Source organism: Tsuneonella rigui (genome assembly GCF_003958625.1).
Classification (GTDB): Bacteria; Pseudomonadota; Alphaproteobacteria; order Sphingomonadales; family Sphingomonadaceae; genus Tsuneonella; species Tsuneonella rigui.
Map to the genome: position 1 here is coordinate 1 of NZ_RSEL01000007.1, position 53371 is coordinate 53371.

At 65.7% G+C, this 53371-nt stretch carries 67 protein-coding genes and 1 pseudogene (1 of these 68 cut by a window edge); 38 read left to right on the forward strand and 30 right to left on the reverse strand.

Annotated elements, in window-relative coordinates:
- Positions 1-210, reverse strand: a pseudogene (locus ELY12_RS03230) (hypothetical protein); the annotation flags it as partial.
- 40 nt (positions 211-250) lie between these two features.
- Positions 251-991, reverse strand: a complete 741-nt coding sequence (locus tag ELY12_RS03235; RefSeq protein WP_206435755.1) for a hypothetical protein — start codon at positions 989-991, stop codon at positions 251-253.
- Between the two features lie 106 nt (positions 992-1097).
- Here ELY12_RS03235 and ELY12_RS03240 point away from each other — a divergent pair, with 106 nt between their 5' ends.
- Positions 1098-1418: a hypothetical protein gene (locus tag ELY12_RS03240; RefSeq protein WP_126175280.1), complete on the forward strand. Its 321-nt coding sequence runs from the start codon at positions 1098-1100 to the stop codon at positions 1416-1418.
- Between the two features lie 134 nt (positions 1419-1552).
- Here ELY12_RS03240 and ELY12_RS03245 read toward each other — a convergent pair whose 3' ends face one another.
- The 8 genes from ELY12_RS03245 to ELY12_RS03275 form a co-directional block, all read right to left on the reverse strand.
- Positions 1553-1732: a hypothetical protein gene (locus tag ELY12_RS03245; RefSeq protein WP_126175281.1), complete on the reverse strand. Its 180-nt coding sequence runs from the start codon at positions 1730-1732 to the stop codon at positions 1553-1555.
- A complete protein-coding gene (locus ELY12_RS03250) occupies positions 1725-2033 on the reverse strand; it encodes a hypothetical protein (RefSeq protein WP_126175282.1) in 309 nt (102 codons plus the stop codon). Before ELY12_RS03250 ends, ELY12_RS03245 begins: the two co-directional genes overlap by 8 nt.
- Before the next feature lie 55 nt (positions 2034-2088).
- A complete protein-coding gene (locus ELY12_RS03255) occupies positions 2089-2334 on the reverse strand; it encodes a cold-shock protein (RefSeq protein ID WP_126175283.1) in 246 nt (81 codons plus the stop codon).
- 10 nt (positions 2335-2344) lie between these two features.
- Positions 2345-2614, reverse strand: a complete 270-nt coding sequence (locus ELY12_RS03260; protein ID WP_126175284.1) for a hypothetical protein — start codon at positions 2612-2614, stop codon at positions 2345-2347.
- Between the two features lie 36 nt (positions 2615-2650).
- Complete coding sequence (locus ELY12_RS14550; RefSeq protein ID WP_277600236.1) at positions 2651-2782, reverse strand: hypothetical protein; 132 nt, start codon at positions 2780-2782, stop codon at positions 2651-2653.
- A 17-nt stretch (positions 2783-2799) separates the two neighbouring features.
- Positions 2800-3036 carry an antitoxin Xre/MbcA/ParS toxin-binding domain-containing protein gene (locus ELY12_RS03265; protein ID WP_126175285.1) on the reverse strand — a complete coding sequence of 79 codons (237 nt, stop codon included), beginning with the start codon at positions 3034-3036 and terminating at the stop codon, positions 2800-2802.
- A gap of 184 nt (positions 3037-3220) precedes the next feature.
- The gene (locus tag ELY12_RS03270; RefSeq protein WP_126175286.1) at positions 3221-3436 is read right to left on the reverse strand and encodes a hypothetical protein; all 216 of its coding nucleotides are present in this window, start codon (positions 3434-3436) and stop codon (positions 3221-3223) included.
- A gap of 130 nt (positions 3437-3566) precedes the next feature.
- Positions 3567-3746 (reverse strand): hypothetical protein, encoded by a 180-nt coding sequence (locus tag ELY12_RS03275; protein WP_126175287.1) that lies wholly within the window; start codon positions 3744-3746, stop codon positions 3567-3569.
- A gap of 539 nt (positions 3747-4285) precedes the next feature.
- Between ELY12_RS03275 and rpsL the strand changes: the two genes are divergently transcribed.
- The 31 genes from rpsL (at position 4286) to ELY12_RS03435 (ending at position 24236) form a co-directional block, all read left to right on the forward strand.
- Positions 4286-4657 carry a 30S ribosomal protein S12 gene (rpsL, locus tag ELY12_RS03280; protein ID WP_126175288.1) on the forward strand — a complete coding sequence of 124 codons (372 nt, stop codon included), beginning with the start codon at positions 4286-4288 and terminating at the stop codon, positions 4655-4657.
- A gap of 71 nt (positions 4658-4728) precedes the next feature.
- Positions 4729-5199: a 30S ribosomal protein S7 gene (gene rpsG, locus ELY12_RS03285; protein ID WP_126175289.1), complete on the forward strand. Its 471-nt coding sequence runs from the start codon at positions 4729-4731 to the stop codon at positions 5197-5199.
- Positions 5200-5260: 61 nt separating this feature from the next.
- The gene (fusA, locus tag ELY12_RS03290; RefSeq protein ID WP_126175290.1) at positions 5261-7354 is read left to right on the forward strand and encodes an elongation factor G; all 2094 of its coding nucleotides are present in this window, start codon (positions 5261-5263) and stop codon (positions 7352-7354) included.
- Between the two features lie 92 nt (positions 7355-7446).
- Entirely contained in the window at positions 7447-8637 is a 1191-nt protein-coding gene (gene tuf / locus ELY12_RS03295; protein ID WP_126175291.1) for an elongation factor Tu, read from the forward strand.
- Between the two features lie 314 nt (positions 8638-8951).
- On the forward strand, positions 8952-9263 hold the full coding sequence (gene rpsJ / locus ELY12_RS03300) for a 30S ribosomal protein S10 (RefSeq protein ID WP_126175292.1): 312 nt from the start codon (positions 8952-8954) through the stop codon (positions 9261-9263).
- A gap of 181 nt (positions 9264-9444) precedes the next feature.
- Positions 9445-10335: a 50S ribosomal protein L3 gene (gene rplC / locus ELY12_RS03305; protein ID WP_126175293.1), complete on the forward strand. Its 891-nt coding sequence runs from the start codon at positions 9445-9447 to the stop codon at positions 10333-10335.
- Positions 10336-10339: 4 nt separating this feature from the next.
- Positions 10340-10966, forward strand: a complete 627-nt coding sequence (gene rplD / locus ELY12_RS03310; RefSeq protein WP_126175294.1) for a 50S ribosomal protein L4 — start codon at positions 10340-10342, stop codon at positions 10964-10966.
- Positions 10959-11273 (forward strand): 50S ribosomal protein L23, encoded by a 315-nt coding sequence (locus ELY12_RS03315; protein ID WP_126175295.1) that lies wholly within the window; start codon positions 10959-10961, stop codon positions 11271-11273. The genes rplD and ELY12_RS03315 overlap by 8 nt, the downstream gene beginning before the upstream one ends.
- 4 nt (positions 11274-11277) lie before the next feature.
- Positions 11278-12114: a 50S ribosomal protein L2 gene (rplB, locus tag ELY12_RS03320; RefSeq protein WP_126175296.1), complete on the forward strand. Its 837-nt coding sequence runs from the start codon at positions 11278-11280 to the stop codon at positions 12112-12114.
- A 5-nt stretch (positions 12115-12119) separates the two neighbouring features.
- Positions 12120-12395, forward strand: coding sequence for a 30S ribosomal protein S19 (gene rpsS / locus ELY12_RS03325; protein WP_126175297.1), 276 nt, complete (start codon positions 12120-12122; stop codon positions 12393-12395).
- Positions 12395-12772 carry a 50S ribosomal protein L22 gene (gene rplV, locus ELY12_RS03330; protein WP_126175298.1) on the forward strand — a complete coding sequence of 126 codons (378 nt, stop codon included), beginning with the start codon at positions 12395-12397 and terminating at the stop codon, positions 12770-12772. The genes rpsS and rplV overlap by 1 nt, the downstream gene beginning before the upstream one ends.
- Before the next feature lie 3 nt (positions 12773-12775).
- Complete coding sequence (gene rpsC, locus ELY12_RS03335; RefSeq protein ID WP_126175299.1) at positions 12776-13480, forward strand: 30S ribosomal protein S3; 705 nt, start codon at positions 12776-12778, stop codon at positions 13478-13480.
- A 15-nt stretch (positions 13481-13495) separates the two neighbouring features.
- A complete protein-coding gene (gene rplP / locus ELY12_RS03340) occupies positions 13496-13930 on the forward strand; it encodes a 50S ribosomal protein L16 (RefSeq protein ID WP_126175300.1) in 435 nt (144 codons plus the stop codon).
- Positions 13930-14163, forward strand: coding sequence for a 50S ribosomal protein L29 (gene rpmC, locus ELY12_RS03345; protein WP_126175301.1), 234 nt, complete (start codon positions 13930-13932; stop codon positions 14161-14163). Before rplP ends, rpmC begins: the two co-directional genes overlap by 1 nt.
- Positions 14164-14173: 10 nt before the next feature.
- Positions 14174-14464, forward strand: a complete 291-nt coding sequence (gene rpsQ, locus ELY12_RS03350) for a 30S ribosomal protein S17 (protein ID WP_126175302.1) — start codon at positions 14174-14176, stop codon at positions 14462-14464.
- 62 nt (positions 14465-14526) lie between these two features.
- The gene (gene rplN, locus ELY12_RS03355) at positions 14527-14895 is read left to right on the forward strand and encodes a 50S ribosomal protein L14 (protein ID WP_126175303.1); all 369 of its coding nucleotides are present in this window, start codon (positions 14527-14529) and stop codon (positions 14893-14895) included.
- Positions 14895-15218: a 50S ribosomal protein L24 gene (gene rplX, locus ELY12_RS03360; RefSeq protein WP_126175304.1), complete on the forward strand. Its 324-nt coding sequence runs from the start codon at positions 14895-14897 to the stop codon at positions 15216-15218. Before rplN ends, rplX begins: the two co-directional genes overlap by 1 nt.
- Positions 15211-15804, forward strand: coding sequence for a 50S ribosomal protein L5 (gene rplE, locus ELY12_RS03365; protein WP_126175305.1), 594 nt, complete (start codon positions 15211-15213; stop codon positions 15802-15804). Before rplX ends, rplE begins: the two co-directional genes overlap by 8 nt.
- Before the next feature lie 29 nt (positions 15805-15833).
- Positions 15834-16139, forward strand: a complete 306-nt coding sequence (rpsN, locus tag ELY12_RS03370) for a 30S ribosomal protein S14 (RefSeq protein ID WP_126175306.1) — start codon at positions 15834-15836, stop codon at positions 16137-16139.
- 11 nt (positions 16140-16150) lie between these two features.
- The gene (rpsH, locus tag ELY12_RS03375) at positions 16151-16546 is read left to right on the forward strand and encodes a 30S ribosomal protein S8 (protein WP_126175307.1); all 396 of its coding nucleotides are present in this window, start codon (positions 16151-16153) and stop codon (positions 16544-16546) included.
- On the forward strand, positions 16546-17079 hold the full coding sequence (gene rplF / locus ELY12_RS03380; protein ID WP_126175308.1) for a 50S ribosomal protein L6: 534 nt from the start codon (positions 16546-16548) through the stop codon (positions 17077-17079). The genes rpsH and rplF overlap by 1 nt, the downstream gene beginning before the upstream one ends.
- Before the next feature lies 1 nt (position 17080).
- Positions 17081-17425, forward strand: a complete 345-nt coding sequence (gene rplR / locus ELY12_RS03385; protein WP_126175309.1) for a 50S ribosomal protein L18 — start codon at positions 17081-17083, stop codon at positions 17423-17425.
- A gap of 2 nt (positions 17426-17427) precedes the next feature.
- A complete protein-coding gene (rpsE, locus tag ELY12_RS03395) occupies positions 17428-18210 on the forward strand; it encodes a 30S ribosomal protein S5 (RefSeq protein ID WP_241229705.1) in 783 nt (260 codons plus the stop codon).
- A 5-nt stretch (positions 18211-18215) separates the two neighbouring features.
- Positions 18216-18392, forward strand: a complete 177-nt coding sequence (gene rpmD, locus ELY12_RS03400) for a 50S ribosomal protein L30 (RefSeq protein ID WP_126175310.1) — start codon at positions 18216-18218, stop codon at positions 18390-18392.
- 67 nt (positions 18393-18459) lie between these two features.
- Complete coding sequence (gene rplO / locus ELY12_RS03405) at positions 18460-18996, forward strand: 50S ribosomal protein L15 (protein WP_126175311.1); 537 nt, start codon at positions 18460-18462, stop codon at positions 18994-18996.
- 104 nt (positions 18997-19100) lie between these two features.
- Positions 19101-20465, forward strand: a complete 1365-nt coding sequence (gene secY / locus ELY12_RS03410) for a preprotein translocase subunit SecY (protein WP_126175312.1) — start codon at positions 19101-19103, stop codon at positions 20463-20465.
- A gap of 32 nt (positions 20466-20497) precedes the next feature.
- Positions 20498-21145 (forward strand): adenylate kinase, encoded by a 648-nt coding sequence (locus ELY12_RS03415; protein WP_126175313.1) that lies wholly within the window; start codon positions 20498-20500, stop codon positions 21143-21145.
- A gap of 57 nt (positions 21146-21202) precedes the next feature.
- A complete protein-coding gene (locus ELY12_RS03420; protein WP_206435756.1) occupies positions 21203-21970 on the forward strand; it encodes an SRPBCC family protein in 768 nt (255 codons plus the stop codon).
- A gap of 289 nt (positions 21971-22259) precedes the next feature.
- Complete coding sequence (gene rpsM, locus ELY12_RS03425; protein ID WP_126175314.1) at positions 22260-22628, forward strand: 30S ribosomal protein S13; 369 nt, start codon at positions 22260-22262, stop codon at positions 22626-22628.
- Positions 22629-22689: 61 nt separating this feature from the next.
- Positions 22690-23079: a 30S ribosomal protein S11 gene (gene rpsK, locus ELY12_RS03430; protein ID WP_021689122.1), complete on the forward strand. Its 390-nt coding sequence runs from the start codon at positions 22690-22692 to the stop codon at positions 23077-23079.
- 104 nt (positions 23080-23183) lie between these two features.
- The gene (locus ELY12_RS03435; protein ID WP_126175315.1) at positions 23184-24236 is read left to right on the forward strand and encodes a DNA-directed RNA polymerase subunit alpha; all 1053 of its coding nucleotides are present in this window, start codon (positions 23184-23186) and stop codon (positions 24234-24236) included.
- A gap of 78 nt (positions 24237-24314) precedes the next feature.
- Here ELY12_RS03435 and ELY12_RS03440 read toward each other — a convergent pair whose 3' ends face one another.
- Positions 24315-24749 carry a hypothetical protein gene (locus tag ELY12_RS03440; RefSeq protein WP_206435757.1) on the reverse strand — a complete coding sequence of 145 codons (435 nt, stop codon included), beginning with the start codon at positions 24747-24749 and terminating at the stop codon, positions 24315-24317.
- A gap of 228 nt (positions 24750-24977) precedes the next feature.
- Between ELY12_RS03440 and rplQ the strand changes: the two genes are divergently transcribed.
- The 4 genes from rplQ (at position 24978) to ELY12_RS14390 (ending at position 29176) form a co-directional block, all read left to right on the forward strand.
- Positions 24978-25403: a 50S ribosomal protein L17 gene (rplQ, locus tag ELY12_RS03445; protein ID WP_126175317.1), complete on the forward strand. Its 426-nt coding sequence runs from the start codon at positions 24978-24980 to the stop codon at positions 25401-25403.
- An 86-nt stretch (positions 25404-25489) separates the two neighbouring features.
- Positions 25490-27664 carry a prolyl oligopeptidase family serine peptidase gene (locus ELY12_RS03450; RefSeq protein WP_126175318.1) on the forward strand — a complete coding sequence of 725 codons (2175 nt, stop codon included), beginning with the start codon at positions 25490-25492 and terminating at the stop codon, positions 27662-27664.
- 128 nt (positions 27665-27792) lie between these two features.
- The gene (locus tag ELY12_RS03455; RefSeq protein ID WP_126175319.1) at positions 27793-28353 is read left to right on the forward strand and encodes a hypothetical protein; all 561 of its coding nucleotides are present in this window, start codon (positions 27793-27795) and stop codon (positions 28351-28353) included.
- Between the two features lie 124 nt (positions 28354-28477).
- Positions 28478-29176 carry a hypothetical protein gene (locus ELY12_RS14390; RefSeq protein ID WP_206435758.1) on the forward strand — a complete coding sequence of 233 codons (699 nt, stop codon included), beginning with the start codon at positions 28478-28480 and terminating at the stop codon, positions 29174-29176.
- A 3-nt stretch (positions 29177-29179) separates the two neighbouring features.
- On the opposite strand, the gene ELY12_RS03465 is transcribed toward ELY12_RS14390, so the two are convergent.
- From ELY12_RS03465 to ELY12_RS03535, 15 genes are all read right to left on the reverse strand, one after another.
- Entirely contained in the window at positions 29180-29800 is a 621-nt protein-coding gene (locus ELY12_RS03465; RefSeq protein WP_126175320.1) for a trimeric intracellular cation channel family protein, read from the reverse strand.
- Complete coding sequence (locus ELY12_RS03470; protein ID WP_126175321.1) at positions 29797-30459, reverse strand: PepSY domain-containing protein; 663 nt, start codon at positions 30457-30459, stop codon at positions 29797-29799. The genes ELY12_RS03465 and ELY12_RS03470 overlap by 4 nt, the downstream gene beginning before the upstream one ends.
- Positions 30460-30461: 2 nt before the next feature.
- Positions 30462-31793: an amidase family protein gene (locus ELY12_RS03475; RefSeq protein WP_126175322.1), complete on the reverse strand. Its 1332-nt coding sequence runs from the start codon at positions 31791-31793 to the stop codon at positions 30462-30464.
- Positions 31794-32008: 215 nt separating this feature from the next.
- A complete protein-coding gene (lpdA, locus tag ELY12_RS03480; protein WP_126175323.1) occupies positions 32009-33409 on the reverse strand; it encodes a dihydrolipoyl dehydrogenase in 1401 nt (466 codons plus the stop codon).
- On the reverse strand, positions 33402-34115 hold the full coding sequence (locus tag ELY12_RS03485) for a class I SAM-dependent methyltransferase (protein ID WP_126175324.1): 714 nt from the start codon (positions 34113-34115) through the stop codon (positions 33402-33404). Before ELY12_RS03485 ends, lpdA begins: the two co-directional genes overlap by 8 nt.
- A 4-nt stretch (positions 34116-34119) precedes the next feature.
- Positions 34120-35427, reverse strand: a complete 1308-nt coding sequence (odhB, locus tag ELY12_RS03490) for a 2-oxoglutarate dehydrogenase complex dihydrolipoyllysine-residue succinyltransferase (RefSeq protein ID WP_126175325.1) — start codon at positions 35425-35427, stop codon at positions 34120-34122.
- Between the two features lie 9 nt (positions 35428-35436).
- Positions 35437-38271: a 2-oxoglutarate dehydrogenase E1 component gene (locus tag ELY12_RS03495; protein WP_126175326.1), complete on the reverse strand. Its 2835-nt coding sequence runs from the start codon at positions 38269-38271 to the stop codon at positions 35437-35439.
- A gap of 76 nt (positions 38272-38347) precedes the next feature.
- Complete coding sequence (gene sucD, locus ELY12_RS03500; RefSeq protein WP_126175327.1) at positions 38348-39238, reverse strand: succinate--CoA ligase subunit alpha; 891 nt, start codon at positions 39236-39238, stop codon at positions 38348-38350.
- The gene (gene mdh, locus ELY12_RS03505; protein ID WP_126175328.1) at positions 39235-40197 is read right to left on the reverse strand and encodes a malate dehydrogenase; all 963 of its coding nucleotides are present in this window, start codon (positions 40195-40197) and stop codon (positions 39235-39237) included. Before mdh ends, sucD begins: the two co-directional genes overlap by 4 nt.
- A gap of 210 nt (positions 40198-40407) precedes the next feature.
- Complete coding sequence (locus ELY12_RS03510; RefSeq protein WP_241229707.1) at positions 40408-42369, reverse strand: putative bifunctional diguanylate cyclase/phosphodiesterase; 1962 nt, start codon at positions 42367-42369, stop codon at positions 40408-40410.
- 46 nt (positions 42370-42415) lie between these two features.
- Complete coding sequence (locus ELY12_RS03515) at positions 42416-42694, reverse strand: hypothetical protein (protein WP_206435759.1); 279 nt, start codon at positions 42692-42694, stop codon at positions 42416-42418.
- A gap of 149 nt (positions 42695-42843) precedes the next feature.
- Entirely contained in the window at positions 42844-43098 is a 255-nt protein-coding gene (locus tag ELY12_RS03520) for a hypothetical protein (protein WP_126175329.1), read from the reverse strand.
- Positions 43099-43219: 121 nt separating this feature from the next.
- Positions 43220-44467 (reverse strand): N-succinylarginine dihydrolase, encoded by a 1248-nt coding sequence (locus tag ELY12_RS03525; RefSeq protein WP_126175330.1) that lies wholly within the window; start codon positions 44465-44467, stop codon positions 43220-43222.
- A gap of 7 nt (positions 44468-44474) precedes the next feature.
- Positions 44475-45491: an arginine N-succinyltransferase gene (locus ELY12_RS03530; protein ID WP_126175331.1), complete on the reverse strand. Its 1017-nt coding sequence runs from the start codon at positions 45489-45491 to the stop codon at positions 44475-44477.
- Positions 45488-46690, reverse strand: coding sequence for a hydrolase (locus ELY12_RS03535; protein WP_126175332.1), 1203 nt, complete (start codon positions 46688-46690; stop codon positions 45488-45490). Before ELY12_RS03535 ends, ELY12_RS03530 begins: the two co-directional genes overlap by 4 nt.
- Before the next feature lie 165 nt (positions 46691-46855).
- On the opposite strand from ELY12_RS03535, the gene ELY12_RS03540 reads away from it, so the two are divergent.
- Together ELY12_RS03540 and ELY12_RS03545 are read left to right on the forward strand one after the other, a co-directional pair.
- Entirely contained in the window at positions 46856-48937 is a 2082-nt protein-coding gene (locus tag ELY12_RS03540; protein WP_126175333.1) for a malate synthase G, read from the forward strand.
- 242 nt (positions 48938-49179) lie between these two features.
- Positions 49180-49560: a rhodanese-like domain-containing protein gene (locus ELY12_RS03545; protein ID WP_126175334.1), complete on the forward strand. Its 381-nt coding sequence runs from the start codon at positions 49180-49182 to the stop codon at positions 49558-49560.
- Here ELY12_RS03545 and rsmA read toward each other — a convergent pair.
- From rsmA to ELY12_RS03565, 4 genes are all read right to left on the reverse strand, one after another.
- A complete protein-coding gene (rsmA, locus tag ELY12_RS03550) occupies positions 49557-50408 on the reverse strand; it encodes a 16S rRNA (adenine(1518)-N(6)/adenine(1519)-N(6))-dimethyltransferase RsmA (RefSeq protein WP_126175335.1) in 852 nt (283 codons plus the stop codon). The genes ELY12_RS03545 and rsmA overlap by 4 nt on opposite strands.
- Entirely contained in the window at positions 50381-51403 is a 1023-nt protein-coding gene (pdxA, locus tag ELY12_RS03555; protein WP_126175336.1) for a 4-hydroxythreonine-4-phosphate dehydrogenase PdxA, read from the reverse strand. Before pdxA ends, rsmA begins: the two co-directional genes overlap by 28 nt.
- A 32-nt stretch (positions 51404-51435) precedes the next feature.
- Complete coding sequence (locus tag ELY12_RS03560; protein WP_126175337.1) at positions 51436-52782, reverse strand: peptidylprolyl isomerase; 1347 nt, start codon at positions 52780-52782, stop codon at positions 51436-51438.
- 139 nt (positions 52783-52921) lie between these two features.
- Positions 52922-53371: the 3' portion of an LPS-assembly protein LptD gene (locus ELY12_RS03565; protein ID WP_126175338.1), read on the reverse strand. 1875 nt of this gene lie beyond the right edge of the window; the window shows 450 of its 2325 coding nt (coding positions 1876-2325); its start codon lies off the right edge, out of view — the gene reads right to left on this strand; its stop codon occupies positions 52922-52924.

The window sequence follows — 53371 nt, forward strand, 5'->3', positions numbered from 1 at the left end:
CGCTGCCTGCTTCGGCGCGGGCTCGGTCGGAGGAGGCGGCGGCTTGGGTTGCTCGATCGCGACCGTCACAAGCGCGCTGTCGGGCTTGCCCGGGCGCCCGCGCTCCGCCAGGCCCCAGATCAGGATCGCCGCGAGGCCCGCATGGATCGCCAGCGTCGCGGCCCCCGCGGCCAGCCGCCGCCGGCCGGCATGGTCGTGCTCACCGTACATGGCATGGGAGGAACGCCGACCCGCGCGTTCGGCTCCGCTCTCACACTTCGGCGCGGGCGCGGTGGACCAGCTCCTCGAAGTAATCGCGCTGCTGGCCCGCCGCCTTGGCCTCGCCGCGCAGCCGCTCGATCTCAAGCTCCGCGTCGGCGAGCGCGTGCTCGAGGTCGCGTACCTCCGCCTGCGCCTTGACCATCGCCTCGCGCATCCGTTCCTCCCGCTCGCGCACCGCAGGGTCCGCCAGCACCGCGGCGCGCACCGTGTCCCACAGCGGATGCCCCGGCCCGACCGCCTTCAGGCCATAGCGCGCGGGCAGCCGCTGCTGGAGGAGGAAGCGCAGCAGGTTGTTGTCGGGCTTCTCCCACCAGCCGAGGATCTCGCCGCCCGATACGATCGGCGTCGCGGTGCCCTGGAGCGGGCGTTCGAGCGCGCAGTCCTCCAGCCGGGTCAGCCCGCGCTCCAGCGCCGCATCCCACGCGCCCGCGAAGCCCTCCGCGCCCGGGCGCGCGCGCAGCTTGTAGAGCGCCTCCATCGACTTGCCGATCGAGCGCGCCGCCTGGTTGACGATCCCCGTGGCGGCGAGCGTGGCGACGAACCGGCGCTGCAGCTCGGGCGTGATCGAGTTGCGCCGGGGCTGCGGGTGGAAAAACGGCGCGAAGCCGAGCAGCGGGTCCTCCGCATCGGGCACCGGCCCGGCGGAATAGGCCGCCACGCTGGTCGCCTGGCGCGCGATCGCGCGGTTGGGGCGGGGCGGAGGAGCGGGCGCATCGGGCATTTCATCCATGACCCGCGAGCACATTGCAGATCGCCCGCGTGTAGGAAAACGCTTTCGAGAACATTTCGCGAACAAACCGCTTCCCGAATCGCCCGCCGGCGTGCTTTCAGGGCGCATGGTTCGACGCACCCAATCGCAGCACAAGACTGACGACCAGGCCTATCCGGTCCGCGTGAAGTTCGTGATCCCGTTCCACGACCGCAGCCGCTGGTGGGGCCTGCAGGACCGCCTCCACGCCTGGCTCAAGGAACTGGGCCCGCGCCGCCACGCAATCCACTCGGGCGGGTGGAGCGTGGGCCGGCAGGCGATGGCGATCTACTTCCACAACCTGGAGGACGCGCAGGCGTGCGTCGCTGCGTTTCCGGAGCTGGAGCTGGCGGATGGGGTGGGGGCACCGAGGTGTTATGCGCCGGCGGTGGAGGCGAAGGCAACATAAGACACCCGGTTTCAGACTTCCGCTTTAGCGATGTCTCAAACCAAAGCTGCCTGTCTGCGAACGACCCATTGCGGACATTTACAGTCAGTGGCCGTCCGATGAGGCGCTAGCTAGGGACGTCAAAGCCCAAGTATTCAAGAATCGCCGTTCGAGGACGTTATGCCAAGTTTGTCAGGAGATGCTTCGTGCACAGGCTTTTGCGGCTGTGCCAACGCCTCTGAGATCAGACATAATTGGTCCGCAATCATTTCGAGCGCCATCACCTGACGCTCATCGTGAGTGCTGGCCCGCCGAAGTGCATTCAAATCAGTCATTTGAATATGTCCAATCTAGCTTGCCGCTGAGTTCGCGGTTCCCACCCTGCCCCTTGGCGTCATTCAAAGAGTCGTGTCGGATTGTGGTCGGCCCGCCAGCATATGTTCCGTAGATGATCGTTTCTCGCGATGCGGCGGGGTCTACCGCCGCATCCGCTGGAGAGATATTTCTCAGTGCGCGGACACGTTCGGCATATTCGGCGACGTTCTGAAAGTGGCTCTCACGAGCTTCGCCTTCTCCTGATGCCTTGGCCTTCATTACCTCAACCTGGTGGGCGCCGAGTAGTTCATTGAGGTCCATAGTTGCTCTCCTTTCAGACAAGTCGGGAAGCCTCGCGAGCCGCGAGCTCGGTGAGTCAGCGCGCTTGGCTTTCCGCCTGCTCGCGGTGTGTCTGCTGCAGCCGAAGGTTTACCGCCCGAAGCTCACCGCCCTGAGCGGGCAGGAGTGTGTTGTAGGCATAGCGCTGATGAATCTTCGGACGGGGATCATCGCTAGCCGCGTCTCGGCTATCGAATGGAATTGGCTGGTCGCCCTGTTCGGGCATGATGATCCCTGACCCGGTTCGAGCATCGTAGCTTTGAATCTTGCCGAAGTTGGTCATACGAAATTCGTCACGGGCCGATCACCGAGGTGCCGATTGCAGCATCGCGCTCTAGTGCTGCTGCAAGACCGGCGGGGTCGATCGTCACTGTTCGCGTCGAACCCGGCGAGTGAATGTGGAGCAGTGTTGCAACACGCACATACACGGTGCGCTCGTTGCCTTCGACGGCCTCTTCATCAGTCTCGATCTCATAAGTTCCTGCTGGTTGGTCGCCATCAAGCTCGGGCAAGGAGAATGGAGAACAAAATGTCACTTGTGTACGGGTCGTTCGAATAGCCATTCGGCACTCTAGATGTCGGGGTTGGGGCCGCTAGGCCTACCTGTTGCGGATGGTCTCAAGGCCCTTTACCGCGCCCGGTTTCTGGCTGGGCTGCGAAGCATTGGTCTTGGGCTTTTCCGCCTTGGGTTTGCGGATCTCTCTGTTCGATTTTCGTTGGCCCTTGGCCATGTCTTTCCTCCTTGATGTCAGCCGCCGTCGGGGCGGCCATTCAGCATGATGTTGTCTGAGGGGGCTGGTGCAAGCCGCGCCAGCTCCGCTCGCACAATCGCCTCACCAGCTTTGCTTTGCGTCGCTAGCGCGATCGGGCGTCCGCCCAGCGCGTCGTGTTCGGTGTTCAGGAAGACGATGGCGGCGTCCTTGCCAAGGATTCTGAATGCCAGGCTTGCAATGTCGCCTTGCCTCGCCGCCTCGTCGGCAGGCATTGGCACGGCCCTTTTCCGTCTACGCCAGTGCGCTGCCGGGGACGTTTGTCGGTCTTCGGAGTCAGATGTTTCCGGCGGCAGGTTCGCGGGGGCGCTCAACTGACCAAACACCAAATGATGGTCGCCATCGCACCAAGCGGCAGGAAAACGCCCATGTAATCGGGCCTCGATTTTTGGCGTGCGGTCATATCAGCTCGCGCTCCAGCTTGGTCATCCGGCGCGCCTGCGCGATCGCGTCGGTCAGGCTGGTGTAGCGGAAGCCGCCCACAGAGTAGGTCTCCGTCACATGACGGATGACCCCGAGCCGCTCGGCAAGCTCAACAGCAGGGATGCTGCCGCCTTCGTTTTCCCAGGACTCAGTCCTGAAAATATCGGCGCTGCCAGTAGAGGGATGAGACATCGATATGCTCCTGCTGCAAGCGGGAGCCCAAAGTCTCTCAGTCGCGGGCGCTCACGGAAAAGGAAGCCACTGCGATTGGGCTTATTTGGGGAGCGGGCCCGCCGGATACAAGGTGAGCGAGGGGCTCGCGCTAGGACGAGGTGCGATCCGCGATATCCTGAATCCGCTTCACCCTCGCGTCCCGCTCGCGTGCCCGCTGCCGGGCAATCTTCCGATCGTGCTGGTTGTAGCGCGCATAACCGATCAGCGAGCCGGCCGCGATGACCATGAAGGCGATGATGAGGTATGCGAAGACGAGGCGAGTTTCCATGCGCTCCTAAGTCGAACGCGGTCGCTTAGTTCCGCGTTCTGCTTTCAAATCGCTAGCCTGAAAGCCGGCTGCCTTGCAGGCGAGTAGCAGTCGACGCGCGAATCGTTCGCTTTCCACCCAATATCGGACACATCGCCTAAACCTGCGGGAGCGCGAGACCAGACTTAGCCAAGCCGTCAGACCGCCGCCACGCTTGACCCCCCACCCTAAACCCCCTAAGGGCGCGCCCATCCAAGGCCGGCCCGTGAGTGATCGGGGGCTCGCTTCGGGCAGATAGAGCTGAACATTGGCGGTTGAGTTCCGGGGCCTGGTGCGGTTGCACATGGGGCTCTTTTCTATTGGAGCGGTCCTCATCCGGACGCTCTCGGGGCGGCCGTCAAAGTAACCCGGTGTCCGTGACACGGGTGGAGTGTTTCAGGCTCGTTGCGCCTCAGCCGTGCCTTCGGACTTGCTCCGCAGGCGACGGCTCGATCGCACGGTCCTTTCTCCCTTCATCCTGCCAGTGATGCCATCACCCGGTGAAGTGAGAGAAAGTCTTAATGCCGACGATCAACCAGCTGGTCCGCAAGGGCCGCGAACCGCAGAAGGCCAAGTCGAAGGTCCCTGCGATGGAAGCGAACCCGCAGAAGCGCGGCGTTTGTACCCGCGTCTACACGACGACCCCGAAGAAGCCGAACTCGGCGCTGCGCAAGGTGGCCAAGGTGCGCCTCACCAACCAGCGCGAGGTCATCACCTACATCCCGGGTGAAGGCCACAACCTGCAGGAGCACTCGGTGGTGCTCATCCGCGGCGGCCGCGTGCGCGACCTTCCGGGCGTGCGCTACCACGTGCTGCGCGGCGTGCTCGACACCCAGGGCGTCAAGGACCGCAAGCAGAGCCGCTCGAAGTACGGCGCCAAGCGTCCGAAGTAAGCGCCCCGCTTTTTCGAGGTTTCCGGCCGCGCGCCTTCGTTCGCTGCGGCCTTGCATAAGGAATAACGAGAATGTCTCGTCGTCGTCGTCCCGAGAAGCGGGAAATCCTGCCTGACCCGAAGTTCGGTGATCAGATCCTGTCGAAGTTCATGAACAACCTCATGTACGACGGGAAGAAGTCGGTTGCCGAGAGCATCGTCTATGGTGCGCTCGATACCGTCGAAACCCGCGCCAAGGCCGATCCGCTGGGCGTGTTCCACTCCGCCCTGCAGAACGTCGCCCCGCAGATCGAGGTGCGTTCGCGCCGCGTCGGCGGTGCCACCTACCAGGTGCCGGTCGAGGTCCGTCCGGAGCGCGCCCAGGCGCTCGCCATCCGCTGGCTCATCACCGCCGCCCGCGGCCGTGCGGAGACCACCATGGCCGCCCGTCTCTCGGGCGAGCTGATGGATGCCGCCAACAACCGCGGCAACGCGGTCAAGAAGCGCGAAGACACGCACCGCATGGCGGACGCGAACCGCGCCTTCTCGCATTATCGCTGGTAATCACTACATGGGGGCCGCTCCTCGCTAGCGAGGCGGCTCCCAAACCCCCGAGGAACTACACATGGCCCGCGAATACCCGCTGGAGCGCTACCGCAATATCGGCATCATGGCGCACATTGATGCCGGCAAGACCACCACGACCGAGCGCATTCTCTATTACACCGGCAAGTCCTACAAGATCGGCGAAGTCCACGACGGCGCCGCGACCATGGACTGGATGGAGCAGGAGCAGGAGCGCGGGATCACCATCACCTCGGCCGCCACGACCACGTTCTGGCAGGCTGAGGATGGTCAGGGCCCCAAGCACCGCATCAACATCATCGACACCCCCGGGCACGTCGACTTCACCATCGAAGTCGAGCGCTCGCTGCGCGTCCTCGACGGTGCGGTCGCGGTGTTCGACGGCGTCGCCGGCGTGGAACCGCAGTCGGAAACCGTGTGGCGCCAGGCCGACAAGTACGGCGTGCCGAGAATGTGCTTCGTGAATAAGTTGGACCGCACTGGTGCCGACTTCTACTATTGCGTCCAGTCGATTATCGACCGCCTCGGCGCCAAGCCGCTGGTGCTGTATCTCCCGATCGGCGCGGAGAGCCAGCTCAAGGGCGTGGTAGACCTCGTCAACAACCGCGGCATCGTCTGGAAGGACGAGAGCCTCGGCGCTGAGTTCGAATACGTCGCGATCCCCGATGATCTCGCTGACAAGGCGGCCGACTATCGCAACCAGTTGATCGAGCTCGTCGTTGAACAGGACGACGACGTGATGGAGCAGTACCTCGAGGGCAACGAGCCCGACGTGGCGACGCTCAAGAAGCTGATCCGCAAGGGCACCATGGCGCGCGCGTTCGTTCCGGTGGTGTGCGGCTCCGCGTTCAAGAACAAGGGCGTCCAGCCCCTGCTCGACGCGGTGGTCGACTACATGCCGAGCCCGCTCGACGTGCCGGCGATCAAGGGCGTCCTGCCCGACAGCGACGAAGAAGCCGAGCGCCCCTCGAGCGACGACGCGCCGTTCGCCGCGCTGGCGTTCAAGATCATGAACGACCCGTTCGTCGGTTCGCTGACCTTCACCCGCATCTACTCGGGCAAGCTGGTCAAGGGCCAGGTCCTGAACTCGGTGAAGGACAAGAAGGAAAAGATCGGCCGCATGCTGCTGATGCACTCCAACAACCGGGAGGACATCGATGAGGCGTTCGCGGGCGACATCGTCGCGCTCGCCGGCATGAAGGACACTACCACCGGCGACACGCTGTGCGATCCGGCCAAACCGATCATTCTCGAGCGGATGGAATTCCCCGAGCCGGTGATCGAGCTGTCGGTGGAGCCGAAGACCAAGGCCGACCAGGAGAAGATGGGCGTTGCCCTCAATCGCCTGGCGCAAGAGGACCCGAGCTTCCGTGTGTCGACCGACCACGAAAGTGGCCAGACGATCATCAAGGGAATGGGCGAACTCCACCTCGACATCATCGTCGACCGCATGAAGCGCGAGTTCAAGGTCGAAGCCAACGTCGGCGCGCCGCAGGTGGCGTACCGCGAGTACCTCGCGAAGCCGGTCGACGTCGACTACACCCACAAGAAGCAGTCGGGCGGCTCGGGCCAGTTCGGCCGCGTCAAGGTCAAGGTCGAGCCGGGCGAGCGCGGTCAGGGTTTCGTCTTCAAGGACGAGATCAAGGGCGGCAACATCCCCAAGGAGTACATCCCGGCGATCGAAAAGGGTTTTCGCGAGCAGGGCGAAAGCGGCTACCTCGTGGGCTTCCCGATCATCGATTTCACCGTCACGCTGTATGACGGTGCGTACCACGACGTCGACTCGAGCGCGATCGCGTTCGAAATCGCTGGCCGCGGTGCGATGCGCGAAGTCGCGCAGAAGTCGGGCATCAAGCTGCTCGAGCCGATCATGAAGGTGGAGGTCGTGACCCCCGAGGATTACCTCGGCGACGTCATTGGCGACATCAACAGCCGGCGTGGGCAGATCCAGGGCACCGACACCCGCGGCAACGCGCAGGCGGTCGAAGCGATGGTGCCGCTCGCCAACATGTTCGGTTACGTCAACGAACTGCGCTCGTTTACCCAGGGCCGCGCCCAGTACTCGATGCAGTTCTCGCACTACGACGAAGTGCCCGCGAACGTGGCGGCCGAGGTCAAGGAGAAGCTTGCCTAAGGTAGGGCGAGCGTCTAGGGGCGGCACCCGATTCACCGGGTGCCGCAGCCTGACTTGGTGAAATTCATTTCCAGACAGAGGTTAGAGTCAAAATGGCTAAGGAAAAATTCCAGCGGAACAAGCCGCACTGCAACATCGGCACCATCGGTCACGTCGACCACGGCAAGACCACGCTGACGGCCGCGATCACCAAGGTGATGGCTGAGCTGCACGGCGGCGCCGCGGTGGATTTCGCGAACATCGACAAGGCTCCCGAAGAGCGTGAGCGCGGCATCACCATCTCGACCGCGCACGTCGAGTACGAGACCGACGCGCGTCACTATGCGCACGTCGATTGCCCGGGCCACGCCGACTACGTGAAGAACATGATCACCGGTGCCGCCCAGATGGACGGCGCGATCCTGGTCGTGAACGCCGCCGACGGCCCGATGCCGCAGACCCGCGAGCACATCCTGCTCGCCCGTCAGGTCGGCGTGCCGGCACTGGTCGTGTACATGAACAAGGTCGATCAGGTCGACGACGAGGAAATCCTCGAGCTGGTCGAGCTGGAAGTGCGCGAGCTGCTGAGCTCGTACGACTTCGACGGCGACAACATTCCGATCGTCAAGGGTTCGGCTCTCGCCGCCCTCGAAGGCCGCGATGAGAACATCGGCAAGGAATCGGTCGTTGCCCTGATGAAGGCGGTCGACGAAGCGATCCCGCAGCCGGAGCGTCCGGTCGACAAGCCGTTCCTGATGCCGATCGAAGACGTGTTCTCGATCTCGGGCCGCGGCACCGTGGTCACCGGCCGCGTTGAGTCGGGCGTCGTGAACGTCGGCGACGAATGCGAGATCGTCGGTATCAAGGACACCACCAAGACGACCGTCACCGGCGTCGAGATGTTCCGCAAGCTGCTCGATCGCGGCGAAGCGGGCGACAACATCGGTGCGCTGATCCGCGGCGTGGCGCGTGAAGCCGTCGAGCGCGGCCAGGTTCTGGCCAAGCCCGGTTCGGTCAACCCGCACACCGATTTCGAAGCCGAAGTCTACGTGCTGTCGAAGGACGAAGGCGGCCGTCATACGCCGTTCTTCGCCAACTACCGCCCGCAGTTCTACTTCCGCACCACCGACGTGACCGGTGAGGTCGTCCTCCCCGAGGGCACCGAGATGGTCATGCCGGGCGACAACGTCACGATCGGCGTCAAGCTGATCGCGCCGATCGCGATGGACGAGGGCCTGCGCTTCGCGATCCGCGAAGGTGGCCGCACCGTCGGCTCGGGCGTCGTCTCGAAGATCACGAAGTAAGCTTCTGATCGTCAGGTTTGGGGCCCGTCTCTCCTGCGGGAGAGGCGGGCCCTTGCCGTTTAATGAGAGCTCCTGCCGCGTTCCGGCACGGCCCAGGCAGCTCTCGGTGATTTCCCGGCAAATCGGGGGTTGCCACCGGCGGGCCTCATCCGTATAGGCGCGCCACCGGCCGGGGATTCGTCCCTGTCCAACGAAATTCAGGGAAGGCCGCCCGTTCCGGGAAACCGGGTTGAAGCGGGGCGTGCCTTTCTTTTTTGCGGGCTGACAACGGAAACGCCAACAGTTCGCTCAGGCTCTTTCGCATCGGTAGGGACATGGAAGCTCAGAATATCCGCATTCGCCTGAAGGCGTTTGACCACCGCGTGCTCGACCAGGCCACTGGCGAGATCGCGGAAACCGCCCGTCGCACGGGCGCGCTGATCCGGGGCCCCATTCCCATGCCGACGCGCTGCGAGAAGTTCACCGTGCTTCGCGGCCCGCACATCGACAAGAAGTCGCGTGAGCAGTTCGAGGTGCGCACCTACAAGCGGCTGCTCGATATCGTGCAGCCCAACGCCCAGACCGTGGACGCGCTGATGAAGCTCGACCTCGCCGCGGGCGTGAACGTCGAGATCAAGCTGGCTTGATTTGACGAGCGGGGCCGCGAGGCCCTGCGGACAAGGGATACCTCCGGTTTCGGCCGGGTTAGCGTCCCCCGTCTCGCTTCTCTCACGAGAAGCACTTTGGCCCGGACGGGGCGACGCATGAATTCCAGGGCCGAGCAAGCACGCGGGATGGTCCCGTGTGCCTCTGTAAGGAGAACGGATCATGCGCTCAGGCGTGATCGCTAAGAAAGTCGGGATGACCCGCCTGTTCCAGGAGGACGGCCGCCACGTGCCCGTCACCGTCCTGGCGCTGGAAGATTGCCAGGTGGTCTCGCACCGCACCGCCGACCGTGACGGCTACTTCGCCGTCCAGCTGGGAGCGGGCGAAGCCAAGCAGAAGAACGTCAACAAGCCGCAGCGCGAAGCTTTCGCGAAGGCGCAGGTTGGCCTCAAGATGCGCGTCGCCGAATTCCGCGTCGATGGTGAGGATGGTCTCATCCCCGTCGGTTCGACGATCTCGGCCGAACATTTCATTGCCGGCCAGAAGGTCGACATCACCGGTCACACCCAGGGCAAGGGCTTCCAGGGCGCGATGAAGCGCTGGGGCTTCGGCGGCATGCGCGCGACGCACGGCGTCTCGATCAGCCACCGTGCGCACGGTTCGACCGGTCAGCGCCAGGATCCGGGCAAGGTCTTCAAGAACAAGAAGATGGCCGGCCACATGGGTGACAAGCAGCGCACCCAGCAGAACCTGGAAGTCGTCCGTACCGACGCAACCCGCGGCTTGATCTTCGTCAAGGGTTCGGTCCCTGGCTCGAAGAACAGCTGGATGCTGATCCGCGACGCGGTCAAGCTTTCGGCGCCCGAAGGTCTGCCGTTCCCCGGCGCGATCGTCGAGAAGAAGAGCACCGCTCCCGAGCACGAAGAAGCACCGGCCGGCATGGTCGAGGCTGCTGCCGAGCACGAAGTGATCGAGCAGGTCACTCCGGAACAGCAGGAAGTGCTGGCGCAGGAGCAGCAGGCTGGCGCGGGTGACGAAACCACCCCGGCGGTCGGCGAAGAAACCCCCGAGAGCGGCGACAACGCCGGCTCGGACGAAGGCAAGGAGGGCTGATCCCGTGAAGGTGAAGGTCCAGAAACTCGACGGCACCGAGGTCAAGGGCGGCCTTGAGCTGAACGACGACGTCTTCGGTGTCGAGCCGCGGCAGGACATCCTGCACCGCGTCGTCACCTGGCAGCTGTGGAACCGGCGCGCGACCGCGCGTCCGACCCGCGAGCGCAGCGAGGTGTCGCGCACCGGCAAGAAGTTCGGTCGCCAGAAGGGTGGCGGCACGGCTCGTCACGGTGATCGTGCGGCTCCGGTGTTCATCGGCGGCGGCAAGGCGCACGGCGCCCGCAAGCGCGATTTCAACATCTCGCTTAACAAGAAGATCCGCGCTCTGGGGCTCCGCATGGCGCTCTCGAGCAAGGCGAAGGACGGTCTCGTGATCGTCGACAGCCTGGAGCTGAAGGACGCCAAGACCAAGGCGCTCAAGGGGCAGTTCGACAAGAACGGCTGGAGCGGCAAGGTCCTGGTGATCGACGGCGACGCGGTCGAAAGCTCGTTCGCGCGGGCCGCGGGCAACTTGCCGGGCGTCAACGTCCTGCCGGCCGTGGGCGCCAACGTCTACGACATCCTGAAGCACGACACGCTGGTCCTGACCAAGGCCGCGGTCGAGAAGCTGGAGGCGCGCTTCAATGGCTAAGTCTGCAAAGGCGGTCGACGCGCGTCACTACGACGTGATCGTCGCCCCGCACATCACCGAAAAGTCGACCCTGGCTTCGGAATTCAACGCGATCGTTTTCAAGGTCGCGGGCGACGCCACAAAGTCGCAGATCAAGGAGGCCGTCGAGGCCATCTACGATCGCAAGGTGGCGAAGGTGAATACCATTGTCGTCAAGGGCAAGACCAAGCGCTGGAAGGGCAAGCCCTACTCGCGCTCCGACATGAAGAAGGCGATCGTGACGCTGGCCGCCGGCCAGGACTCGATCGACATCACGAGCGGGATCTGAGGCGATGGCACTCAAGAACTACAAGCCGACCAGCCCGGCCCGTCGCGGCCTGATCTTGGTCGACAAGTCCGGCCTGTGGAAGGGCAAGCCGGTCAAGGCGCTTGTCGAAGGCAAGCGCAAGACCGGCGGCCGTAACAACAAGGGCCATGTGACCTCGCGCGGCATCGCCGGCGGCCACAAGCAGAAGTACCGCTACGTCGACTTCAAGCGGCGCAAGTGGGACATGCCGGCCACCGTCGAGCGGCTCGAGTACGACCCCAACCGCACGGCCTTCATCGCGCTGGTGAAGTACGAGGACGGCGAGCTCGCCTACATCCTCGCGCCGCAGCGTCTCGCCGTCGGCGACACGGTCGTCGCGGGCGAGAAGACCGATACCAAGCCGGGCAACGCGATGCTGCTGGGCACCATGCCGGTCGGCACCATCTGCCACAACGTGGAGATGAAGCCGGGCAAGGGCGGTCAGATCGCCCGTTCGGCCGGCACTTACGTGCAGGTCGTCGGCCGTGACCGCGGGATGGTGATCGTTCGCCTGAACAGCGGCGAGCAGCGCTACCTGCGTTCGGATTGCATGGGCACGGTTGGCGCGGTCTCGAACCCCGACAACCAGAACCAGAACTTCGCCAAGGCCGGCCGCAGCCGCTGGATGGGCAAGCGTCCGCTGACCCGCGGCGTTGCGAAGAACCCGGTCGATCACCCGCACGGCGGTGGCGAAGGCCGGACCTCGGGCGGCCGTCACCCGGTCACCCCGTGGGGCAAGCCGACCAAGGGTGCCCGCACCCGCCACAACAAGGCGACGGACAAGATGATCATCCGTTCGCGTCACGCCAAGAAGAAGAGGTAATCGAGATGGCTCGTTCCGTCTGGAAAGGTCCGTTCGTCGACCTCCACCTGCTGAAGAAGGCCGAGGACGCGCAGGAGAAGAACGCGCGCGGTGCGATCAAGACCTGGTCGCGTCGCAGCACGATCCTGCCGCAGTTCGTGGGCCTGACCTTCAGCGTCTACAACGGCCAGAAGTTCATTCCGGTCTCCGTCAACGAAGACATGGTCGGCCACAAGCTCGGTGAGTTCTCGCCCACGCGGAACTTCCCCGGCCACGCCGCCGACAAGAAGGGCAAGCGCTGATGGGCAAGCAGAAAGCCCCCCGCCGCGTCGGCGACAACGAGGCTCTGGCCGTCGGCACCACGATCCGTGGTTCGGCGCAGAAGCTGAACCTCGTCGCTGCGCTGATCCGCGGCCGCAAGGCCGAAGAGGCGATGAACATCCTGACCTTCTCCAAGAAAGCGATGGCCCGCGACGCATCGAAGGTGCTCGCGAGCGCGATCGCCAACGCCGAGAACAACCACAACCTCGATGTCGACGCGCTCGTCGTCGCCGAGGCGTCGGTCGGCAAGTCGGTCACAATGAAGCGCTTCCACACCCGTGGTCGCGGCAAGTCGACCCGCATCCTGAAGCCGTTCAGCCGGCTCCGGATCGTGGTGCGTGAAAGCGAGGAGGCCTGATCCATGGGTCATAAATCGAACCCCGTCGGCCTGCGCCTGCAGATCAACCGGACCTGGGACAGCCGCTGGTACGCCGAAGGGCGCGACTACGCGAAGCTGCTCAGCGAAGACATCGAGATCCGCAAGTACATCGTCGACAACATGCCGCAGGCCGCGATCAGCAAGGTCGTGATCGAGCGTCCGGCCAAGCTGTGCCGCGTGTCGATCTATGCCGCCCGCCCGGGCGTCATCATCGGCAAGAAGGGCGCGGACATCGAGAAGCTGCGCGCCAAGCTCGCGACCATGACCGCGAGCGACGTGAAGCTGAACATCGTCGAGATCCGCAAGCCCGAGATCGACGCCAAGCTCGTCGCCCAGGGCATCGCCGACCAGCTGGTCCGCCGCGTGGCGTTCCGCCGGGCGATGAAGCGCGCGATGCAGTCGGCCATGCGCCTGGGTGCCGAAGGCATCAAGGTGATGTGCGGCGGCCGTCTCGGCGGCGCCGAGATCGCCCGTGTCGAACAGTACCGCGAAGGCCGCGTTCCGCTGCATACTCTGCGCGCGAACGTCGACTATGCCGATGCCGAGGCGCTGACCGCGTACGGCATCATCGGCATCAAGGTGTGGATCTTCAAGGGCGAGATCCTCGGCCATGATCCGACCGCGCAGGACCGCCTGATGATGGAGGCCCAGACTTCGGGCGTCCGTCCGGCTTCCGACCGGCGCTAAGGTAGAGCAAGAGACATGCTGCAACCGAAAAAGACCAAGTTCCGCAAGGCCTTCAAGGGCCGGATCAAGGGTGACGCCAAGGGCGGCACGAGCCTCAACTTCGGCTCGTACGGCCTCAAGGCGCTTGAGCCCGAGCGGGTCACCGCGCGCCAGATCGAGGCGGCTCGCCGTGCGATCACGCGTCACATCAAGCGTCAGGGACGCCTGTGGATCCGCGTGTTCCCGGACGTGCCGGTGTCGAAGAAGCCGGCCGAAGTCCGCCAGGGCAAGGGCAAGGGCTCGATTGAATACTGGGCCGCCCGCGTGAAGCCGGGCCGCGTGTTGTTCGAGCTCGACGGCGTTCCGGGTCCGCTCGCGGCCGAAGCGTTCAGCCGCGCGGCGATGAAGCTGCCGATCAAGACCAAGGTTATCGCTCGTCTGGGCGACACCAGCCACCTGGGAGCCGAATAATGGCCAAGAAACCCGCCGCCGCGACCGGCAGCAAGGTCGAGGACATGCGCACCAAGACCGACGATCAGCTCGGCGAGCAGCTCGTCGACCTGAAGCGTGAAGCGTTCAACCTGCGCTTCCAGGCCGCCACGAACCAGCTGGAGCGCCCCGCGCGCATCAAGGAAGTTCGCCGCGACATCGCGCGCATCAAGACGCTGCAGGGCGAGCGTACTCGCGCTGCCGAAGCGAAGTAAGGAAGGCACGATGCCCAAGCGTATTCTCACCGGGACCGTCGTCTCCGACAAGACCGACAAGACCGTGACCGTGCTGGTCGAGCGCAAGGTGAAGCACCCGCTCTACGGCAAGATCATCCGGCGCTCGAAGAAGTACCACGCCCACGACGAGGGCAACGAGTACCACCCGGGCGACGTCGTGCGGATCGAAGAGACCCGCCCGATTTCGAAGACCAAGACCTGGGCCGTCAAGGACCGCGTCGTGGCCGGTGGTGTGCAGGCGGTGGAAGCCGACCTCGACGTCGCCGAAGCCGGCAACTGAGCCAGATTTTTTAGGAACTGCCGGACTGGTTCCGGCAAGCCGAACGAGAAGGAACCGGATCTATGATCCAGATGCAATCCACGCTCGACGTCGCCGACAACAGCGGCGCCAAGCGCGTCCAGTGCATCAAGGTGCTGGGCGGATCGAAGCGCCGCACTGCCGGCGTGGGCGACGTGATCGTCGTCTCCGTCAAGGAAGCGCAGCCACGCACCCGCGTGAAAAAGGGTGACGTTCACCGCGCGGTGATCGTGCGCACTCGCAAGGACGTGCGCCGCGCCGACGGCAGCGTGATCCGCTTCGACAGCAACGCCGCGGTGCTGGTCAACAAGAACGAGGAGCCGATCGGCACCCGTATCTTCGGGCCTGTGGTGCGCGAACTGCGCGGCCGCGGCTTCATGAAGATCATCAGCCTCGCTCCGGAGGTTTTGTGATGGCCGCCGCTAAGATCAAGAAGGGCGACAACGTTGTCGTCTTGTCGGGCAAGGACAAGGGCCGTACCGGTACCGTTCAGGCCGTGAGCCCCAAGGACGGCAAGGTTGTCGTCGACGGGATCAACGTCACCGCCCGTCACCGCAAGCCGAGCCAGCAGAACCCGCAGGGTGGCATCGACCGCAAGCCGGCCCCGATGCACATCTCGAAGGTGGCGCTGGCCGATCCCAAGGACGGCAAGCCGACCCGCGTCCGGTTCGAAACGAACAAGGACGGCCGCAAGGTCCGTGTCGCCGTCAAGTCCGGGGAGACCATCGATGGCTGATGCCAGCTACACTCCGCGCCTGAAGGCGAAGTACGAGGCCGAGATCGCGAAGGCGATGACCGAGAAGTTCGGTTACAAGAACGCGATGGAAGTGCCCAAGCTCGAGAAGATCACGCTCAACATGGGCGTGGGCGAGGCGAGCCAGGACAAGAAGAAGGTCCAGACCGCGGCCGAGGAAATGGCGCTGATCGCTGGCCAGAAGCCGGTCATCACCAAGGCCAAGAAGTCGATCGCGCAGTTCAAGCTGCGTGAAGGCATGCCGATCGGTGCGAAGGTGACCCTCCGCCGCGAACGCATGTACGAGTTCCTCGACCGTCTCGTGACCGTCGCCATGCCCCGCATCCGCGACTTCCGCGGGCTGAACCCGAAGAGCTTCGACGGGCGCGGCAACTATGCGATGGGCCTGAAGGAACAGATCATCTTCCCGGAAATCTCGTACGACAAGATCGAGAAGGTCCGGGGGATGGACATCATCGTGACCACCACCGCGAAGACCGACGACGAGGCGCGCGAGCTGCTGCGCCTGTTCGGCTTCCCGTTCCCGCGTGAAGAAGCCGCTGCTGAAGAGCAGCAGGCTGCCGCGTGATCACCGTTTAAGGAAGAGAGCTTAAGTCCATGGCGAAACTGAGTTCCATCAACAAGAACGAGCGGCGCAAGAAGCTGGTGAAGAAGTATGCCGGCAAGTACGCCCGGCTGAAGGCGATTGCCGACGACAAGTCGCTCGACGATGGCGAGCGCCTGATCGCGCGCCTGAAGCTGGCGGAAATCCCGCGCAATGCGAACCCGACCCGGGTGCGCAACCGCTGTTCCACCACCGGCCGCCCGCGCGGCTACTACCGCAAGTTCGGCCTCAACCGCATCGAACTGCGCGACCTCGGCAACAAGGGCCTGATTCCGGGCCTGACCAAGTCGAGCTGGTGAGGGTTTAGAAGATGGCTATGACCGATCCCCTGGGTGATATGCTCACCCGCATCCGCAACGGCCAGCAGGCGAAGAAGGACAGCGTCCTCACGCCCGCCAGCAAGCTGCGTGCAAACGTTCTCGAAGTGCTCAAGCGCGAAGGCTACATCCGTGGTTTCAGCGAAGACGCTTCGGGCGCGCACCCCGCGCTGCGGATCGAACTCAAGTATTTCGAAGGCGAGCCCGCGATCAAGCACGTGGCCCGCGTCTCCAAGCCGGGCCGCCGCGTCTACTCGGGTTCCAAGGAACTGCCGACGATCCGCAATGGCCTTGGCATCACCATCGTCTCGACGCCGCGCGGCGTGCTCTCGGATGCCGAAGCGCGCAGCCAGAACGTCGGCGGCGAAGTGCTGGCGGAGGTGTTCTGATGAGCCGCATCGGTAAACGGCCGGTGGCGATCCCCAGCGGGGTTACTGCCGACATCAACGGCAACGTCCTGTCGGTGAAGGGGCCCAAGGGCACCCTCTCGCTCGGCATGTCGGACCTGATCAACTACACGGTTGAGGACGGCGGCATCTCGGTGATGCCGGCGAACGACAGCAAGCAGGCGCGTGCCTTCTGGGGCATGCAGCGCACGCTGGTGTCGAACCTGGTCGAAGGCGTGACGAGCGGCTTCACCAAGACGCTCGACATCAAGGGCGTCGGCTACCGCGCATCGGCGCAGGGCAAGAAGCTCAAGCTGCAGCTCGGCTACAGCCATGACGTCGATCTCGAAGTGCCGGAAGGCCTCGAGGTGAAGACCCCCGACCAGACCACGGTCGAGGTGTCGGGCATCGACAAGCAGGCCGTGGGCCAGTTCGCTGCCGAAATCCGCCGTTGGCGCAAGCCGGAGCCCTACAAGGGCAAGGGCATCGCCTATCGCGGCGAGTACATCTTCCGCAAGGAAGGGAAGAAGAAGTAAGATGGCCAAGCTTTCCCTCTTCGAGCGCCGCCGCCGTCGCGTGCGCACCGCGATCAAGGCTCGTGCGGGCGACCGTCCACGCCTGTCGATCCACCGCACCGGCCGGCACATCTATGCGCAGGTCATCGACGACGCGCAGGGCCGCACGCTGGCCGCTGCGAGCACCTTGGGCGTCAAGTCCTCGGGCGCGAACGTCGATGCCGCCGTGCAGGTCGGCAAAACCATCGCCGAAGCCGCCAAGAAGGCCGGCGTGAGCACGGTCGTGTTCGACCGCGGCGGGTTCCTTTTCCATGGCCGCGTGAAAGCGCTGGCCGACGCCGCCCGCGAAGGCGGGCTGGAGTTCTGATGATGGCTGACAACGAAAACACTGCCGAGACCGAGAACGCGGTCGTGAACGCCGAACCGGCGATCGCCGACACTTCGTCGGAAGCGGCTGACACGCAGAGCGCGGACCAGGGCGCGCACGAGCAGCCCCGCGGTCGTGGTGGCCGTGGCGGCGGCGACCGTGGCGGTCGCGGCGGCCAGGGTGGCCGTGGCGGTCAGGGCGGCCGTGGTGGCCGGCGCGACGATCGTCGCGGCGGACGCGAGGAAGAAGACGACGGCATCATCGAAAAGCTGGTCCATATCAACCGCGTCTCGAAGACGGTGAAGGGCGGCAAGCGCTTCGGCTTCGCGGCGCTGGTCGTCGTGGGCGACGGTTCGGGCCGGGTCGGCTTCGGTCATGGTAAGGCGCGCGAAGTGCCGGAAGCCATCACCAAGGCGACCGCCTCGGCCAAGAAGAAGATGATCCGCGTTCCGCTCAAGGAAGGCCGCACCCTGCACCACGACGGCAAGGGCCGTTTCGGCGCCGGCAAGGTCAACGTCCGCAGCGCACCTGCGGGTACCGGCATCATCGCCGGCGGCCCGATGCGCGCCGTGTTCGAAAGCCTTGGCGTGGCCGACGTGGTGACCAAGTCGGTCGGCACGTCCAACCCCTACAACATGATCCGCGCCACCTTCGCCGCGCTGCAGGACCAGACTTCGCCGAAGTCGGTTGCGCAGCGTCGCGGCAAGAAGGTCGCCGACCTCCTGGGTCGCGGCGGCGCGAGCGAGGCGGAGGCCGAAGCCGACGCCGCGGCGATGGTGGAGTAATTCCAATGCCCAAGATCAAGCTCAAGCAGATCGGCAGCCCGATCCGCCGTCCCGAAAGCCAGAAGAAGGTCCTGATCGGCCTCGGCCTCGGCAAGATGCACCGCGTAGTGGAGGTCGAGGATTCGGCCGAAGTCCGCGGGGCGATCGCCAAGCTGCCGCACATGGTCGAGATCGTCGACTGACATCCCGCCGTGCCCGGCTGCGGCCGGGCAGGCATAGCGCGACAAAAGCGAAAGCGAGTGCACTGATATGAAACTGAACGACATCCGCGACAACGCCGGGGCCCGCCATCGCAAGATGCGCGTCGGCCGCGGCATCGGCTCGGGCAAGGGCAAGACCGCTGGCCGCGGCCAGAAGGGCGCCAAGGCGCGCTCGGGCGTGTCCATCGCCGGGTTCGAAGGCGGTCAGATGCCGCTCCACATGCGGATCCCGAAGCGCGGCTTCAACGCGCTGAACCCGAAGGACTACGCCGAGGTGAACCTGGGCATGGTCCAGAAGTTCATCGACGCCGGCAAGCTCGACGCCAAGGGCACAATCGACCACGACGCGCTCAAGGCCGCGGGCCTTGGCCGCAGCGCCAAGCACGGCGTGCGCCTGCTCGGCAAGGGCGTGCTGACTTCGAAGGTCAGCTTCAAGGTCGCCGGCGCCAGCAAGGGCGCGATCGAGGCGGTCGAGAAGGCCGGCGGCTCGGTCGAGGTAATCGCCAAGGCGCAGCCCGAGCACGAGAAGAAGGCCGCCCGTGCGGAGGCCAACAAGGCTGCCCGCGCCGACAAGGCTGCGAAGTAAGCGAACAATCGGTGGCGCGGGGTTCGACATCGGACCCCGCGCTTCCTATGTAGCCTCCCTGTGCCGGGAGGGACCGGCGCCAAAACAGGATTTCGAGTAATCCCATGGCATCACGCGCCGACAATATCGCGAGCTCGCTGAGCCTCGCGAACTTTTCCAAGGCCACCGAGCTCAAGAACCGTATCTGGTTCACGATCGCCGCGCTCATCGTCTTCCGCTTCCTGAGCTTCGTGCCGCTGCCGGGTGTGAACCCGCTGGTGCTGGAGCAACTCTATGCGCAGACGCAGGGCGGTATCCTCGACCTCTTCAACACCTTCTCTGGCGGTAGCCTCGAGCGCATGAGCCTCATCGCGCTCGGCATCATGCCGTACATCACCGCGTCGATCGTGGTGCAGCTCGCCGCCTCGCTCCATCCCGCGCTCGCGGCGATGAAGAAGGAAGGCGCCAGCGGCCGGCAGAAGCTCAACCAGTACACCCGTTACGGCACGGTGTTCCTGTGCGCGATCCAGGGGTGGTTCTTGGCCTCGGGCCTCGAGGCCTACGGTGCGTCGAGCGGGCTCCAGGCGGTGGTCTTCCCCGGCCTGACCTTCCGCATCACCGCGGTCATCAGCCTCGTCGGCGGATCGATGTTCCTCCTCTGGCTGGGCGAGCAGATCACCAGCCGCGGGATCGGCAACGGCGTCTCGCTGATCATCATGGCGGGCATCGTCAGCCGCTTCCCGAGCTTCGGCGCCAATCTGTTCGAAGGGGGCCGTTCGGGTTCGATCAGCCCCTTCGTGATCGTCTTCTTCGTCGCGATGATCGTCGGCCTGATCGTGTTCATCTCGTTCATGGAGCGGGCGCAGCGGCAGTTGCTGATCCAGTATCCCAAGCGCGCCAGCCAGCGCGGGATGATGCAGGCCGATCGCAGCCACCTGCCGCTCAAGCTCAATACCTCGGGCGTGATTCCGCCGATCTTCGCGAGCTCGCTGCTGCTGTTGCCGCTGACGATCACGCAGTTCGCCGGCCAAGCGATCGACCCCGAAGGCACTACCGGCGGGATCATCAATTCGCTGAACTTCTATCTCCAGCACGGCAAGCCGCTGTACCTCGCGCTCTATGCCGCCGGGATCATCTTCTTCACGTTCTTCTACACCGCGGTCGTCTTCAACCCGGAAGAGACCGCCGAGAACTTGAAGAAGAACGGCGGCTTCATCCCCGGCATCCGGCCCGGCAAGCGCACGCAGGACTTTCTCGATTACGTGCTCACGCGTATCACCGTGATCGGGGCGCTCTACCTGACGCTCGTCTGCGTGCTTCCCGAATGGGCGATCGCGCAGACCGGCATTCCGCTGTTCCTCGGCGGCACCAGCCTGCTGATCGTGGTCAACGTGACGGTGGATACGATTAGCCAGATTCAGTCGCACCTGCTGGCGCACCAGTACGGTAATCTGATCAAGAAGGCGAAATTGAAGGGGCGGCTGCGCTAAGCTCGCCGCGCTTTCCAAGGGGGATTTCCCAGGTGAATATCATCCTTCTCGGACCGCCCGGAGCGGGCAAGGGCACCCAGGCCCAGCGGCTCGTCGATGGGCACGGGATGCGCCAGCTCTCGACCGGCGACATGCTGCGCGCGGCGGTCAAGGCGGGCACACCCGTGGGGCTCGAAGCCAAGGCGGTGATGGAGCGGGGCGAGCTCGTTTCGGACGACATCGTCTCGCGCCTGATCGATGCCGAATTGACCGAGATGGGGCCCGAGACGGGCGCCATCTTCGACGGCTATCCCCGCACCGGCGCGCAGGCCGAGGCGCTCGACGTGATCCTCGCCGCGCACGGCCGCAAGCTCGACCATGTGATCGAGCTTGAGGTGAACGAGGACGCACTGGTCGCGCGCATCACCGGCCGCTTCACCTGCGCCAACTGCGGCGAGGGCTACAACGACGACTTCAAGCGTCCGGCGCAGCTCGGCGTATGCGATCGTTGCGGTAGCACCGAGTTCAAGCGGCGGCCCGACGACAACGAAGAGACCGTGCGCACTCGGATGGCGGAATATCGCGCGAAGACCGCGCCGATCCTGCCGATCTACGAGGGGCGCGGGATCGTCCGCCGGATCGACGGCATGGCCGATATCGACGCCGTGAGCGGCGCGATCGAGGGCATCCTGGCCGGTTAGGCCTTTTCCCCGGCGCGCCCGCGTGGAATAGATGGGCGAGGGATGGGAGGCTTCTCGATGTTCAGGAATTCGCTCCGGGTGAGCGCAATCGGCGCGGCGTTGTGTGCGCTATCGGCGCCCGCCGCGGCCGAGGTGGTCGACAAGTCGGCCGATCACTTCGTCACCCGCGACAGCGTCACCGTGAAGGCCGCACCCAAGGCGGCGTGGCTCGCTCTGATCGAGCCTGCCGGATGGTGGGACGATACCCACACCTGGTCGGGCTCGGCGGCAAACCTGTCGCTGGTCCCGCAGGGCGGGGGATGCTTCTGCGAGCGCATTCCGGAAAAGGACGCCGCGGCGGATACCGGTCTCGCCGGGAGCGCGCAGCACATGACCGTAGTCATGGCCGAACCGGCGAAGGTTCTGCGCATGCGCGGCGCCCTCGGCCCACTGCAGAGCGAGCCGGTCGATGGCGTCCTGACGGTAACGATGCAGCCGGCTGCGGGCGGCGACACCAAGCTGGTGTGGGAATACGTCGTCGCGGGGCACCTGCGCTATCCGGTCGACAAGATCTCGGCGGCGGTCGATGGGGTCATGAGCCAGCAGCTGGGGCACCTCGCCGATAAGCTCGGGCGAGTGGAAGAAGCGGCGTCCGCCAAGCCCGCGGCAGCGCCGGCCAAACCCGCGGCGGCGGCGGCAGCTAGCCAGTCGCCCACGCCGAAGCCGGCCGCACCAAGGCCCGCCGCTCCCAAGCCTGCGCCCGCCAAGCCCGCTGCCACCACCGACGACGTCGGGGCCGCGCTCGACGCCATGGGCGACAAGAAGGACGACAAGGGCGACGAATGATCCTGCGCGCCGGGGTTTGACCTCCCGCCAAATGAGTGTAGAATCGCCGAACCAAGTCGAGCAGCGGAGCCGTCTGGCGTCCGCCGCTGTTCGTGCGCGCAGCCGGTTGACTGGACCGGCGAATCGCCGTAAGCGCGCCGCCTATTCGACAAGACGGATGAGTCCGGCAGGCGTTCACTTCCGTGTGCGCCCCCTCCGGACCTTTTGCCGTAACGGCGCCGCGCTTGCTGGATAGAGCGATGAGATAGGGGCGCGGTCACCGCGGCCTCTGTGGAGCATGGAGAATTAAGTGGCTCGTATTGCCGGGGTAAACCTCCCCACCAACAAGCGCGTGATCATCGCGCTCACCTACATCCACGGGATCGGCCCGACCACCGCAGTCAAGATTGCCGACAAGTTGGGCATCGATCACCGCCGCCGCGTGTCGGACCTGTCGGACGCCGAAGTGCTGCAGATCCGTGAGACCATCGACGCCGATCACTCGGTCGAGGGTGACCTTCGCCGCGACACCGCGATGAACATCAAGCGTTTGATGGACCTCGCCAGCTATCGCGGCCTGCGCCACCGCAAGGGCCTGCCGGTCCGCGGCCAGCGCACTCACACCAACGCCCGCACCCGCAAGGGCAAGGCCAAGCCGATCGCCGGCAAGAAGAAGTAAGCCGCGCGGCCGTTTCGTTCGGCCGCCGCTGCTCTCTTGGATTTAGGACAGGAATACCCACATGGCTCGTGAACCACAGCGCATCCGCAGGCGGGAGCGCAAGAACATCACCAGCGGCGTCGCTCACGTGAACGCCAGCTTCAACAACACGATGATCACCATCACCGACGCACAAGGCAACGCGATCAGCTGGTCTTCGGCCGGCATGATGGGCTTCAAGGGCAGCCGCAAGTCGACCCCCTATGCCGCCCAGGTCGCTGCCGACGATGCCGGCAAGAAGGCCGCCGAACACGGCGTCCGCACGCTGGAAGTCGAAGTGAAGGGCCCCGGCTCGGGCCGCGAGAGCGCGCTGCGTGCGCTCCAGGCGGTCGGCTTCACGATCACCTCGATCCGTGACGTCACGCCGATCCCGCACAACGGCGTCCGGCCGTCGAAGCGCCGCCGCGTCTGATCGTACCTGCCCGGCGGCAGGGTCGCTCCCCGCCGCCGTTTTTCCAGGGATCGGACGCTCCGCCAGCGCCGATCCCATACGCATTTGAACCCCAGGGGATATCCATGGCCGTCAACACCAAGAACTGGCAGGAACTCAAGAAGCCCAACAGCCTCGAAGTGAAGGACGCCGCCAAGGGCCGCCGCGCGACGTTCGTCGCCGAGCCGCTCGAGCGCGGGTTCGGCCTCACTCTCGGCAACGCGCTGCGCCGCGTGCTTCTCTCGAGCCTCCAGGGCGCGGCGATCACCTCGATCAAGATCGAGAACGTGCTGCACGAGTTTTCGTCGCTCGCCGGCGTGCGCGAGGACGTGACCGACATCGTCCTCAATGTGAAGCAGATCGCGCTCAAGATGGAAGGCGAAGGCCCCAAGCGGCTGCAGCTTTCGGCCACCGGCCCGGGCGAAGTCACCGCCGGCGACATCGCCGTGTCGGGCGACATCGAGGTGATGAACAAGAACCTCGTCATCTGCCACCTCGACGAGGGCGCGAACCTCAACATGGAGCTGACCGCCGACACCGGTAAGGGCTATGTCCCCGCCGTGGGCAACCGCCCGGTCGATGCGCCGATCGGCCTGATCCCGATCGACAGCCTGTACTCGCCGGTCCGCCAGGTCAGCTACAAGGTCGAGAACGCCCGCGTCGGGCAGGAGCTCGACTTCGACAAGCTGAGCCTCACCGTCGAGACCGACGGCACCGTCACTCCGGAAGATGCGGTGGCCTATGCCGCGCGCATCCTGCAGGACCAGCTGGCGCTGTTCGTCCACTTCGAGGACGGCATCCCGCAGTCGTCGAGCCCGATGATCGGCCTCGCCGCGCAGCCCGAAGAGAGCGACGCCAACCAGCTCAACCGTTACCTTCTCAAGAAGGTCGACGAGCTGGAGCTGTCGGTGCGTTCGGCCAACTGCCTCAAGAACGACAACATCATCTACATCGGCGACCTGGTCCAGAAGACCGAGGCCGAGATGCTCCGCACGCCGAACTTCGGCCGCAAGAGCCTCAACGAGATCAAGGAAGTCCTGAGCTCGATGGGCCTGCGCCTCGGCATGGACATCCCCGGCTGGCCGCCGGAGAACATTGAGGAAATGGCGAAGAAGCTCGAGCAGGAACTGCTCGGCTAATAAGCCGCTTTCTGATGTTTAAAAGCAAAGGGCCGCCCGATTGGGCGGCCCTTTCTTGTTGGCGCTGCCGACTCTGAATCAGGCGCAGTGATCGACCATCAACGAGCCGATCGCATCTCCGTTCTTGTCGAACCACAGGTATTCGTAGCGGCCGCCGACCGAGATGATGCTGCGCATGTCAGCCGCCGTGCATACCTTCTCGATTACGCTCGGCTTGAACGCCTCGAGCGCCCCCGGACGCAGTTCGGAGGCTGCGATATTGACCTTGTAGACATAGCTCAGCGTAACGCCGTTGGCGTTGACTCGCTCGAGCGTCGTCGCTTCATCGACCTTATTCGGTAACGAGCGATTGAAGCGCACGGCGGCCTCCCGCGTGAAGCAGCTCAGCTTCTCGAACTGGACCGACTTCGGCAGCTTGGCGAACTCGTCGTGTTGCACTTCACCCCCGCACGCGGCGGCAACCGCGTCCGCATCGGGCGAGGTAGACTGGGCGGAAACCGGACTGACGGCCACGCCGCTTAAAAGCGCGGCAAGCATCGCATAACGCATGGAAAATCCCCTCTCTCGCACTTGTATTGCAGAGGCGCGAAAGCCTGTCCATCGGGCAAGCCTTGACAATCTGGCGCCCATAGGCTTTGGGGCCGCGCTCACTGACGAAAGTGACTGGTTGTGGGCGGTGGCCAATTGCACCGCCTGACCGGCAGTACCTCAGACGGCTGCCGGACGAACGGAGAACTGAATATGCGCCACGGTCATTCCGGCCGCAAGCTGCAGCGCAAGAGCGGGCACCGCGCCGCGCTGCTGCGCAACCTCGCCGCCTCGCTGGTGAAGCACGAGCAGATCCTCACCACCACGCCCAAGGCGAAGGAACTGCGTCCCTATGTCGAGAAGCTGATCACGCTGGCGAAGCGTGGCGGCCTGTCGAACCGCCGCCTGGCGATGAGCCGCATCGGCGACGAGGCCCAGCTCAAGAAGCTGTTCGAGGTTCTCGCCGAGCGTTACGCCGGCCGTGACGGCGGCTACACCCGCGTGATCAAGGCCGGCATCCGCGCCAGCGACGCCGCCCCGATGGCGATCATCGAGCTGGTCGACCGCGATGTCGCCGCCAAGGGCCAGGATTCGGGCCCGGTGATGAACGCCGACGAGGACGAGCTCGAAGCCGCCTGAGCGCGTTACCGCGAAAAGAACAGGGCCGGGGGCTGATGCCTTCCGGCCCTTTTCTTTTGTCCGCCGATCACGCACATCCCATTGGCATGAAACACGTTCTTCTCGCGGCCGCTGGCCTGCTTGTCGCCCCCCTGTCCACACCCATCTTGGCCGATGACATGACCAAGATCGAATATCCCGCAACCCGCACCGACCAGGTGGTCGATACCCTTTTTGGGGAGCAGATCGCCGACCCTTATCGCTGGCTGGAAAACGATGTCCGCACCGATCCCAAGGTCGCGGAATGGGTCGCCGAAGAGAATGCTGTCACCGAGCGGTATCTCGGCACCCTGACCGGACGAGCGTGGTTCAAGCGGCGCATCGGCGAGTTGATGGACTACCAGCGCTTCGGCCTACCGGTGAAGCGCGGCGCGCGATACTTCTACACCGGCAACTCGGGCCTCCAGAACCAGAGCCCGCTCTATGTGCAGGACGGGCTGGACGGCGAGCGCCGTCTGCTGCTCGATCCGAACGGCTGGGCCAAGGACGGCGCGACCGCACTCAGCGACTGGGCGCCTTCGCCGCAGGGCAGGCACTTGCTCTACAGCGTGCAAGACGGCGGGACGGACTGGCGCATCCTGCGCGTACTCGACGTCGACAGCGGTCAGCAGACCAGTGACGAAATCCGCTGGGCGAAGTTCACCGGCCTGGCATGGGTGGGCGAGGGAGGATTCCTCTACTCGCGCTTTCCGGAACCGGAACAGGGCAAGGACTTTCAGGCCCTGAACTACAATCAGGCCGTCTATTATCACAAGCTCGGCACTCCGCAGTCCGAGGACCAGCAGGTTTTTTCGACGCCCGACCATCGTGACTATGGGCACGGCGTCAGCGTGTCCGACGATGGCCGCTGGGCTTTTGTCACGAGCACGATCGGGACTGACAACCGCAATGAAGTGCAGGTGATTGACCTCTCCCAGCGAGACAAGCTGGGGTGGGCGTCAAAGCCGCTTATCGATGGTTTCGACAATGCGTGGAACCCGATCGAAACGATCGGCACGACCGCCTACTTCCTGACCAATGCCGACGCGCCGCGCTACAGGATCGTTAAGGTCGATCTTTCGGTCGACAACCCGATGTGGACCACGGTGGTGCCCGAAAAGGCCGAGCCGATCGACGGCGCATCGATCGTCGGCGACCGGCTGATCGTCAGCTATCTGAAGGACGCCGCGAGCCGGGCGGTGATCTATTCGCTCGATGGCAAGCCGGGCAAGGCGATCGAGCTCAACGGCATCGGCAGCGCGAGCGGCTTCGGCGGCCGGCCGGGCGATCCAGAGACGTTCTACGCATTTTCCAGCTTCAACCGGCCGAGCACAATTTACCGCCTCGACCTCACTACCGGCGAAAGCAGTCCATTCGTTACCCCGAAGCTGACGTTCGATCCCGACCGCTACGTGGTCGAACAGGTGTTCTATCCGTCGAAGGACGGAACCAAGATTCCGATGTTCATCGCCAAGCGCAAGGATGTAACCGGTCCCGCGCCCACGCTTCTGTATGGCTACGGCGGCTTTGACGTGTCGCTCACGCCCAGTTTCTCTTCCACTCGCATGGCGTGGATGGAGGCGGGCGGCGTGTTCGCCCTCGCCAATATTCGCGGCGGCGGCGAATATGGCAAGGAATGGCACGATGCCGGTCGGCTCGCAAAGAAGCAGAACGTATTCGATGATTTCGCGGCGGCCGGCGATTGGCTGAAGGCGAACGGTGTCACTACCTCCAACGGTCTGGCAATCGAAGGCGGGTCCAATGGTGGCTTGCTGGTGGGCGCTGTCACGAACCAGCGTCCCGACCTGATCGACGCAGCGCATGCCGCGGTCGGTGTAATGGACATGCTACGCTTCGACCGCTGGACCGCGGGTCGTTATTGGGTCGATGACTACGGCAAGCCGAGCGTGGAGGCCGACTTTAAAGTGCTGCATGCCTATTCACCGTATCACAACATCCGCTCGGGCGTTGAGTATCCCGCGATACTGGTCACTACGGCCGACACCGACGACCGCGTGGTGCCCGGACATAGCTTCAAGTACGCGGCGGCACTCCAGGCTGCTGACGTCGGCGACAAGCCGCACCTGATCCGGATCGAAACCCGCGCGGGCCACGGCAGCGGCAAGCCAACCGACAAGGCGATCGAGGAAGGGGCGGACGTGCTGGCGTTCCTCGGCCAGTGGACTGGCCTCAAAGTCCCGCCCACTCCGGGCGACGCACCCTTGATCATGGACACGCCGTAGCGTTCAGTTTCACCGGGATTTTGCTGAACGGATGCTGTCACGCTAATTCAGGCTCATCTCACCGCGAATCACCTAGAAGGTTTGCACAAGGCGGGGAATTCCTCTCGCCGGATTTTGTGAGGTGAGCCATGAAGACCATTTCCAAGGCGCTGATCGGAACCGTCGCGGCTGGCGCGATGGCTCTGGCTGCCAGCCCTGCTGCTGCGCGCGACCGTCATGACGACGGCATCGACGCCGGCGACATTATTGCCGGCGCGCTGGTCATCGGCGGCATTGCCGCGGTTGCGAGCTCGATCGGCAAGGATCGCGGCTACAACGGCACCTACGGCGGGCCATACTACGGCGACTACAACGGCCGTTATGACAGCCGCTACGGCAATTACGGTTACAACTACAACCGCTACGGCAACTCGCGCCAGGCGGTCGAGCAGTGCGTTTCCGCCGCTCAGCGTGGTGCCTACGGCGCCCGGGTGACCGACATCCGCAGCATCGATCGCAAGCGCGACGGCTACCGGATCAAGGGCACCGTGGTGGTGAACGAGCGTGGCGGCGGCTGGGGCCGTGACTACAACTACCGCTACAGCGGCCGCAACTACGACCAGGGCAGGTTCTCTTGCGACGTCCAGTACGGGCGGGTCGTGGACCTCGACTACAGCGGCCTGCGCGGCAACTACGGTCGCGGCTGGTAAGGCCTGACAACGGCCATCGGCTGATACACAGGGCGGTTCAGGCTTATGCAAGCCTGGGCCGCCTAGTCGTTTCCAGCATTATGCGGCATCACGCCGCGTGATCTGTGTTGAGGGATTGCAGGTCATGTTCTTCCGTTTCGCTTCCGCCGCGGCCCTGGCCGCCACCGCTTCGATGCTCGCCGCGCCGCTCGCCGCTGCCGAGCTGCCGCGCTTGTACGCGCACTCCGCGATTGCCACGCCCGGCGTCTTTGAGGCTGACAGCGTCAACGCCTCCGGTCATCGCCGCTGGCGCCACCGCGACCGGGTCGATGCGGGCGACGTGGTCGCCGGCGTTGCCGTGGTCGGTGTCCTTGCCGCCTTGGCCAGCGCCGTCAGCAAGCAGAGCAAGCGGGACCGGGCGCGGACCGAGGGCTACCCCTATCCCGATCGTCCCTACGACTACCGCGCGCCCACCGACTCGCGCTACGGCGACGGCGCCGGGATCGACCGCGCGGTCGACATGTGCGCGCGCGAAGTGGAGCGCAACGGCGCGATCGACACCGTCGACACGGTCGAGCGTACCGGCTCCGGCTGGCGCGTCGCCGGACGGATGCAGGGTGGATCGCCGTTCAACTGCTCGATCGGCAATGATGGGCGGATCGAGGGCGTCGACACCGGCCGGATTGGCGCGGTCGAGGACCGGCAGTGGGGCGATGAGCGCTACGCCGCCGCGCGCCAGGCGCAGGATGGCGCAGCAGCGCCGGCCTATCCGGGTGGCCCGCTTCCGGGTGAAGCCGACGATGGGCGCTACGACACTGCGCAGGCCCCGGACACCGAGGGCTGACGCCTAAGGCTCGCTTCCCTCGCGATAAGCGGGGAGGGCGAGCCGAAAGCGGATCGCTGCGGCGCGCAGACTGAAGCCTGCCGTCCACGCGATCGCCCACGTGGCAGCGTCGGGCAGGCCGATAACGGCGCCGGCTACCGTGAGCATCGCGGCGAGGGCGGCGGCGGTGACGTACAACTCTGGCCGCATGATTATCGAAGGCACGCCGGCCACGATGTCGCGCGCGACGCCGCCGACGCATCCGGTCACCACCCCCAGGACGGCGGCTGGTACGGGGGCAACGCCGTACGCCAGCGCCTTGGCGGTTCCGAGCACGGCGAAAGCAGCCAGACCAAGCGCATCGGCCCATTCGAGCAACTCGTTTTCCCACCAGCGCCGGGGCGTGAACCAGGCGATTAGCGCGGTCGCGAAGATGACTGGCGCGACCCATGGATCGTGCAGCCAGAACGCCGGCGCGCCCAGCAGCATGTCGCGCAAGCTCCCCCCACCGACCCCGGTGATCAGCGCGAAGAACGCCATCGTGACGAAGGTCTGCTGAAGCCGCGCCGCGAGCAACGCTCCGGTCAGCGCGAACACCGCGACACCGGCGAGGTCGAGGGCGGGTGGGAGGACGGCAGGCGTCACGCGCTTGCCCGAACCTTGCGGCGGCGAAACAGCAGGGCGGTGCCGAGCAGCGCTCCGAGCAAGGCCAGCGACCCGAACACGATCACAAACGGATTGTGGCTGTCCTCCCGCGTCTGCAGGTCCATGATGTGCAAGCCCCACATGAAGTCGTAAATCCGCCACCAGCGCGTCCGCACCGCCTCGATCTCGCCGCTGTCCCGGTTGACGTACACATGAGTGCCATCGGCCAGCGCGACCTGCCAGCTTGGTACCGGCTTGCGCAGGTCGAGCGGCGGAGCCTTGGCGGAAAAGGCGCGCACGGAGGCGACGTGGTCGCCGCCTCGGATTGCGCCTGCAACGATAGCGCGCGCCTCCACCGCGTCGACTGCGGGCAAGGGCGCGCCACTCTCCGCATAGCGGCTCATCGTGCCATCAACGCTCGTAACCACCGATACGGTGCGGCCCCGCTGGACGAAGGTGCGCACCTGAGTGACTTGCGGATCGCCCGGTAGCGGCTGCGGTTTGTCTGCTATCCGCAAGTGCTCGCCGCGCACTTCCTCGATCGGGCGCGCGACCATCGCCACCCCGCTGAGTGTCCACAGTAACAGCGGCACCGCGACCAGCCAGCCGAGCCAGATGTGCCAGCGCGCGAACCGCGCCATCCAGCGAGGCGTCGCCATGATCAGGCGCTCACCAGCTCTCCGATCACGCCCGCGGCGGCGATGCAGTCAAGATCGCTCCACTCGCGGCCCATGACCTGCATTCCGCACGGCAACCCGCCGCTCTCGCCGACCGGGACGACTGTCGAGGGCAAGTTGGGGAAGGTAGCCAGGCCCGCCCAGGCTAGCGCATCGGCAAAGGCGCTGTCCTTGCCGTTGATAGTGATCCGCCGGTCGCGAATGGGCGTATCGTCGTGCTGGTACGCGACGAAGGGCAGCGGCGGCGCGAGAACGAAGTCGAACTCTTCGAACAGATCGGCCCAGGCGTAGCGATTGCGGGCCTGGGTATCGAGCAGCAGGTAGTAATCGGCGAGGCTGATCGACTGTCCGTCCGGTCCCGGCCGCCCGCGTGCCATCGCCGCGTTGAGCAGGCGCATGTAGTTCGCGTGTTGCTCGGCGAGGTCAGGGAGCAGGTTGCTACTTCGCGCGACCTTGGCGCCAGCGCTTTCGATTGCACCGATCGCTCCTTCGATCGGACCGCGCACACTGGCGTCGATCTCGCTCGCCGGGTGGTCGAGGATCGCGAGAAAGCGCATCTCTCGAAGCGGCTTCTCGCGCCGGAGCATCGGCTTGTCCGCGGTCACTTCAAGCAGCAGCGCGAGGTCCTCAGCCGAGCGCGCCAGCGGCCCCACGACCGACAGCGGCCCGTCGTGAACCTCGCGCCCACCCGCCATCGGATGCGCATGACCACGTCGGCTGACGAGGCCGAAGGTGGTCTTGTGCCCATAGATGCCGTTGAAATGCGCCGGGTTGCGGATCGAGCTGCCGATGTCGCTGCCGTATTCGGCCGGCACCATCCCGCTCGCCACCGCGACCGCCGACCCGCCCGACGATCCGCCCGAGACGCGCGAATTATCGAACGGGTTATTGGTCCGTCCGTAAACCGGATTGTTGCTTTGCAGGTCGGCGAGATCGGGCGGGACGTTGGTCTTGCCGAGGATGATCGCGCCGGCATCCTTGAGCAGTTCGACCACGCGGGCGTCGCTGTTCACGACGTAGTCCTTGAACTGCAGGTGCCCGAAGGTGGTCGGCAGCCCGGCGACGTTGAAGCTTTCCTTGACCGTCATCGGCACACCGAACAGCGGCCGGTCCTCGTGGTTCGCACCATCCATCGCCCTGGCCGCCTCGCGCGCGCGGTCGAAGTCGCGCACGACGACGGCGTTCAGCGGCCCGTCGAGCGCCTCGATCCGCGCGATCGCAGCATCGACAGCTTCGATCGGGGACAGCGCACCCGAACGGATCTGCGCGGCGGTCTCAATCGCACCAGGTTCATCGGTCAGTTTCAGGCGAGTCATGCGCGCATCCTCCCATTCGTTCGTTCAGGAATCGCCGACGAAAGCTGAGCCATGTCACACTTGTCACACAGTCCTGAGTACGAAAACCGCTGTGCCACGCGCGGCCTGATCCCGGAAGCATGTGAGGAACGGACAGCGATCGGCATCACCGAAATCTAGCCGCCGCACGCCGAAGTAGGAAAGCCGTTTCCATCGGAAAACGGCACCCTCAAGCGTCAAATATGGATCGGCTTGCCTTGGACCGCCATCGCCGCTTCCTTGATCGCCTCCGAGTGGGTCGGGTGCGCATGGCAAGTGTAGGCGATGTCCTCGCTGGTCGCGCCGAACTCCATCGCCTGCGCGGCTTCCGCGATCATGGTCCCGGCGACGCTGGCAATGCACCACACGCCGAGCACGCGGTCGGTTGCGGCGTCGGCGATCACTTTCACGAAGCCGTCGGGCTCGTGATTGGTCTTGGCGCGGCTGTTGGCGAGCATCGGGAACTTGCCGATCTTGACCTCGCCCTGTTCCTTCGCCTGCTCTTCAGTGAGGCCAACGCCGGCGATCTCGGGCCAGGTGTAGACGACGCCCGGGATGACCGCGTGGTTCACGATGCCGGTTTGTCCGGCGATGTTCTCCGCGCAGGCGATGCCTTCGTCCTCGGCCTTGTGCGCCAGCATCGGGCCGGGGATCACGTCGCCGATCGCCCACACGCCATCGACCTTGGTGCGGAAGTCGTGATCCGTCTCGATCTGGCCGCGCTGGTTCAGCTCGAGTCCGATTTTGTCGAGGCCGAGGCCATCGGTATTCGGCCGCCGGCCGATCGACACCAGCACGCAGTCGGCTTCCAGCGTCTGCGCCTCGCCGCCAGCGGCGGGCTCGACCGTCAGGCTCGCGCTCTTGCCCTTGACGTTGCAGCCGGTGACCTTGGTCGAGAGCATGAGCTTCATGCCCTGCTTCTTGAAGATCTTCGCCGCTTCCTTGCGCACGTCCATGTCCATCCCCGGGAGCAGCTGGTCGAGGAACTCGACCACCGTCACCTCGGCGCCGAGGCGCCGCCAGACCGAGCCGAGCTCCAGCCCGATCACGCCGCCGCCGATCACGACCATGCGCTTCGGCACGCTGGCGAGTTCGAGCGCGCCGGTACTGTCGACTACCACCTGTTTGGCGTTGTCGACCTCGACGCCCTTGAGCGGGGTGACCGAAGAACCGGTAGCGATGATCACGTTCTTCGCGGTCACGGTCTCGCCGCCGACAGTCACGGTATGCGGATTGACGAAGGTCGCGAGGCCCTTCTTCCAGTCGACCTTGTTCTTCTTGAACAGGAACTCGATCCCGCCCGTGAGCTGCGTGACCGCCTCGCGTCGCTGAGCGTGCATGGTTTCGAGATCGAGCTTGGGCTCGACCACGATGCCCATCTTGGCCATCGTGCCGTTGGCGGCGGCATCGAAGTACTCGCTGGCGTGCAGCATCGCTTTAGAAGGGATGCAACCGACGTTCAGGCAGGTTCCGCCCAGCGTTTCGCGGCTCTCCGCGCATGCGGTCTTGAGGCCCAGTTGCGCAGCGCGGATTGCGGCGACGTAGCCACCGGGGCCGGCGCCGATGACGAGGACATCGTAGTCGTAGGTATCAGGCATGGATCGGGTTCGCTTCTTCAATCGCAGGGTGGGGCGCGCCGTTCGCGGCGACCGCCATGTAGGACTTGGGCAACATCATCAGGCGCTCGGCCTGCAGGTGCCCATCGGGGAACAGGAAACGCATCTGGCCGCGCGTCAGGAGGCGCGCGCTGTCGACCATTTCATAGGCTTTCGACAGGTCCTCCGCCCGGCCGCCGGCCGCCAGCGGCAAGGCGCGCACCAGGCCCGCGCGCACGGGGCGCGGAAGCCAATGGAACAGCGGCAGGCGCCAGAAGTGCGGATCGACGGGAAACCAGTAGTTCGGCGTCTGCACGAAATAGCTGCGTGCGACGCGCCGAGTTTCATGCGCGAAGGCCTGCATGTCACGCCACAGACCGACGTGTTCGATCACCGAGTTCGAGTGACACAGGTCGAAATGGCCGTCCGCGTAATCCAGCGCACACCCGTTGCCGATCGCCATCTCGAACAGCCCATCGTGCTCGCCGCCATCGCGGCCGAGGTCGAACTCGAGCTCGCTCATGTTGAGGAGCGTGACCCGTGCCCCGATCGAACGCAGGTAATCGAGCCCGAACCGCTCCCAGTACGCGACCCGGCCGCCGACATCGAGGATGCGCAGCGTTTCGCCTTGCCGCGGGCATTGCGTCAGCACTTGGCGCAACGTCGCATCGCGGCGCGAGCGGAACCGGTCGGACAGGCCCTGCCTCATGCGATCACAGGTCGATCAGCATCCGCATGGGATCCTCGATCGCCTCCTTGATCGTCTTGAGCGCGGTTACCGCCTCGCGGCCGTCGATCAGGCGATGGTCGTAAGACAGAGCGATGTACATCATCGGGCGGATAACGATCTCGCCGTCGCGCACGACCGGACGATCCTCGATCCGGTGGAGGCCGAGCACCGCGCTTTGCGGCGGGTTGATGATCGGGGTGGACATGAGCCCACCGAACACGCCGCCGTTGGAGATGGTGAAGGTGCCGCCCTTCATGTCGTCCATCGTCAGCGTACCGTCCTTGGCGCGCTTGCCGAAGTCGGCGATGTCCTTCTCGATCTGGGCGAACGACTTGCTGTCCGCATCGCGCACGACCGGCACGACCAGCCCGTTGGGCGCGCTGACCGCGACCGAGATGTCGACATAGTCGAAATAGACGATCTCATCGCCGTCGATCTGCGCATTGACGCTGGGGATGTCCTTCAGCGCCAGGCACGCGGCCTTGGCGAAGAAGCTCATGAAGCCCAATTTGATGTCGTGCTTCTTGGCGAAGGTGTCCTTGAACTTCTCGCGCGCTTCCATGACCGCGGTCATGTCGACGTCGTTGAACGTGGTGAGTAGCGCGGCGGTTTCCTGCGCGCCCTTGAGCCGCTTGGCGATCGTCTGCCGCATGCGGGTCATCTTGACCCGTTCTTCACGCCGTTCGCCATTCGAGGCAGGTGCTGCCTGAGCCGGTGCCGGGGCGGGGCTGGGAGCGGCGGCGTCCGGCTTCTTCGAACTGGCGGCTGCCAGCACGTCTTCCTTGGTCAGCCGGCCGTCCTTGCCGCTGCCCTTGATCTGGGTCGGGTCGACACCATGCTCCAGCACCGCACGGCGCACCGCGGGCGACAGCGTCTGGGTCGCTTCAGGGTCGTGCAGCTTGGCTTGGGCCGGAGCGGCATCTTCCAGCGTGTTGTCGTCCGAGCGCGGAGCGGCGGGAGATGGTGCAGCCGTCGGCGCGGGAGCGGGAGCAGCCTGCTCGGCCGGCTGCGCTTCCTCGCGCGGGGCGACTTGTGTCGTCTCGCCCGGCGCGACATCGTCTTCGATCGTCGCGATCACCGCGCCGACCTCGACCGTGGCGCCGACCTCGACCGAGTGCGCGCCCATCACGCCCGCGACAGGGCTCGGCACCTCGACCGCGACCTTGTCGGTTTCGAGGCTGGCAATCGGCTCGTCGACCTTCACCGGGTCGCCGGGCTGCTTGAGCCATTCGCCGATCGTCGCTTCGGTGACCGATTCACCTAGCGTGGGGACTTTGACTTCCTTGGACATCGATCTTCCTCAGGCCAGCTTCTTGGCGGCAGCGGTTTTGGGCGGGGAGGGCGGGGCGACCGCGATACCGAGCGCATCGGCGACCAGCGCCGCCTGCTGTTTCTCGTGCCGCTTGGCGAACCCGGTGGCAGGCGAGGCGGCGGCGTCACGTCCGGCATAGCGAGGGCGCATACCTTTGTGCCCGGCGGCAGCGAGCGCTTCCTCGATCCTGCTCTCGACGAAGAACCACGCGCCGTTGTTCTTGGGCTCTTCCTGGCACCAGATCACTTCCTCGAGCCCGGTCATGCGTTCCAGGCGGATCGCGAGCGGTTCGCTGGGGAAGGGGTAGAGCTGCTCGATCCGCAGGATCGACACGTTGTCCACTCCCCCTTCCTCGCGCTTGGTCATCAGGTCGTAGGCGACCTTGCCGCTGCACAGCACCAGGCGGCGCACCTTCTCGTCGGCGATTTCCATCCGGTCGGACAGGATGCGCTTGAAGTGGCTCGCGGAGATGAACTCGTCGGCGCTGCTCTTGGCCATCGGATGCCGCAGCAGCGACTTCGGCGTCATGATCACCAGAGGCTTGCGGAACGGCCGCAGCATTTGCCGGCGCAGGACGTGGAAGTAGTTCGCCGGCGAGGTGATGTTGCACACCTGCAGGTTGTCGTCCGCGCAGAGCTGCAGGAAGCGCTCGAGCCGCGCGCTCGAGTGCTCGGGCCCCTGGCCCTCGTAGCCATGCGGCAGCAGCATCACGAGTCCGTTGGCGCGCAGCCACTTTGCTTCGCCCGCGGCGATGAACTGGTCGATGATGATCTGTGCGCCGTTGGCGAAGTCGCCGAACTGGGCTTCCCACAGCACTAAGCTCTTGGGATCGGCCATCGCGAACCCGTACTCGAAGCCGAGCACGCCGTATTCTGACAGCGGGCTGTCGTAGACCTCGAACTTGCCGTGCGGCAGCTGGCACAGCGGGATGTACTTGTGCTCGTCCTTCTGGTCGATCCACACCGCGTGCCGCTGGCTGAAGGTACCGCGGCCGGAGTCCTGGCCCGACAGGCGCACGCCGTGGCCTTCGGTCACCAGGCTGCCGAACGCGAGCGCTTCGGCGGTGGCCCAGTCGAAACCTTCGCCGCTGACGAACATCTCGCGCTTGGCGTCGAGCACGCGGCCGAGCGTCTTGTGGATCGTCAGCCCATCGGGGACGGTGGTGAGCGTGCGGCCGAGGCTGTCGAACAGCTTCTTGGGGATCGCGGTGTCGACGTTGCGGCGCGCTTCCTCGTCCTCGGCGGGCTTGCTGAGGCCGGCCCAGCGGCCGCCGAACCAGTCGGCCTCGTTGGCGCGATAGTCGGCCGCGCCGGCGAATTCCTCGTCGAGGTGAGCGTTGAACTCAGCCGCCATCGCATCGGTATCGCCCGGCTTGGTCACGCCTTCGCGCTGCAGGCGGGTGTCGTAGAGCACGCTGACCTTGGGGTGTTGCCGAATCGCGGCATACATCAGCGGCTGGGTGAAGCTCGGCTCGTCGCCCTCATTGTGGCCGAAGCGGCGGTAGCACCACATGTCGATGACGATGTCGCGCTTGAACTGCTGGCGGAACTCGATCGCCAGCTTGCAGGCAAAGGTCACCGCTTCGGGATCATCGCCGTTAACGTGGAGGATCGGCGCCTGGACGCCCTTGGCGACGTCCGATGGGTAGGGCGAGGAACGCGCGAACTGCGGGCTGGTGGTGAAGCCGATCTGGTTATTGATTACGAAGTGGATGCAACCGCCGACGTTGTACCCGCGCACACCGGAAAAGCCGAAGCACTCCCACACGATGCCCTGGCCCGCGAACGCCGCGTCGCCGTGGATCAGCACGGGCAGCACCTGCTCGTGCTTGTCGAGGTCGCCGCGCACCGCCTGCTGCGCGCGGGTCTTGCCGAGTACGACCGGGTCCGCCGCCTCGAGGTGGCTGGGGTTCGGCACAAGGCTCATGTGCACTTTGATGCCGTCGAACTCGCGGTCGGTGCTGGTGCCGAGGTGGTATTTCACGTCGCCCGAGCCGCCGACATCCTCGGGGTTGGCACTGCCGCCGGAGAACTCGTGGAAGATCACGCGGTACGGCTTGGCCATCACATTCGCGAGCACGTTGAGGCGGCCGCGGTGGGCCATGCCGTAAACGATCTCGCGCACACCGAGCGCGCCGCCGTACTTGATCACGCCCTCGAGCGCCGGGATCATCGCCTCGCCGCCGTCGAGGCCGAAGCGCTTCGTGCCGACGTATTTCTTGCCGAGGAACGCCTCGTACTGCTCGCCGCGGATGACCGCCGAGAGGATCGCGCGCTTGCCTTCGGGGGTGAAGGTGATGACCTTGTCCGGCCCCTCGATGCGATCCTGGATGAAGCGCCGCTCCTCCACGTCCGCGATGTGCATGTATTCGAAGCCGACGTGGCCGCAATAGTTCTTGCGCAGGATGCGCACGAGCTCCGACATCGTGGTCCATTCGAGGCCCAGCGTGCCGCCGACGTAGAGCGGGCGTTCGAGCGCCGCGCCGGTGAAGCCGTGGTACTCGGGCGTCAGATCGGCGGGCAACTCGCGGTGGCTGAGGCCGAGCGGGTCGAGCTCCGACGCCAGGTGCCCGCGCACTCGGTAGGTGCGCACCAGCATCATCGCCCGGATCGAGTCCCCGGCGGCCTGCTCGATCGACGCCGCGTCCATCGCCTTGCCGGCCTTCGCGGCGGCGGCCTTCACAGCCAGCGTCATCGCCGTGGGATCGAGCGCCTGGGTGAGCTCGTCCTCGCTCTCGCCGCCGACCAGCGGCCAGCGCGCGTTGGCCCAGGACGGTCCCGGCTGCGGATCGTCGGGGAGGAAATCGTGTGCTTCGTTACCCATCGGGTCTGCCTACCTTGGTCAGGTAATGCCCCAACTGGCCCGGCGCTCCCGGGGAGGAGACGCGCCGAGGCTCAGCTCAGGCGAGTTCCTTCAGCAACGCGTCGAGCGTGGTGCCGAGCTCGGCGGGGGAGGGCGAGACCTTGATCCCGGCCGCTTCCATCGCCGCGATCTTGTCTTCCGCGCCGCCCTTGCCGCCCGAGACGATCGCGCCGGCGTGGCCCATGCGGCGGCCCGGAGGGGCGGTGCGCCCGGCGATGAAACCGACCACCGGCTTCTTCCACCCGCGCTTGGCCTCGTCGGCGAGGAACTGTGCGGCTTCCTCTTCCGCGCTGCCGCCGATCTCGCCGATCATGATGATCGACTTGGTCTCGTCGTCCTTGAGAAACAGCTCGAGCACGTCGATGAAGTTGGTCCCGTTGACCGGATCGCCGCCGATGCCGACCGCGGTGGTCTGGCCGAGGCCAACCATCGTCGTCTGGTGCACTGCTTCATAGGTTAACGTGCCCGAGCGGCTGACGACGCCGACCGAGCCCTTCTTGAAGATCGAGCCCGGCATGATGCCTATCTTGCACTCGCCGGGCGTCAGCACGCCGGGGCAGTTCGGGCCGATCAACCGCGACTTGCTACCGCTGAGCGCGCGCTTCACCCGAACCATGTCGAGCACCGGAATGCCCTCGGTGATGCAGACGATCAGCTCCATCTCGGCATCGATCGCCTCGAGGATCGAGTCCGCGGCGAACGGCGGCGGCACGTAGATGCAACTGGCGGTCGCGCCGGTCGCTTTCTTGGCTTCGATCACCGTGTCGTACACCGGCAGCCCGATGTGCGTGGTCCCGCCTTTGCCCGGGGTGACGCCGGCGACCATCTGGGTGCCGTAGTCGAGCGCCTGCTGCGTGTGGAACGTGCCGGTATCGCCGGTCATTCCTTGCGTGATGACCTTGGTGCTCTTGTCGACGAGGATGCTCACGCGAGGTCTCCGTCGAGGTTTTTGCACGCCACCAGCAGCTCCTCGACCGCGTCGGTCGAGGTCTTGAGGTTGGCCGTTTCCTCGTCGTTGAGCTTGATCTCGACGACTTCCTCGATGCCGTTCGCGCCGATCACCGCGGGAACGCCGACGTAGAGGCCGTTGAGGCCGTACTTGCCATCGACGTAAGCGGCGACCGGGAGGATGCGCTTCTGGTCGCCGAGGTAGGCTTCGGCCATCGCGATGGCGCTGGTAGCCGGTGCGTAATAGGCGCTACCGGTCTTGAGCAGGCCGACGATCTCGCCGCCGCCGCCGCGGGTGCGCTTGACGATCTCGTCCATCTTCTCTTTCGATGACTTGCCCATCGCGACGAGGTCGTCGACCGGGATGCCGCTGATGGTGGTGTAGCTGGTGACCGGCACCATCGTGTCGCCGTGGCCGCCGAGCACGAACGCGTTGACGTCCTTCACCGACACGCCGAATTCCCATGCCAGGAAGGTCGCGAAACGCGCGCTGTCGAGCACGCCCGCCATACCGACAACCTTGTTGTGCGGCAGGCCGGAGAATTCGCGCAGCGCCCAGACCATCGCGTCGAGCGGGTTGGTGATGCAGATCACGAACGCATCGGGGCAGTTGGCCTTGATGCCTTCGCCGACCGCCTTCATCACCTTGAGGTTGATGCCGAGGAGGTCGTCACGGCTCATGCCCGGCTTGCGCGGGACGCCCGCGGTGACGATCACCACGTCCGAACCGGCGAGGTCAGCGTAATCGTTGGTGCCGGTGATCTTCGCGTCGAAGCCCTCGATCGGGCCGCACTGCGACAGGTCGAGCGCTTTGCCCTGGGGAATGCCCTCGGCGATGTCGAACAGGACGATGTCGCCCAGTTCCTTCTTTGCGGCGAGGTGGGCGAGGGTGCCGCCGATCATCCCGGCGCCGACGAGCGCGATCTTCTTGCGAGCCATCTAGGAACTGATCCTTCCGTCGCGCGGGAACGGCCGTGAAGGCGTGCAACCCCGTCCCGCGGGCGGGGGCGGCCCGAATTCGAGGCGGACCTAGGCGCGGGGAAGGACGATTGCAACCGGCAAACCGGTGTGGACCTTCAACTATCTTTGCAATTAGTTCGCAATTGCAAAGACGCGGGTCGATTGCCAGGTTTTGCTGGCAATAGTTCCTTATCCGCTGGCGCGCATGCCGACTGGAGAGCGTTCCTGGGCCAGCAACATCGCCGCCAGGTAATCCGGAACCGCGCGGCTGAAATAGTATCCCTGACCGAGCGTGCAGCCGCTCGCGCGTACGGCGCGGACCTGGTCGACCGTCTCCAAGCCCTCGGCGACGATCTCCATGTCGAGGCGGGCGCCCATCTCGGCCACCGCGCGGATGATTGCTTCGCTCTTCCGGCCGACGTTAGGGCCCGAGACGAAGCTGCGGTCGACCTTGATCTTGCTGAACGGGAATTTGTTGATCGAGCCGAGCGACGAATAGCCCGTGCCGAAATCGTCGAGCGCGAATTGCACGCCCGCGCCCGACAGCTCGTTGATGAAATTGGCGGTCGCCTGGTCGTCGTCGAGAAACAGCCGTTCGGTGACTTCGAGCTCGAGCCGTGAGGGATCGAGGCCCGCCTCGCGCAGTGCCGACAGAATGCCGAGCGCGGCGCCGGGCGCCTTGATCTGCAGCGGCGAGAGGTTGACCGCCAGCGTCACGTCGTCGGGCCAGTGCACCGCGGTGCGCGCCGCCTGCGCGGTGATCCAGTTGCCGAGCGTGACGATCACGCCCGTCTCTTCCGCCACCGGAATGAACTCGTCGGGCTTGAGCTCGCCTTTTTCGGGATGGAACCAGCGGACCAGCGCCTCGAACGTGCGGATGCGCCCGCTTTCCAGGTCGACGATCGGCTGGAAGAAGATCGACAGCTCGTCGCGCTGGATGGCCGCGCGCAGTTCCGCCTCGATCTCGCGGCGGCGCATCAGGTTGCGGCTCATCGAATGCTCGAAGAACCGGCTGTGGTTCTTGCCGCCGATCTTAGCGTGATAGAGCGCCAGGTCCGCCGCCTGCATCAGCGAATCCGCGTCGGCGCCATCCTCGGGCAGGATGGCGATACCCATCGAGCAGGGTACCTCGAGCCGCTCGTCGTCGATCCGCAGCGGGCGTGTGACGTGATCCAGCACGCGTCCCGCGAGCCGCTCGCACTCGGGCCGGCTGGCGACGTGGCAAAACATGATGAACTCGTCGCCGCCAAAACGCGCCATGGTCGCGCCCTCGGGTGCGCTTTCGCGCAGGCGGCGGGCGACTTCGGCCAGCACGCGGTCGCCGACTGGGTGCCCCAGGATGTCGTTGACCTCCTTGAACCGGTCGAGATCGAGCCAGAACAGCGCGAGCAGTTTTCCCTTGGGCGGGACGAGCAGCTTCTCGCCCATTGCATGGTTGAGGCCGGCGCGGTTGAACAGTCCGGTGACGACGTCGGTCCGGGCTAGCAGCTGCATCTTCTCGGCCAGCTGAGCGCTCGTCTCAGCCGCGCCGATCGCGCCGCGCAGGGTCGCGAAGAGGTGTTGCACGATCGACGCCATCGCACCGACTAGCAGAAGTATCGAGATCGCCAGGCTCACGTGAGCGATCGTCCCGACCCAGAGGCCCGCTGCCGTGAGCGGGAGGGCGGACACCGACAACTGGCCAAGCGCAATCGCCGGTCGCCCCGCGTTCCGAGCGCATACGCCAACCCCGTAGGCGATCGCGTTGACGAGCGTGAGCGCTTGGACGCCCGGTGGAGACTCGAACACGATGGCAAGCGCGGCGAACAGGCCGAGCGTCAGCGCGTATGATACTGCGCCGAGGGCGTACAACCGTTCGAGGTTGTGCGTGCTGAACCGCGGATCGTCCGGGGACACCGAGACTGACAGCCACACCCGTCCTGCCGCAATCATGGCAAGAATGACGCAGGCGTAGTCAAGGATAACCACGCCGGTCACCAGCGCGGCGATACCCGAGGAGACCACCCCGACCAGCAGTCCAATCGCCATGCTGACCGGCTGCGTGTAGAGCGATTGCACAAGCGTGCGGCGCACGCGTTCGTCCAGCGGATCACGCCGGCCGAATTTTCTTCCGATCAGGCGCAACCGGCGGATCGCATAGCTCATTGCCATAAGCCCGTCCTAGATCGGACAGGTCACCGGACGGTTAACGCGATGGTTACCTAGAATACGTGGCAGGTTGAATGTCTTGTGCGCTCATTTCGCGCTTGAGCCTTGCGCCCTGCCGCCGGTCGAATGCGCTGCAGATATCTATCCAAGCTTCCGCACCGGAGCGGTCTCCGGTGGCCAACGCGCGCTCTGCCTCGTCCCGCGCGGCGCGTGCGGCGTTCAGGCCGTGATTGGCAAAATGCTGGAGCGCTGCCCGCAGCAGCTGGCTGTCATCATTGCCGTCATCGTTTGCGGCAGTTGAAATCGCCGGCTTCACGAACGCGCGCACTAGAGGCGACCGGGCGGGGGTGCGGGCCGGGGCAAACCTGACGGTCATTGGGGAATGTCCTGCGATTGACGAACAGGCGCTCTACGCCGCGCGCGCCTAACGCTTGGTTCGGCGACAAGGTTACGCGGTTGTTGACGATACGAACGCGGTCAGGCGTCGGCGGTCACTAGCGCCCTCTCAGCGTCGCGCCGCTCCCGTTCGAAGCGCAGGCAATCGAAGATCTTGGCGCCGGCCAGGAAGACCGAACCGGTCGCGGCAAGGAACAGCATCTTGCCGCTCCAACCCGGAAACTGGTGGAGATAGACCGAGCCGCGCTCGATTGCGCCCAATGCCAGGGCGTAGATGATCAGGCACGCCTCGAACTTGGTCTTGATGACGAAGAGGCGCTTGATCTTTTGCAGCATGGTTCTCGCGGACATTCTTAACGTCACGAGGAGCAAATGCCGTGCCAGCCACGGTCTTGTGCGCCTCGCGAAGGTTAACGATACGGCGAGTGTAAACGAGCGCGACGCGCGGTCCAGCGCGTTAACCGAGTTCTTCGAGCTCCAGCACGTCGAGCAGTGCTTGGCGTGCGGTGACAACGCTCTGCGCGAGCGTGTCGCGGCCCAAATCCACAGGATCGATCTGCTCCGGCCAAGCCCTTGCGATCAGCTGCTCGAGGCGGTCGGCGTGCACCTCGTCGAGCAGGAACCGCGGATCGACCGTCGCCGGATCGGCAACCACGCGCAGGCGCAGGCAGGCCGGGCCGCCGCCGTTCGCCATCGACTGCCGCACGTCGACCGGGAGCACCCGCCGAATGGGTCCGTTGCCCGCAAGCATTGCGTCAAGCCAGGATGAGACCGCCGGGCTCTCGGTGCACTCGGAGGGGACGATGAGCGCCATTTCGCCCTCTGGGAGGGTGACCAACTGAGCGTTGAACAGGTACGTTCTTACTGCCTCGGCCAAGGTCACGGCCGACGACGGGACCTCGACCACTTCCAACTGTGGAAAAGCCGCGCGGATTGCGTCGTGGGCCTGCGCCTGGTCGGCGAACGCCTCCGCGTGCGTGAACAGGACGCGGCCGTTTGCCACTGCGACGACATCGTTATGAAACGCGCCGGCGGCGATCGCGGCGGGATTTTGTTCGATAAAGACGGTGCGTGCAGGGTCGAGTCCGTGAAGCCGCGCCACCGCCCGACTCGCCTGCTCGTGCTGGCGGGCGGGGAAAGGGCCGCCGGGGCGCCCGTAAACGAACACCTCGACGCCCGGACCGCCGTGCTCTTCGCACAGGCGCATGTGGTTGGCCGCGCCCTCATCGCCGAAGCTGGACGGCACCGGCTCGTGCAGGGCGAAGTGGGCACTGTCGGCGAACGCGAGCGCCAGCTGGCGCGCGGTGTCGGGCCATTCCTGCGCGCGGTGCGGCATCGTCACCAGATTGGCCGGGGTGAGGTGGCAGCGCCCATCGAGCGTATCGGGCGCGGGGCTGACGGTCGCGGCGTTGGCGGTCCACATCGACGACGCGGACCATGCCGCGGCGGTCAGTGCTCGTTCGGTGTGGGCGTCCGCACCGAGCCGCGCGAGGTAATTCGGATTGGGCCGCGGCAGCGGCACGAAGAACCCTTGCGGCAACCCCAGCGCCAGGTTGTGACGCATCTTCGCGAGGCCTTGGAGGGCTGCAGCACGCGGGTAGCTGACATCGCCCGAATGCGCCGTCGCGGCGAGGTTGCCGAGGCTGAGCCCGGCGTAGTTGTGACTCGGCCCAACGATGCCGTCGAAGTTGATTTCGGTCAGCATGGCGAGCTCAGCGCAAGACGCTCCAGACCTCGTCGCCCACGCTCACTCCCAGGAGCGCTGCGGAGCGATGGTCGATTTCGACCGAGCCGTCGGGCAGGGTGTCGCGCATCCCGAAGGCCGCTCGGAAGTTGCCCAGCGTGCCGGTCGCGAGCAGCGCGCGGTCGCCGATGTCGAGGTTCACGCTGGTGACCGTCCCGGGGCGCGCCTCGCGCACCGAGCGCACGTCGTCGGTCCGCGCGGTCATGGTCGGGCCGCCATCGAAGATGTCGACGTAGCCGTCATGCCGGAACCCTTCGTCCTCCAGCATTCGCATGGCCGCGCGGCCGGTCGGATGCGGCATGCCGATCGCGCTGCGCGCCTCGTCGTCGAGCATCGCGACATAGACCGGGTGCTTGGGCATCAGGTCGGCGATGAACTGGTTGCCGTTGATGGCGTTGAAATAGTCCGCCTCCTGAAAGGTCATCCCGAAGAAGCGTCCGGCGACCCCGTCCCAGAACGGCGATCCGCCGCGCGCGTCGATGATCCCGCGCAGCTCCGCCAGGATGCGATCGGCGAAGCGTTCGCGGTGCATCGCGATGAACAGGTAGCGGCTGCGCGCCAGCAGCAGCCCAAGGCCGCCGGCGCGCTCGTTGGGGTGCAGGAACAGGCCGCCCACTTCGCTCGAGCCTTCGAGGTCGGTCACCAGGCTCAGGAGATCGGCGCGGACCGTCCGCTCCAACTCCTGCGAATGCTGAGTCAGCGTGTTCAACCGGTAGGAGTAGAACGGCCAGCGCTGGCCGACCTGGCTCATGAGCTGGCAGGTCCCGCGCACGTCGCCGGTCTCGGCATTTTCCAGCACCAGCACGAATTGCTCATCAGCGATGCTGTCCTCGCTGCGCTCGAAGGCCGCTTCGGCCCGCTCCAGCTTGGCCGCGAGCGCCTTGCGGTCGGCGGGCAGGTTGGTGAACCCGCCGCCGGTGAGCTTGGCCATCTCGTACATCGGTTCCAGGTCGCGTGGGTGCGCGGCGCGCAGGCGGAAGCTCAAGCAAGGTCTCCGGAAGCAAGGCGGTTGAGAACCAGCGCCGACAGCGCCGCGCGCTCGGCTAAGCTGGAAATGATCATGAATTCGTCGGGCGAATGGATCGCGCCGCCGCGCACACCCATCGTGTCGACCACGGGGACGCCGCAGGCGGCGATGTTGTTGCCGTCGCACACCCCGCCCGAAGGCTGCCAGCCAATCTCCTGGCCAAGCGCTCGGCCGCAATCGCGCACGAGGTCGAACAGCCTCTGCGCTTGTTCGTCGACCGGCTTGGGAGGACGGGTAATGCCGCCATGCAATGCCAGCGCAAGGTCGTGGCGCGTCTCAACGTCGGCAAGCAAAGCGTTGAGATCGCGCTCGAATTGAAGCGCGGCTTCGGTGCTCTTGGGGCGAATGTTGAAGCGCAGCACCGCGTGATCGGGCACCACGTTGTTGGCCGATCCGCCCTCGATCCTGGCCGGGTTCACCGACAGAGCGGCGTGCCCGAGCGCCTTCAGCCGCACCGCCAGATCCGCCGCCGCGACGATCGAATTGCGCCCCTCATCGGGATTGCGGCCGGCGTGTGCGGACCGCCCGCTGACGACCACGCTGTAGTTGCCGCTCCCGCCTCGCGCGTAGGCGAGGGTGCCGTCGGGCAGGGCGGACGGCTCGTACGTCAAAGCGGCGTGCTTGCCCTGCGCCAGTTCGGCGATCAGCGCGGCGGAGGAAAGCGAACCAGTCTCCTCGTCCGAGTTGATCATGACGTCATAGCCGATCGCACCCGCGCCTTCGCTCTCCTCGAACGCTTGGAGGGCGTGCAGGATCACCGCGATGCCGCCCTTCATGTCCGCGAGGCCGGGGCCGTTGAGAGTGTCGGCGTCGACCTGTCGTTGCTGTTGAAACGGGTGATCGGCAGGAAAGACCGTATCCATGTGGCCGGTCAGCAGAACCCGTCGATCCGCATCGGGCCGCACGCGCAGGACCAGATGTTGACCGTGCTCCTTCTCGACTTCCCGGCCAGCGGCATCGACGGCGGTGACCGAGGCTGCCTCCACCAGCGCGACTTCCCCGGGCAGCGAGGAGAACGCGTTCGCAAGACGGTTCGCCTGCTCGGCAAGCCCGTCGAGATTGCCCGTCCCGGTGTTGATCGCGCTCCACGCGGTGGCCTGTTCGAGCATTGCCTCGGCATCGATCGAAGCGGCGAGATGGTCGGCCAGTCGTTTCATCTGCAACCGCTCCTAGCCGCCCCGCCGCCGCCGTCCAACCCCGGTAACCCATGTTGCATTGCGGTGCGCGCTTGGCCATAGGCGCCGCTCGCTTCCTCCCCGGACGACAGGCTAACCAAGGCGCGCGCCGATTCTCGGGCGCGGCCGCATGACGCGCGAGGGACGATGAGCGAGTATCAGGACAAGGCCGGGTTGCAGGTCGACGGTGCGTTGGCGGCGTTCGTCGAAGGCGAAGTACTGGCGCCGCTCGGGATTGCGGCCGAGGCGTTCTGGCGTAACTTCGCGGGGCTGCTCGAGCGCTTTGTCCCGGTCAACCGTGCGCTCCTCGCCAAGCGCGACGACCTCCAGCGGCAGATCGACGACTGGCACCGCGAGCGGCGTGGCCAGCGGCACGATGCCGACGCCTATTGCCGTTTCCTGGAGGACATCGGCTACCTCGTGCCGGAGCCGGGCGAATTCACCATCGCAACCGAGAACGTCGACGCGGAGATCGCGACGATGGCGGGTCCGCAGCTGGTGGTGCCGGTGCTCAACGCGCGCTTTCTCCTCAACGCGGCGAATGCGCGGTGGGGCAGCCTCTACGATGCGTTCTACGGCACCGATGCGCTCGACGCGCCCGCGGCCCGCCCCGGCGGCTACGACCGCCAGCGCGGTGCGGCCGTCATCGCGGCGGCGCGGGCCTTCCTCGACGAAGCGCTGCCCCTGGCCGACGGCAGGAGCTGGAACGGACTGACGGGGCCGGATGACATCGCGCTCGCCGATCCGGCCCAATATGTCGGCGAGACCACTCGCGGCCGGATGTTCGTCAACAACGGCCTGCATGTCGAGGTCCTGTTCGATCCCGCGAGCCCGGTGGGCCGCGACGATCCGGCGGGTATCTCCGACGTGGTGCTCGAAAGCGCGCTGACTACGATCGTCGATCTCGAGGATTCGGTCGCCGCGATCGATGCGGCGGACAAGCTCGCCGCCTATCGCAACTGGCTGGGCGTGATCCGCGGCGATCTGGAGGACACATTCGACAAGGGCGGGCGCCAGATGACCCGGCGTCTCAACGACGACGTCCGTGTGGGCGAGAGGACGCTGCCCGGCCGCAGCCTGTTGTTCGTCCGCAACGTCGGCCATCTGATGACCAATCCGGCGATCCGCCTGCCCGATGGCTCGGAGATTCCGGAGGGGATCATGGACGCGGTCATCACCAGCGCGATCGGCGCGCATGACGTGCGCGGGCTGGGGCAGTGGAAGAACAGCCGCACCGGCTCGATCTACATCGTCAAGCCCAAGCAACATGGGCCTGAAGAATGCTCCTTTACCAATGACTTGTTCGGCGCGGTTGAGGATCTGCTCGAACTGCCGCGGCACACGATCAAGGTCGGCGTTATGGATGAGGAACGCCGCACCAGCGCCAACCTGGGCGCCTGCATTGCGGCGGTGAAGGACCGCATCGTGTTCATCAACACCGGCTTCCTCGATCGCACCGGCGATGAGATCCACACCTCGATGCAAGCGGGGCCCATGATCCGCAAGGCGGAGATGAAGAGCAGTGTCTGGCTGCAGGCCTACGAGGCGCGCAACGTTGCGATCGGCCTAAGGCACGGCCTCTCGGGCCGCGCCCAGATCGGCAAGGGCATGTGGGCTGCGCCGGACATGATGCGCGACATGATGGCGCAGAAGATCGGCCACCTGCAGGCGGGTGCCAACACCGCGTGGGTGCCGTCGCCCACCGCCGCGACGCTGCACGCGCTGCATTATCACAAGCTCGACGTGTTCGCCCGGCAGAAGGAGCTGGGCGAGGCACCCGGGCTCGACAAGCTGCTGCAAATCCCGCTCGCCCAAGGCACCAACTGGTCGGACGACGAGGTGCGCGAGGAGCTCGACAACAACGCGCAGGGGCTGCTCGGCTATGTCGTGCGCTGGATCGACGCCGGGGTCGGGTGTTCCAAGGTGCCCGATATTCATGACGTCGGCTTGATGGAGGACCGCGCGACGCTGCGCATCAGTTCGCAGCACATGGCCAACTGGCTGCTCCACGGCGTCTGCACCCGCGAGCAGGTGATGGACTCGCTACGGCGCATGGCGGCCAAGGTCGATGCGCAGAACGCCGGTGACCCAGAATACGTGCCGTTGGTGGGCAACGAAGACGGACCGGCATTCCGGGCAGCGCTCGATCTTGTGTTCAAGGGAGTTGAGCAGCCGAGCGGTTACACCGAGCCTCTGCTCCATGGCTGGCGGCAGCGCGCTAAGGGGTGATCGAAGCGACGCGTCAATTTTGCGCTATTCAAGCGCGACAGACGGGGTAGATTGCCCCGTCTGACTCGTCAGGCCGATCTCCAACATCGGCTTGGCAAGTCCGAGTGAGCTGTCGGCTTCGGCGCGTGACGTGGAAACCAACAGCTCGTTCGGGGCGCGCTAGGTCGGGCGCTAGAACATAAGTAGACTAGCGCGCCATCGCCGAAGAAATGGTTACGAGCGGGTCGCTCGGAGAAACCGTCATGCCCGGATCAATCAAGGACCAGATCGCTGCCGCCAACGAAACCGTGCCGAAGATTTCGGCCGATGAGGCGCGGCGGTTGATGACAGAAGAGGGCGCACTGCTCGTCGATGTGCGGGATGCGTCGGAACTGGCGGGAACGGGCAAGCTGGCGGGGGCCACCAATGTCTCGCGCGGTATGCTGGAGTTTCGCGCGGACAGCGCAACTCCTTACCACAATTCCGAATTCCGGACCGACCGGCCGATCGTCCTCTACTGCGCCTCAGGTGGGCGCAGCGCATTGTCGGGCCGGGCGCTGCAAGCTTTGGGTTACACCGACGTGCACAACCTCGGCGCTTTCAAGGATGCGGCCGAAGCCGGTTTTCCGACCGAGCCCGCCTAGCGCCTCGTTGCGACGAGCGCCCGCGCGACGCACACGAATTCGGTCACGCTCAACGTTTCTGCGCGCCGCTGCGGATCGATGCCGACTGTCTCCAACGCGTCCAGTGCGCCCGGCATGCCCTTGAGGCTTTGGCGGAGCATCTTGCGGCGTTGGCCGAAGGCAGCCTCGGTCAGGCGTTCCAGGGTACGGGCAGAGACGCCGTCGGCCATTGCCGTCGGTTCGAGGTGGACCACCGCGCTCATCACCTTGGGGGGAGGCGTAAAGGCACTCCGGTGGACCTTCATCGCCAGCCTCGCGCTGCTGCGCCATTGGGCGAGCACCGCGAGGCGGCCGTAGGCGTCCGTCCCGGCCTGAGCGACGATCCGCTGGGCGACCTCGAGCTGAAACATCAGTGTCAGGCTGGTCCAACGGGGCGGCCACTGCTGTCCGCTCAGCCAGCGCACCAGCAGCGCAGTGCCGACGTTGTACGGTAGGTTGGCCACCACTGCGTAGGGCTCACACATCAGCTTGTCGTGATCGAGCTTCATCGCGTCGCCCTCGATCACGCGGAGCTGGCCGGGGAAAGCCTCCTCCAGCTCGGCGAGCGCGGGGAGGCAGCGGCGGTCCATCTCGATCGCCGTGACCCTCGCGCCGGCCCGCAACAGGGCGCGGGTCAGGCCGCCGGGGCCTGGACCGATTTCGAGCACCGCCTTGTTTGCTAGATCGCCAGGGATCGCGGCGATCCGGTCTAGTAGTTGCTCGTCGAACAGGAAGTTCTGCCCCAGCGCCTTCGACGCACTGAGACCGTGACGCGCGATCACTTCGCGCAATGGGGGCAGCGTCACGCCGATGCCCGCCGGGCCGCGCATTCGCCGGCCATTCTGAGCGCAGCGATCGTCGCGCCCGCGCTCGCGCGCCCGGTGCCCGCGATGCCGAACGCGGTTCCGTGGTCCGGACTGGTGCGCACGATCGGGAGGCCCAGCGTGACGTTCACGCCGCTGTCGAAGTCGAGCGCCTTGAGCGGAATCAGCGCCTGGTCGTGGTACATGCACAGCGCTACGTCGTAATCCGCGCGGGCGTGCGGAGCGAACAGCGCGTCGGCGGGATGCGGACCGGTCGCGTCGATTCCCTCGGCCTGAAGCGCCGCGATCGCCGGACCGACGATGCGCGCTTCCTCATCGCCCATCCGCCCATCCTCGCCCGCGTGCGGGTTGAGCGCGGCGACCGCGATACGCGGCCGAGTAATGCCGAAGTCGCGCCGCAGCGCCTCCGCCGCGATGCGTGCGCGGCGGCGGATCAGGTCGACCGAGATCGCGCCGGGCACATTCGCCAGCGCTACGTGCACGGTGAGTGGAATGGTGCGGAGCTGGGGCCCCGCGAGCATCATCACCGCGTCCTGCGCCGCGATCCCGCAGGCGTGGGCGACGAACTCGGTCTGGCCGGGGTAGTGAAAGCCGACATCGGCTAGCCGGGACTTGGCGATCGGACCGGTGACGAGCCCACCCGCTTCGCAGGCAACTGCCAGCTCGGTGGCGCGCTCGAGGGACGCGAGCGCCAACGCCGCCCCGTCAGCATCGGGTTCGCCTGGGCGCCACGGGCCGTCAAGGGTGCCGAGGATGGGAAGGGCGCGGGGAAAGACAGCGGCGGCTTCCGCCAGCGACGCGATCGGTTCGATCGGCAGTTCGATCCCGCGCGATGCCGCTGCGGCGGCGAGCAATCGCACCCCGCCCACAACCGCGAACGGCTGCAGGCCCGCCCGCTCGCGCTCCGCCCACGCGGCCGCCAGCAGCTCAGGCCCCACGCCGGCAGGATCGCCGAGCGAGGCGACCAGCGGCGCCGGAGGGGGAGAGTTCGCTTCGCTCATCCCGTTCTCACAGGCGAGCGAAGCGAATGATGTCAATTGTATTCGATGACCGCGTCGTTGCGCAGGTCGCGCAGGTAGCGCTGCGCGCGCTTGTTCACGCGGTCGTCCTCGAGTTGCGACATCAGGTCGTCGAAGCTCGGGGTGTCGGCGGTTTGCGGATCGTCGCGGCCGCACAGCATGAGCACGCTGACGCCCTCCTGCGCGGAGCCGAACGGCGGCGTAGCCTGGCCGATTTGCAGGTCCGCCAGCAGCGGCTGGAGCTGCTCGGGCAGAGTGCGCAGAACGATGCCGTCGTTGGCGGCGACTTCGGCGCCGATCGCGGCAGCGCCGGCTTCGGCATCGCCGCAGCCCTTCATCGCCTGGACCGCGTTGGTGAAGGTCGCGAGCTTCGCCTGCGCATCCGCCTCGGTGATTCCGGGGGCGAACTTGAGCGAGATCTGCTTGAGGCTGAGCACCGCGTCGCGCGGGTCAGCGGTCAGGATCGCCTTCTTGTCGATCAACAACAGGATCGAAAAGCCGCCCGAATTCTCGATCGGGCCGACCAGTTGGCCGGGCTGCATCTGGCGCGCCGCGACCGCCAATTCGCTCGGCAGCATTTCCAGTCGCACGAAGCCGAGGTCGCCGCCCGCAGCCGCGGTCGAGGATTCCGAATACTGGCGCGCATAGCCGAGGAAGCTGCCGCCCTGCTTGAGCTGCTCAACGATCTTGCCGAGGTTGGCGAGCACCTGATCGCGCGTCTCCGGCGTCGAGGCGAGCCAGATTTCGCCGAGGCGATACTCTTCGGTCCCGCGGCTTGCCTCGAGGCGGGCCATCATCTCGTTGACCTCTTCGGCCGAGACGTTGACGAACGGCGTCACGTTCCGCCGCAGCAGAAGTTGCCACGCGGTTTCGCCGAGGATCTGCCGCTTGAGCGAGGCGGGCGAGGAACCGATCTTGGTGAGGTAGGCGTCCATCGCGCCCACGTCCTGGCCGAAGTTCTGCGCCGCCACGCGCGCGTAAGTCTGGTCGACGTCGGCCTGTGGGACATCGATCTCCTGCGCCTTGGCTTCCTGGATCTGCAGCGTCTCGTCGATCAGGTTGCGCAGCACCTGGGTGCGCAGGCGCTCCATCTCTTCGGGTGCGATCTGGCCCTTGGAGGCGGCGACAAGCAACGCGACCCGCTGGTCGACGTCGGTGCCGGTGATGATCTGCCCGTTGACCACCGCCGTCGGCTTGCGGACGTTGGGATCGCTCTTGCCGAGGATCGAGATGTTGTCGGGAATGTCGAGCCCGGTTGATGGCGCGCCGCCCGCGGCTTGCGCCGCGACCGCGACGGGGGTCGTCACGAGCGATACCGCGGCAAGGCCGCACAGCAGTCTGGATACGGTCGGTAGAATCACGCTTTTTTCCGTTCTCGGCAGAGCGCGCTCCGCGCCCCCTCGTCAGCCGGGCAACTGCCGCCGAGCGGCTTAACCCAAGCTGAGTGCGCGCGGCGGATAGCGTGTTTGCCGCGCCCTGCCAACGCCCCCGAGGCGGCTCTCACCGGAAGCCGAGATTGCGCAGCGCGAAATAGAACTGGAAGGTGTTGCCCCGCCTGGCATCGCCTTGGTCGAGGTAGTCGCGGCGCCAGGTCACGCCCATCTCCAGGCAGTCGTCGTTATAGGCGATGCCGAGGCGCGTGCGGATCGGGTCGAAGCCGTCGGAATTAAAGGTCGGATCCTCGGCGCGGTCGGTCAGGTTGAACACCCCGGCGCCGAACACCGACCAGTAGTTCGCGAAGGCGACGCGGGCCGCGACGCGCAGCTCCTCGCGATCGCGCAAGTCTTCGATCGTCGGCGCGATGTCCCGGTTGAGGCGCAGGTAGCCGATCTCGGCATAGGTGCGGCTGGAGCCGACCGTGGCATCGATCTCGTTCCGGCGAACGGCGAAGTTGTCCTTATCGAGCCGGAAGCGGTGAGTCAGCTTGACGAAGTCTTTGTAGCGGACGTC

What these genes read in the sequence shown, in the direction of transcription:
- ELY12_RS03235 (WP_206435755.1), bottom strand. Translation starts at nt 991, where the DNA reads ATGGATGAAATGCCCGATGCGCCCGCTCCTCCGCCCCGCCCCAACCGC.
- ELY12_RS03240 (WP_126175280.1), top strand. Translation starts at nt 1,098, where the DNA reads ATGGTTCGACGCACCCAATCGCAGCACAAGACTGACGACCAGGCCTAT.
- ELY12_RS03245 (WP_126175281.1), bottom strand. Translation starts at nt 1,732, where the DNA reads ATGACTGATTTGAATGCACTTCGGCGGGCCAGCACTCACGATGAGCGT.
- ELY12_RS03250 (WP_126175282.1), bottom strand. Translation starts at nt 2,033, where the DNA reads ATGGACCTCAATGAACTACTCGGCGCCCACCAGGTTGAGGTAATGAAG.
- ELY12_RS03255 (WP_126175283.1), bottom strand. Translation starts at nt 2,334, where the DNA reads ATGACCAACTTCGGCAAGATTCAAAGCTACGATGCTCGAACCGGGTCA.
- ELY12_RS03260 (WP_126175284.1), bottom strand. Translation starts at nt 2,614, where the DNA reads ATGGCTATTCGAACGACCCGTACACAAGTGACATTTTGTTCTCCATTC.
- ELY12_RS14550 (WP_277600236.1), bottom strand. Translation starts at nt 2,782, where the DNA reads ATGGCCAAGGGCCAACGAAAATCGAACAGAGAGATCCGCAAACCCAAG.
- ELY12_RS03265 (WP_126175285.1), bottom strand. Translation starts at nt 3,036, where the DNA reads ATGCCTGCCGACGAGGCGGCGAGGCAAGGCGACATTGCAAGCCTGGCA.
- ELY12_RS03270 (WP_126175286.1), bottom strand. Translation starts at nt 3,436, where the DNA reads ATGTCTCATCCCTCTACTGGCAGCGCCGATATTTTCAGGACTGAGTCC.
- ELY12_RS03275 (WP_126175287.1), bottom strand. Translation starts at nt 3,746, where the DNA reads ATGGAAACTCGCCTCGTCTTCGCATACCTCATCATCGCCTTCATGGTC.
- rpsL (WP_126175288.1), top strand. Translation starts at nt 4,286, where the DNA reads ATGCCGACGATCAACCAGCTGGTCCGCAAGGGCCGCGAACCGCAGAAG.
- rpsG (WP_126175289.1), top strand. Translation starts at nt 4,729, where the DNA reads ATGTCTCGTCGTCGTCGTCCCGAGAAGCGGGAAATCCTGCCTGACCCG.
- fusA (WP_126175290.1), top strand. Translation starts at nt 5,261, where the DNA reads ATGGCCCGCGAATACCCGCTGGAGCGCTACCGCAATATCGGCATCATG.
- tuf (WP_126175291.1), top strand. Translation starts at nt 7,447, where the DNA reads ATGGCTAAGGAAAAATTCCAGCGGAACAAGCCGCACTGCAACATCGGC.
- rpsJ (WP_126175292.1), top strand. Translation starts at nt 8,952, where the DNA reads ATGGAAGCTCAGAATATCCGCATTCGCCTGAAGGCGTTTGACCACCGC.
- rplC (WP_126175293.1), top strand. Translation starts at nt 9,445, where the DNA reads ATGCGCTCAGGCGTGATCGCTAAGAAAGTCGGGATGACCCGCCTGTTC.
- ELY12_RS03315 (WP_126175295.1), top strand. Translation starts at nt 10,959, where the DNA reads ATGGCTAAGTCTGCAAAGGCGGTCGACGCGCGTCACTACGACGTGATC.
- rplB (WP_126175296.1), top strand. Translation starts at nt 11,278, where the DNA reads ATGGCACTCAAGAACTACAAGCCGACCAGCCCGGCCCGTCGCGGCCTG.
- rpsS (WP_126175297.1), top strand. Translation starts at nt 12,120, where the DNA reads ATGGCTCGTTCCGTCTGGAAAGGTCCGTTCGTCGACCTCCACCTGCTG.
- rplV (WP_126175298.1), top strand. Translation starts at nt 12,395, where the DNA reads ATGGGCAAGCAGAAAGCCCCCCGCCGCGTCGGCGACAACGAGGCTCTG.
- rpsC (WP_126175299.1), top strand. Translation starts at nt 12,776, where the DNA reads ATGGGTCATAAATCGAACCCCGTCGGCCTGCGCCTGCAGATCAACCGG.
- rplP (WP_126175300.1), top strand. Translation starts at nt 13,496, where the DNA reads ATGCTGCAACCGAAAAAGACCAAGTTCCGCAAGGCCTTCAAGGGCCGG.
- rpmC (WP_126175301.1), top strand. Translation starts at nt 13,930, where the DNA reads ATGGCCAAGAAACCCGCCGCCGCGACCGGCAGCAAGGTCGAGGACATG.
- rpsQ (WP_126175302.1), top strand. Translation starts at nt 14,174, where the DNA reads ATGCCCAAGCGTATTCTCACCGGGACCGTCGTCTCCGACAAGACCGAC.
- rplN (WP_126175303.1), top strand. Translation starts at nt 14,527, where the DNA reads ATGATCCAGATGCAATCCACGCTCGACGTCGCCGACAACAGCGGCGCC.
- rplX (WP_126175304.1), top strand. Translation starts at nt 14,895, where the DNA reads ATGGCCGCCGCTAAGATCAAGAAGGGCGACAACGTTGTCGTCTTGTCG.
- rplE (WP_126175305.1), top strand. Translation starts at nt 15,211, where the DNA reads ATGGCTGATGCCAGCTACACTCCGCGCCTGAAGGCGAAGTACGAGGCC.
- rpsN (WP_126175306.1), top strand. Translation starts at nt 15,834, where the DNA reads ATGGCGAAACTGAGTTCCATCAACAAGAACGAGCGGCGCAAGAAGCTG.
- rpsH (WP_126175307.1), top strand. Translation starts at nt 16,151, where the DNA reads ATGGCTATGACCGATCCCCTGGGTGATATGCTCACCCGCATCCGCAAC.
- rplF (WP_126175308.1), top strand. Translation starts at nt 16,546, where the DNA reads ATGAGCCGCATCGGTAAACGGCCGGTGGCGATCCCCAGCGGGGTTACT.
- rplR (WP_126175309.1), top strand. Translation starts at nt 17,081, where the DNA reads ATGGCCAAGCTTTCCCTCTTCGAGCGCCGCCGCCGTCGCGTGCGCACC.
- rpsE (WP_241229705.1), top strand. Translation starts at nt 17,428, where the DNA reads ATGGCTGACAACGAAAACACTGCCGAGACCGAGAACGCGGTCGTGAAC.
- rpmD (WP_126175310.1), top strand. Translation starts at nt 18,216, where the DNA reads ATGCCCAAGATCAAGCTCAAGCAGATCGGCAGCCCGATCCGCCGTCCC.
- rplO (WP_126175311.1), top strand. Translation starts at nt 18,460, where the DNA reads ATGAAACTGAACGACATCCGCGACAACGCCGGGGCCCGCCATCGCAAG.
- secY (WP_126175312.1), top strand. Translation starts at nt 19,101, where the DNA reads ATGGCATCACGCGCCGACAATATCGCGAGCTCGCTGAGCCTCGCGAAC.
- ELY12_RS03420 (WP_206435756.1), top strand. Translation starts at nt 21,203, where the DNA reads ATGTTCAGGAATTCGCTCCGGGTGAGCGCAATCGGCGCGGCGTTGTGT.
- rpsK (WP_021689122.1), top strand. Translation starts at nt 22,690, where the DNA reads ATGGCTCGTGAACCACAGCGCATCCGCAGGCGGGAGCGCAAGAACATC.
- ELY12_RS03435 (WP_126175315.1), top strand. Translation starts at nt 23,184, where the DNA reads ATGGCCGTCAACACCAAGAACTGGCAGGAACTCAAGAAGCCCAACAGC.
- rplQ (WP_126175317.1), top strand. Translation starts at nt 24,978, where the DNA reads ATGCGCCACGGTCATTCCGGCCGCAAGCTGCAGCGCAAGAGCGGGCAC.
- ELY12_RS03450 (WP_126175318.1), top strand. Translation starts at nt 25,490, where the DNA reads ATGAAACACGTTCTTCTCGCGGCCGCTGGCCTGCTTGTCGCCCCCCTG.
- ELY12_RS03455 (WP_126175319.1), top strand. Translation starts at nt 27,793, where the DNA reads ATGAAGACCATTTCCAAGGCGCTGATCGGAACCGTCGCGGCTGGCGCG.
- ELY12_RS14390 (WP_206435758.1), top strand. Translation starts at nt 28,478, where the DNA reads ATGTTCTTCCGTTTCGCTTCCGCCGCGGCCCTGGCCGCCACCGCTTCG.
- ELY12_RS03470 (WP_126175321.1), bottom strand. Translation starts at nt 30,459, where the DNA reads ATGGCGACGCCTCGCTGGATGGCGCGGTTCGCGCGCTGGCACATCTGG.
- ELY12_RS03475 (WP_126175322.1), bottom strand. Translation starts at nt 31,793, where the DNA reads ATGACTCGCCTGAAACTGACCGATGAACCTGGTGCGATTGAGACCGCC.
- lpdA (WP_126175323.1), bottom strand. Translation starts at nt 33,409, where the DNA reads ATGCCTGATACCTACGACTACGATGTCCTCGTCATCGGCGCCGGCCCC.
- ELY12_RS03485 (WP_126175324.1), bottom strand. Translation starts at nt 34,115, where the DNA reads ATGAGGCAGGGCCTGTCCGACCGGTTCCGCTCGCGCCGCGATGCGACG.
- odhB (WP_126175325.1), bottom strand. Translation starts at nt 35,427, where the DNA reads ATGTCCAAGGAAGTCAAAGTCCCCACGCTAGGTGAATCGGTCACCGAA.
- ELY12_RS03495 (WP_126175326.1), bottom strand. Translation starts at nt 38,271, where the DNA reads ATGGGTAACGAAGCACACGATTTCCTCCCCGACGATCCGCAGCCGGGA.
- mdh (WP_126175328.1), bottom strand. Translation starts at nt 40,197, where the DNA reads ATGGCTCGCAAGAAGATCGCGCTCGTCGGCGCCGGGATGATCGGCGGC.
- ELY12_RS03510 (WP_241229707.1), bottom strand. Translation starts at nt 42,369, where the DNA reads ATGGCAATGAGCTATGCGATCCGCCGGTTGCGCCTGATCGGAAGAAAA.
- ELY12_RS03520 (WP_126175329.1), bottom strand. Translation starts at nt 43,098, where the DNA reads ATGCTGCAAAAGATCAAGCGCCTCTTCGTCATCAAGACCAAGTTCGAG.
- ELY12_RS03525 (WP_126175330.1), bottom strand. Translation starts at nt 44,467, where the DNA reads ATGCTGACCGAAATCAACTTCGACGGCATCGTTGGGCCGAGTCACAAC.
- ELY12_RS03535 (WP_126175332.1), bottom strand. Translation starts at nt 46,690, where the DNA reads ATGAAACGACTGGCCGACCATCTCGCCGCTTCGATCGATGCCGAGGCA.
- ELY12_RS03540 (WP_126175333.1), top strand. Translation starts at nt 46,856, where the DNA reads ATGAGCGAGTATCAGGACAAGGCCGGGTTGCAGGTCGACGGTGCGTTG.
- ELY12_RS03545 (WP_126175334.1), top strand. Translation starts at nt 49,180, where the DNA reads ATGCCCGGATCAATCAAGGACCAGATCGCTGCCGCCAACGAAACCGTG.
- rsmA (WP_126175335.1), bottom strand. Translation starts at nt 50,408, where the DNA reads ATGCGCGGCCCGGCGGGCATCGGCGTGACGCTGCCCCCATTGCGCGAA.
- pdxA (WP_126175336.1), bottom strand. Translation starts at nt 51,403, where the DNA reads ATGAGCGAAGCGAACTCTCCCCCTCCGGCGCCGCTGGTCGCCTCGCTC.